Below are 57,671 nucleotides of genomic sequence, written 5' to 3' on the forward strand. Positions count from 1 at the left end.
TGTCGCTCAGCGCGAGCTCCAGCTCCGTTCGGCGAAGGGGCTTTTCGGGGTTGCCGGGGTGTTCCTTGAACCCCTCGCACTGATCGCCACCTTCCTGGCTCTGCGAATCCTGATTCGCAGCAGTGGCGAGGGTGATTATATAAATGTTGTCCTTTGGTTGGCGCTGGGTTTCATACCTTTCTTCATGTTTGCCGATATCGCAATTAAGGCGATTTCGGGGGTTCAGAAGGGCGGTGATCTTTATTTTTATAGGCGCCTTCGTCCTCTCGATTCGTTGATGGGTAACGCTCTGCTCACCACGCAGATCTTCGGTACGATGATGCTGGTTTTTGTGTTGGGCGTTGCCGCATGGGAGTGGCGTGCAATTCTCTATTCGCCAGGGGTTGCAATATTTCAGTTCCTTGGAATTGCCATGCTCGGTTTTGGGCTTGGACTCAGCACTTTAATCGTGGGCCATCGCCTCCCTTTCGTGGCATGGGTAATCAAATCTGTCTTGCGACGCATCCTGCTTTGGACCTCTTGTATTTTCTTCCCGATCCGGATTATTCCTATTGAATTTCGCCACTGGATTCTCTGGAACCCCATTGCTCATGGCGTCGAGCTCCTTCGCCAAAGCTTTAATCCTGCCTATCCAATTCCTGGCGTAAGTGCCATCTATTTCTGGGTCTGGGTTGTGGGTTCCATAGGCTTTGGTCTTTTCATCTATGGCAACAACGAAGAGCTGCTCTACAGTCCCGAGCAGCTCGCTGGCACTGAGCGCCCGGGAGACGAGCTGTGAGTGCCCCTTCCACCAGCCTTGATCTCGCTGATACGCTGGGTCGGCTTTGTGCTGAGGGTCAGGGATGATTCAGCAGACCCGAGGAATCCGCATCCGCGACGGACGCGCCCGTGCAGGGGGGCGTTCCCTGCGGGACGAGCTCCGTGCAGTTGGTGATCTGGCCGCTCATATCGCCAACCGCGCTCTGGCCCGTGCCAGGGGCTGGTCGACGTCCCTGATTTCAGGTGCCCAGTTGCCTGGTTTGCCCGGCAGCGGCGACCTGGTGCCAGGCTTCGATGCCCCTGCTGCCTCGCCCGACGAACCGCGCCGGCGGCTTCGCGACCGTTTGAAAGCCCCCCTGGAGCCGATCCTGCGGATTCCACTTCCGGTTCTGCTGGCTGGCCTGGTGCTGGGGGCTTCGGCGATCTACTTCTTCTCCATCGGTCGCAATCGCTACCAGGTCGACTCCAGCTTCATCGTCCGCCTCCCCCAGGCTCCTGCTGGAACCACGGGAACCCTGCTGGGCACAACCCTTGCAGGCCCCACGATGCTTGGTTCTCTCGAGGACGGTCGATTCCTGGCCGTGTACCTCACCTCTCCTGAGGTGATGCGGCGAGTCTTTCTGCAGCTGAAGCCCGAGGACTCCTGGGGCAGGAAGCCCGGTGATCCGTTCGCCGGGCTTCCGGAAGGTGCCTCTGTGGATCAGCAGCTGGCCTTTTTCCGCCGCCAGGTGATGGTGGTTCCGCAGGACCTCAGTGGTGTGATCAACCTCACCACCGTCGGCCTTCAACCTGAAGCTTCCTTCAAGCTCAACCAGCTCCTCCTCCGGGAAGCCGAGGACTTTCTCAACCGCTCGAACTCCACCATCAGCCTTAATCAGCAACAGTTCTTCGAGCAGGAAGTCGAGCGAGCCCGCCAGCGGCTGGACAAGGCCAACGAGGCGCTCAACAGCTTCAAGAACCAGTACGGCGAGGTCAATCTCTCCCAGGCGGCGTCCGCATCCAGCAGCTTTATCTCAGAGCTGGAGAGCAAACTCGTGGACCTGCGGGTGCAGGAGGCCAGCCTCAAGCGCCAGTTCCGCGACCCCACAACACCTGAGGTGGCCTTTGTCACAGACCAGGTGCGTGAACTGGAACGGCAGATCCGCGAGGAGCGCGAGCTCCTTGTGAACCCGGAGGGACGGGACCTCAACCGGCTTCTGGCCGAGTCCTCCAAGCTTGAGACCGAGGTGCTGCTCGCCACTGAAGCCCTCAAGGGAGCCATCAATTCAGCGGACTCCAGCCGTCAGCGGGTTCAGCAGCAGCTCAAGTTCCTGGTGCGCCTTGCCGATCCCCAGCAGCCGACAGAGCAGTCCTACGACTGGCGCTGGAAGGGCTTCCTGGGTGTGATCGGTGGCCTTGTGCTGCTCTGGGGCATCGGCTCCTTCAGTCTCGGCATCATCAGCCGGCGCTGAACCAGCCCTTGACACTGCCGCCCTACGGCTGGCTCGACCGCAATCGGCTCGAACAGGAGGCCCTGAGTCGCGCACAGCGGCTCCGGGCCGATGCAGCCGAGCTTTCCTCCCTGCGGCGCTCCGATCTCGAGCTTCTGGGAGACCGCTACTGGCCCCAGCGCCATCTCACGCTTCTGGAGCCTCACGATCCAGGCCCGGATGTCGCCTTTCTCACGGTCGCCAACGATCGCTTCTGCCGCGGCCTGGAGGCGTTGCTGCTGAGCCTGCGGGCCGTTTACCCCCAGCTGGCATCCCACTTCGTGGTGGCCCATGACGGCAGCATCGGACCTTTCCTGCAGCGTCGCCTCCGGCAGATCCATGCACCTGTGGAGTTCGTGGTGCCTGAGACACCCTGGGCCGATCAACTGCCTCGGGACTCCGCCAACCGGGAGCGCGTCGGTCTGCTGGGCTACCTCAACGGTCATGCCCTCGCCCTGCGCGGCCATCGCAGGGTGGTGGTGCTCGATGCCGACCTGCTCATCACCGGCGCCCTCGATCCGCTCTGGGCGCCGGGTGAACGCTTCAGGGCCGTTCCGGACTGCGGCGATCGCCCCTGGGCGGCTGTGACGCCAGCCACCCGCCGGCCGGTGGTGAATTCCGGGGTGATCTCCATTCCGGGGCAGGCGCTGAACGACACCCTTGAGCAGCGCTTCGCCGCCTTGATCCGTGAGGCTTCGCAGCCCGTCTGTCCTCTGCTGGACCGCTTCGCCGATCAGAAGGTGTGGAACCTGCTGCTCGCCGATCAGCCGCTGGAGCTGCTGCCGCTGAATTTCAACTGCAATGTCAAATATCTCGTGCGTTTCCTGGAGGGTTGCCACGAGAACCTCTCCGTCGTCCATTTCGCCGGCCCCAAGCCATGGCTCACCTGGCCCTGGGTGGCGCCGCAGGCGCAGGACCACCGCCCCCTGGTGGTGGCGGATCACCTGCTCTGGAACCGGCAGTACCGGCAGTTGCTGATGACCTGGAGGTTGCAGCTGCATCGTGAGGCTCTTTCTGCCGCCCCGCCCCTGCCCACGGGCCCCGCCCAGCTCCTCCTCGCCCCGGATGCCCTGCAGGCGGTGCCGGCCGGGGTGAGCCGCCATCTGGTGTTGGCGGATCCGGCACCATTTGAAGGACACTGGCCGGACGCTCCGGCCTGGTCCGCCGGCTGGTATGAGCGACTGCAGGCTGCAGTCCCGGTGCAGATCTGGGCGCCGTTCGAGTGGGAACCGGCCGTGAGGGATCTGCCCCTGCCGGCAGGGGCCATCTGGCGCTGGGTGCTGATCGAGGCCCCGTTCAGTGCCGACCTCAGGCAGGGAGAGGACCTGCTCGCCGACAGCGGTCCCTGGGCGGGAGGGTTCGAGCCGTGGAGCGATCCCGCCTGGATCGGTGTGGCCCGCGCTGCCCGGCGGCAGCTGGAGGCTGCAGGGGCGGGCCCCGTAGAGTCGCTGCATCGTTGAGCCCCCTGGGGATGCCGCGCCCGCGCCGAGCCAGAAAGCCTCAACGGCGCACCCTGCGCCAGCGGCTGCTGACACCGCTCAAGCGCCTGGCCGATCTGGTGCGTGGACGCCAGACGCCTCCCGCCCGCTGGCCCAAGACGGCACGTCCCTCCCCGAAGGCACTGCTGCTGCCCGGCGCTGGACGGAAGCGCAGCCTGCAGGAGTGGAAGGAGCTGCGCAGGACCACGGCGGCCGAGGTGAAGGCGCACCTGGCTGAAGAGCAGCCGGTGCAGGCGATCAAGAAGCTCACCCGGGCACTGCTGGAGGATCCTCAGCACCCTCCGTATCACGAGCTGCTGAAGAAGGCGGTCGAGCAGCGCCGTCAACGGCGGCTGCGGGCCGGGCGCAAGGATCCCTGGGCCGAGCTGCCCAGGGATCTGCGCCAGGAAGCCCTGCAGCTGGAGGCCTTCACGGCCTACGTCGATGAGCTGGAGCAACTCTTCGACAAGGCGGGCATTCCTCCCCTGGCGGCGCCCCCCCCGCCTGGCGCACGCCCTGCGCCAACCGGATCAGCCACGAAGGCCGGCACTGCAGCGGCCATGGGCGGGGGCAAGCCCAGGAAGGCGCCTGCAGGGGAGTCACCGAGAGGGAAGCGGGCCCGGGGTTCTGCTGGCGGCTGAGCCCTGTTCAGTCGCGCTTGGCCGAGTCCGCGGGTTCGCCCTCCAGAACCCCCCGCAGTGCTTCCGCCCGCGCCGCAAAGCTGTGCCGCTCCCGTGCGGCGGCCGCCACCGCCGCCAGGGTGTGGTGATCACGCCGCAGCGCCCGGGCCCTGGCCAGCGCCTCCTCCGGTTCGTCGCCGGGCCCCATCCGGATCACCCCGGCTTCCAGTTCCGGCGGACAGCCGGGCGCTACATCGGTGATCACCGGCACACCACAGGCCAGCACGTCGAAGACACGGTTGTTGAGATAGCCGTAGGCGGCCATCGCCCCGTGGTGGTCGTTGAGCACCGCCAGGGCCTGGCCGTAGCGGATGGGCAGGGCGTCGTTGGCCAGGCTGGCTGATTCCGCCTCCAGCCCCACGTCCTCCCAGCCTTCCCCGATCAGCTCGATCGCCACCCCCGCCCGGCTGAAGGCAGCCACGATCGGCCGCTCCACGCCGCGGCGGTTGCCCACGAACAGCAGTCCGCCACGGGCCGGCCGCAGCCTGGCCCGGTGGCCAAGGCCGCTGGCCTGCAGCAGGGTTTGGGCGGGGCGCCCGCTCAGGCGGGCCAGCCGGGGGCGGTCCTGGTCGCTGGCCACCAGCAGCAGGTCGTAGTCAGCCAGTTCCGTGGGGGTTGGATCGAGGGGCCAGCTGATGATCCAGATCAGCTTCCGCCGGTAGGGGGCCGCCCGCAGCCAGTCGCTGCCGGGGGCGAACTTGCCCCGCAGCACCAGCAGGTCGCTGCCGGCCGGAGCCGGTGGCACGAGGGCATGGGTGTCGCGGTGCAGCAGCCGGGTGCTCACTCCCAGGGCGTGCAGGGCCAGCTGCAGCTCGCGGGCGAAGTGGTAATCACCCCAACCCACCAGACCGTCCGGGTCGGAGGGCGCGGCGATCAACAGGTCGAGATGCCGCACCGGTGGGCCTGGATCCGGCTCCTATTCTCGCCGCCGGGCCGGAGACGATCGCAGGTGCTGAACCTCCATGTCCGGCTGAATCTCGGGCAGCTCATCCGCCGTCTCCACGCCCTGCCCGGGGTGCCCCACTATCTGTTCTGCGGCGACTGCGGGCGCGCCTCCCTCTGGCGCTGTGCCGAGCTGCCGGCGGGGGAGGTGATCTCCCTGTCCTCCCAGCCAGTCCAGGAGGGCCCGGTCCTGCTGCTCGCGCTGCCGCTGGCCTGGTCGCGAGGGCTTCTCGATGGCGCGGCGGCGCCGGCTCTCCGGGATGTCGCGGCCGCCGGCGCCCGCTTCGTCACCCTTCAGGATCTCCCCGCCGCCCCGGAGGCGGTGCCATCCGCCCTTGGCCGGCTCTGGAACGCCTACAGTCAGCTGGGGGAGAGCCCACCGGTCCCCGGCGAGGCGGTGCGGCTCCTGCAGTTCGAGCGGCTGCTGAAGCAGCGCTTCGCGCCGGGCTCCGTGGTGCCGGCGCGGCGGCTGGAGCCCTGGCCATTGGACGACTGGCTGGCGGGGATCGAAGCCGATCCCCGGGGCCTGACGGCGGATCTGGTGGCACTCCTCCACCTGCTGCCGGCGGCCGAGCAGCCGTCCTGGGCCGGGAGCCTGGCCGTGCGGATCGAGGCCGCGCTCCGCAGCGCTGCGGAGGATCCCCAGCCCTGGCTGCGGCTGCTGGAGGGGCTGGTGGGCGGCATCAACAGCCGCGATCCGCGGTTGCAGGCCAGCGCGGATCGCCTGCGGGAGCTGGGTCTGCGGCGGGCAGGCGGGCTGGCGGATCCGGCCCAGGGGGGACTGGTGCTGGCACGCCTGCTGCAGGCCTCCCCGCTCAGTGCTCCGCTGCAGCTGGGCCCGCTGGCGGCGGCCATCGATGCGCTGGTGCTGGCCATCGATCAGGCCAGTGCCGCCGGCGACCGCGACCGCCGCCGGCAGCTGCAGCGCGATCTGGAGGGGATCCTGAGGGGCGTGGGTCCCAACCTGCTGCTGCTGCGGGCCCTGGTGCCCGCCCTGGCTCCGGACACCTGCTACCGGCTGCCGTTCGTGCAGCCCCCGTCGGTGTGCCTGCTGCTGCTGAAGGGGGCACTGCTGCTCGACGCTCCCCAGGTGGTGGCGCTCGAGGGGGCGCGGCGCAAGGCCCTGGTGGCCCTGGTGGAGCGCACCCTGCCCCGCATCTGGTGGCAGGAACCGCTGCTGGTGCGACTGCTGCACGACCTGCGCCGCTTCCACCTCGATCCCGGCTGGCAGCGGGAGGGAGGAACCCTGCTCGCCGGACTGGAGCTGCTCCACAGCCGCGGCATCCCGCCACTGCCCCAGGAGGGACCGCGGCCGGAATCGGCAGTGCCTGAGGACGGGACGGATCCGGCCCGGCTGCTGCGCACCCAGGTGCTGCTGCTGCTGCGGCTGATGGCTGCGCCCGATGAGCGGGCGGGCCTGCTGCGGCTGGCGGCGGCGGCCGGCAACCCGCCGGTGCTGCGGCTGCTCGACGGCGAGGACGAGGAGGCGCCGGTGATGGCCGCAGCAGCCGGCCTGGCCGCCCGCAGTCTGATGCTGGCCCGGCTGGCGGCCGAGCGCCGCGGGGTGCCCGAACTCCTGCCGCCCGTGCTCCCGCCCGGCGGCGTGGAGACGGCCTTCGGCGCGATCCTCGACCACTGGCGCAGCTGTTTTGGGGCGGAGGCGGGGCGCGAGCAGGCCTCCATCGCCGTGGTGATCACCACCCATGCCCCGCGCCTGGGCCTGCTGCGGCTGGCGCTGAGGTCGCTGGCCCTGCAGACGCTGCGGCCCAGCGAGGTATGGCTGGTGGATGACGGCTCGCCCGCCGCGGCCGCCGCTGCCCTGGTGGAGCTGGTGGGGCAGTGCCGGAACGATCTGGATCTGCCCCTGCACCTGGTGCGCCGCGACGAGAATCAGGGCCAGTACCTGGCCCGCAACCTGGCCCTGGAGCTGATGGGTGCGGAGGTGCTGGCGATCCAGGACGACGACGACCTCTCCCACCCCCTGCGCCTGGAGCTGCAGTGGCAGGCCCTGCAGCAGGGCCGGGCGGCGGTCTACGCCGGCCATGTGCGCCTCGATGAGGCCAGCGCTGCGCTCCAGCCCGATGGCGACGGGGGCGCCTTCTTCGGCGACGGCATCGCCACCCTGATGACCTGGCGTGCCACGGCGCGGGGCCTGGGGGGCTTCTACCCGGTGCGCTCCCGCGGCGACGTGGAGTTCCGGGGGCGGCTCGAGCGCCGCTACGGGACCGCCGCCGTGCCGCGGCTGGATCAGCCCCTCTACCTGATGCGCGGTGCGGCCACCACCATCTCCTCGCGGTTCGAATACGGCTGCAGCCTCTCGCTGCCCAGCTGGCGCGGGCTGATGGGCCGGGAGGTGCTGGTTTGAGCCCGCTGGCGCCGGTGCTCATCGGCCTCACCTCGATCCGGGGCAGGGAGGGCGCGCTGGTGCGCTGTCTGGACTCCCTGCTGGCCCAGGCCCTGCCGCGCGATGGGCGGCCTGTGGAGCTGCATCTGTTCCTCTCCCGCGAGCCCTACCTGCTGGATCCTGGATTTGAGGAGGTTCCGGAGGCGCTGCAGCGGCTGCTGCGCCGCTCCCGCTCGGCGCCGCTGCCGCTGCAGCTGCACTGGGTGGCCAACAGCGGCCCCTACCGCAAGCTGCTGCCCCTGCTGGAGCGGCTCAGCCCTCAGCAGCAGGCGCTGGATCCGATCCTGATCACCGCCGACGACGACACCCTCTATCCGCCCGACTGGCTCTGCCGGCTCGTGGACGCCCAGGAACGCTTCGGCTGCGTGGTGGGCTTCCGGGGCCGCCGGCTGGTGCTGGAGGAGGGCCTGCCCGCTCCCTACCGGGCCTGGATCACCGAGGACAGGGCCCTGCTGGAGCCCAGTCTGCTCACGGTGCCCACCGGCAAGGACGGGATCTGCTACCGCCTCAGCCATCTCGACCACCGGGTGCGCGATCTGCAGACGGCGCTGCGCATCGCCGGCCATGCCGACGACTTGTGGTTCAAGGCCCACTGTCTGCTCACCGGCACCCCGGCGGTGCTGCTGCATCACAGCCTTGCTCAGGAATTTCCCGAGCTCCGGGCCGATGGCCAGCCGGTGGTGAAGGGGGGTGATCTCGAGCCGCTGCGCTCCCTGTTCCTGACGGTGAACAAGCGCGGCGGCAACGACCTGGTGCTGGAGCGCTGCCTCGCCTACCTGGGCGAGTGCAGCGGCGAGGCGGTGCCCACCGCCCTCTTCTGCGACAGTGGGGCCCCAGGGCCTGCAGCCGGCGCGTCGTGGTGAATGTTCCCGTCCAGATCTGGGGCCCCGGATTCAGGCTGGAACCGCTCTGTGACGCCCTGCGTGCGGCCCATCTGACGCCCGAGCCCCTGGCGGGCCTGGAACAGCGCCGCGGCGATCGGCCCCTGCTCCTCGCCTACGCCGAGCCGGTCGACCTGCTTGGCGCGCAGGGACCGGCAGACCCCTGGCCCGCCGATCCCTACCGGTCCCTGCTGGCGGCGCTGCCCGCCCTGGAGGCCGGCGGCCAGCCCTGGCGGCTGGTGAACCTGAGCTGCTTCTGCCCGGCGCAGCTGGTGGGCTGGTGCGTCGAGCCTGAGGGGGCCTTGCTGTCTCCGGAGGTGAGCGGCGCCTTCCGGATCCCCGAGCCCCTTGACGCTTTGCTGACCCGGCAGTGGCTGAATGCCGCACCGGGGGTGCTGGAGGCCTACCTGACCCTGGAAGGCCATTCCCGCTCGGCCGTCCTGGATCGGCGCCCGGCCGATCAGGCCTGCCTGGAGCGGCTGGAGGCGGCCGCCGGGCCGGAGGCCCTGGCCGGAGCCCGCCGCCGCTGGCAGGCGCTCGAGGCCGATCTGGCCCGGGCCGATGAACAGTTGCGGGAGCTGCACCGGCTGCAGTGCGACAACCAGGGGCTGCGCGAGCGCGCGCTCAATCTGGAGCTGGAGGGGAACCGTCGCGATGCCCGCATCGCCGAGCTGGAGGCCCGGTGCGCCGACCTGGAGCTCAGCCTCCAGCTGGCTCAGGAAGACCTGGGTCAGCTCAGCCGCCGCATCGGCCTGCTGGAGGAGCTGGTGACGGCTGGAGCGTCAGCGGCGCGCAGCGTCCAGGGTGCTCTGGCTCGGGCGCTCACGAGCTGATCCTGGTCTGGACGCCGGGGAGCAGACGGCCCTGCAGCGCCAGCAGCCGCACCATCAGCCGGCGCATGCGCTCCAGGTCGGTTCGCAGCTGCCGGCCTGTGTGTCGCCGCCGCTCCGCCAGCTCCAGGACCCGGTGGGTCTCGATCACCTGCCTTTCCAGATCCTCCGTCAGCTCCAGACGCTGCTGCTGCAGCCGCTGGAGCGCACCCGCACCGGCGTCCTGGCTCTGCAGGCGTGCGCCCAGCGCGTCCCAGGCCGCCAGCAGGTCTGTCGGGGAGGGCCTCAGTCGCTGGCGGTAGTCGTGTTCCGCGGCGGCTCCGCCCCGCTCGGAGCTGGCATCGAGACGCTGGTAGTGCTCCACCAGCTCCGGGCGTTGTTCCAGTTGCGCCAGGGTGACGGCGGCCAGCAGGGGATCGGCCACGGCGGCCAGCTCCAGCGGCAGCTCGAGGGCCCGGCCCAGCAGCCAGTGGGCGATCTGCGCGGGCCGCAGCCCGAGCAGCCGCTCACCGTTCACCAGCCGCTGGTGCGCTGCGCTGCGGTGGAAACCCGCATAGGCGTCGCTGAATTCTCCTTCCGCGTGCGCCCCGGCGGCGATCAGCAGATGGGGAGGCAGGAAGAGGGTGATCTCGGGGTCCTCATGCAGGCCGGAGCGCCAGCCCCCCGCCTGTTCCAGGAGCAGGGTCAGGGCGGCGGGGAGCGGCTGTGGCGAAGCCCAGCGGAACATGGCGGTGTGGTGGGTGAAGGCGATCAGAGCCTGGTTTCCGGCACGGCATGGCCGTTGACGGGGAAGGCGAGCAGCTCAGGCCAGGCGTTGCGGATCAGGGCCTGGGGAATGGCGTCGTTGCGGCGCATCTCCGCCGGCAGGGACAGCATCAGCTCGAAGACCCTGCGGTTGGAGAAGGGGTGAATCCGTATCGGGCCGTGGGCATCGCCATAGGCCGTCACGCCGGCCCAGCATCCCAGGCGCTGCTCGATGTGCAGCAGATCGAGCCGCTGCAGGCTGTTGTCATTCTCCAGGTGCCGCAGCCACCGGCGGGCCGCGGCCCGCAGCCGGGGATCGGCTGGCAGGCCGAGCCTCCCCAGCAGATCCCCGGCGCGCAGGCGGCTGGCCTCGTGGTCGTGCTTCCGCCAGTAGCGGGCCCGTCCCACCTCACTGCCCAGGCCGGGCAGGTAGTACCGCGCAGCCCCCATGGCCTCCACGGTGGCGGCAAGGGTCATACCGCGCAGTTCGCCCACGGCCAGGCCGGAGCGGTGAAGCCAGCGGCTCTGTTCCTCTGCCTCCGCGGCCTGGAAGGTGATCACGGTGTGCTTCAGGCCCAGGCTGGAAGCGAGCTGAACCGCAAGCTGCACGTCCAGCTGCGCGGTGGCATCGGGCAGCTCCCAGGTGAACCAGTCCACTGCGTCCGTGCGATGCCGCAGGAGCGCGAGCAGCACCCGCGAGTCATAGCCGGCGGTGAGGGAGAGGTAGGGGCGATGGCCGGCTGCGATGACGGCCTCCACCGTTCCCAACAGCAGGTCGGCGATCTCGCCCAGAACCCGTTGCCGGTTCCGGGCCGGTTGAATCGCTGCCAGCGGCCAGTGCCGGCGCGCCTTCCAGGTGTCCAGATTCAGCAGGTGGTTGGGCAGCAGGCGCCGGATCGACCGCCGCGGGGTGAGGCCGAACGGGAAGCAGCCGTTGCGGCGGCCCACATCGATCGCCTCGATCAGTTCGATCGCGTCGTCGTCCTCGCCGTCATCGGGGAACAGGCCCACCGTGGAGGCGGCCATGGCGTGCCGGCGCGAATAGAGCATCGACAGCGACCCGGAGGCATCCAGATAGAGCCGCTGGCGCTTCCCCGAGCCCGCGATGCACACGAAGCGGCCGCTCAATCCGTGCAGCAGCCGTTCCAGCGCGGGGAAGAACCCCTCGCGGGGCGGGACCCAGTTCAGAGCGTCCAGCCGCCGCCTGATGGGATCGATCACGGGTCCCAGGAAGATCACATCCTGGGAGGGTTCGCAGCCGGTGAGGTGGAGCGTGCGAAGTTCCGGGTGGTGGGCCAGCAAGAGCTCACCGATGCGCCGCCGCGGCCACTGCGGCGGGAGAGTGTCGGGGTCGCGGGCCAGGGCCAGCTGGCCGGGGAGGTCGTCGGCGCTGAACCGGCGTCGGAAGGCACTGGGCCTGCAGCCGGTCAGCATCGATCACACTCAGCTCACGGGAATTGTCACCTTCTCGCGATGACCCTGCCTCATCCGTGCAGCACACCGTCGCCTTGCTCCCGGATCCTGGCGTGAAGGGGCAACTGCTGCGCCGGCAACTGAGCCGCGCCCTGGAACGCGGGGATGCGGCGGCCGCCATCGCCGCCATCGAGGCCATGGTCCGCCTGCGTTACCCCCCCGCCCTGCTGCGCTCGATCCTGGGCGCCTGCCATCCCTGCCTGGATCCGCAGTTCCTCGATCCCGCCGTGGTGCCGGCACCATTGCTGCTGGCCCCGGCGCTGCCGGCGGCGCTGGCCCGTTCGCCCCTGGATGCGCGCCGTCTGGCCCTCTGTCACGGGGACGATCTGCAGGGTTTCGTGCGCAACGGCCTCAACCGGGTGCTGCGGGGCGAGGCGCCTCTGTACGCCGACCTGCCTGCGGTACCGATCGAGGTGGTGCGGGAGAACCTCTGGTTCACCCCGGGACGTCGCCCCTGGCTGGAGCGCCTCAGTGTGCTGGAGTGCCTGGCCCTGGAGGTCGCGCCATCGCCGCCGGAGTTCCCCCCCGCACTGCGGCGCTGGAGCTCGAGCCCTCTGGACGCGGAGCGGGAGCCGGCCTGGGTCTGGCTGGAGCTGGCCGCGCCGCACGACTCCCCGCAGCAGGCCGAGGCCCAGGCCCGGCTGCGGGGCATGGCCCTTGGCTTTGCAGACACCCGGTTGATCAAGGGGCCTGCCGATGTGGATGCCCTGGTGGAGGACGCCTGCGGGCAGTCCCTTGCCGGTGGTGCCCGATACGTGCTGGGCCTTGGCCGTGGTGAGCTGTCTCCCTGCTGGGGTGACTGGATCCGGGGGCTGGCGCTGGCCTCACCGGGCCCCTTGCTCCAGCTCGTGGCCACGCCGGGCGGGGCCTGTCCACGGCAGCCACCCAGGCCCGGCCCGGAGCCCTCCCTGCTGGCCATCGACGCCGACTGGCTGGCGCGGCGGCGTCCGGATCGGGTGGCACGGTTCCTGGAGCACTGGCAGCGCGCCGCTCCACCCTCGCCGGGGCGTCGGGCCACGGCGGCTGCGGCGGCCCGTGAGTGGCGGGGGACGCTGCTGCTGGCGGTCACCGACGCCCAGATGGATCAGATCGGGGAGGCCGACCTGCGCCGGCGGGCCCAGCGCTGTGCCGTGCGGGGCGGCTTCGATCAGGGCTGGGTGTTGCGGCTGGAGCGGCCGCTGCAGGAGCAGCTCAACAGCCGTCTGGACGGCGGCGACGGGAAGGATGTGATGCTTGCCATTCAGGGGCCGCACGACCGGCCTCAGACCGGTGCCTGGCATCACCTGCGGCGCCGTCTCACCTGGGAGCCGGCCGATCTGACCTGCTCCGACGAGGAGTTCATCTGGGGCCCGGAAGCGGACCAGGTGGGCGCTCGCCAGCTTGAGGGGCCGCCCACGCCGTTCCGGGTGTTCACGCGCGGGGCCGTTCCCGGGCTGGTGGCCCTTCCGGCGGCGCTGGTCGCCCACCTGGAGCCCGCTCCCGGCTACGGCTGTGTGCACACCCTGTTGCGCGATCTCGCTCTGCAGATCCTCCGCCGCGGCGGCCGCATCCTGCCGCTGCCGCAGGTGCTGCTGCAGCGCGATCCGCTCTCCAACCCCACCGTTCCGGCGTTCGCTGGCCCGCCACAGCGGCAGGGCCTGACGGCCGCGATGCAGCGCGAGATCAGCGCCCTCAGCCGGCGCCATGCTTCCCACTGGCTCGCTCCCGAAGGCGCCTTCACCCCCGGCCCGCGGCCAGGCACGCTGATGGTCCGGCGGCTGCGGCAGCCGACCGATCGCGTTTCGGTGCTGATCCCCTTCCGTGATCAGGCGGCCCTCACCCGCCGCTGCGTGGAGTCGGTGCTGCGCCAGGCTGACGGAGTGCCCCTGGAGATCGTTCTGATCGACAACGGCAGCACCGATCCGGAGGCGATCGGGCTGGCGGCGGAGTTCCAGGCCCGCAGCCCTGTGCCGGTGATCGGCCTGCGGGATGGGCGGCCATTCAACTTCTCGGCCCTCAACAACAGGGCCCGCCGGTTGTGCAGCGGCACCTTCCTGCTGTTCCTCAACAACGACATCGTGCTGGAGTCCGACCGGGTGATCGAGCAGCTGCTCGACCCCTTCGGATTCCGGGGCGTGGGTGCGGTGAGCGCGCGCCTGCTCTACGGCGACGGCCGGATCCAGCACCAGGGCCTTATGGCCGCCGGCGGCCGTGTGCACGACATGCTTTCGCCCGGCAAGAGGATGCGGCCCGGCCCGGCCACGGCGATGCTGACGCCGCTGGAAGTGCAGGAGCAGTGGTCGGCGGCCACCGGTGCCTGCCTGCTGCTGCGTGCCGACGACTTCGACCGCCTCGGCGGCTTCGACGAGACGTTCACGGTGGTGCACAACGACGTGGACCTCTGCTGGCGTCTGGCGAAGCGGAACCTGGCGGTGGTGGTGACTCCGGAACCGCGGATTCTCCACCTGGAATCCCTCAGCCGCGGAGCGGATGTGGGGGGTGAGAACCGCAAGCGGCTGTACGGCGAGTCAGCCCTGTTGCGCTCCCGCTACCCAGGGCGCTTCGGCGCAGGCGATCCCCTGCACCACCCGCTGCTGAGTCCCGATTCCAGGCGTCTCGAACCCGCCGCCCCGGCGGCCCGCCCCCTGCATCCCTCGCGTGATCGGCTGATCTGGAACTGGAGCCGGCCCGAGGCGGCTGGCTCGGCGGGCCGTCCCTTCCTCATCTATGCGCACTGGGATCTCCAAGGGGAACTGCGACCGGATCTGCTGGAGCAGCTCCGCCAGTATGGCCAGCGCTGCCGGGTGGCGTTCGTCTCCGCCTGCCCGGGGCTTGCCGCCGATGCCCAGGCCCTCTCACGGCTCCGGCCCTTGTGCGAGGTGGTGCTGATCCGCGAGAACGAGGGCCACGACTTCGGCAGCTGGAAGGCGGCCATCCAGCACTGCTGGCGGCAGATCGTCGAGGCGCCCCGCCTCATCCTCACCAACGACAGCTGTTACGGGCCGATTCACCCATTGGATGAGCTCTTCGATCGCCTCGATCGCAGCCGGGCCGATGTGGTGGGCCTCACCGAGAGCACCCTGATCCGCCCGCATCTGCAGAGTTACTTCGTCGCCTACCGACGGCGGGTGCTGCGCGCGCCGATCTTCCGGGCCTTCTGGCAGCGCGTGGGAGTGTGGGCGGACAAACGCCAGCTCGTGCGCACCCATGAGATCGGCTGGAGTGCCATGCTGCAGCGCCTCGGTTACAGCACCGAGGCTCTGTACATGAGCGGCTACGGCAACATCAGCCACACCCACTGGCAGGAGCTGATCGAGGAGCACCGCTTTCCGTTTTTGAAGAAGGAGCTGCTCCAGGCCAATCCCCTCGGCCAGGACATCAGCGCCTGGCCCGATGTGGTGGGAGTGTTCAACCCCGTCCTCGCTGCCCAGATCCGCGACCATCAGGCCCGTCAGCGCCGGTCCCCTGCTCCGGGGTGAGCGTCACTGGCGTTGCGCAGCCAGTGGATCAGATCGACCAGAGCCCGGCGGTCTTCCTCCACCCCAGTGGACCCGGCGCCTGCGGCATGGGGGAGCACCAGGAGCCGGTGCGGCTTCCTGTGCACACGGCCCAGGCGCTGCAGCAGCTGGCGGCTGCGGCGCACCCCGCGGCTGAGCAGGATCAGCGTCGCCGCCGGGTGGGGGCCTTCGCCCAGGGTGTGCACCAGCTCCATCGCCGGCTGGTATGGGCCCACGATCCAGCGGTAGCGGCTGAATGCCAGCACCTGCTCCTCCAATGGCAGGGTTCGCAGCCGCAGGATGGGGATCTGATGCTCACGGGCCACCTTCTTGAGCAGGGGTTTCAGCCCCTTCTCGAAGGCGCCGGCATGGCCGGATGGCAGGGCGATCGCCATCACTTCCCGGCTGCCGAGGCGCTCCAGCCTGGCCTGCAGGCGCCGGTGCCGGGCCAGGGCAGCCGCCGCGCATCGCCACAACTGCACGGCCTTCTCGCCGCTCAGATCCGGCTGCCACCGTTCCCCGCGCGGATCGTCCGGGGGCAGGTTCCCCTTCCCGCCACCGGGCCGGTGCCAGCGGACCCGGCGGGACAGCTGTAGCAGGTCGCACCACTCCTGGGCGCGGCGCAGGCTGGTTCCCCGGCCCTCACTGGCATCGATCCAGACCGGTACCCCCCGCTCCAGAGGCGCCAGCGCCACGCTGGCCAGGCCCGCCAGGGCGTCGATCACCTGATCCGGATCGGCCGGCACCTGGCCCCCATCGATCCAGCGCGCTGCGGCTCGGCCGTGCTGGCCCGCCCCCGCGATCCGCCAGCTCACCTGCAGCGGGCGATGGTCGGCAGGCAGATGGAGGTCGGAGGCCGGCTCCAGCAGCCGGAACACCGGCGGTCGCGGTCCGGGGGGCAGCGGATGGCGTTTCGGGTCGAACCAGCTGGGTTCAGCAGAGTCGGCGACAGAGGGCGCTGTGAGTCCGCTGAGTTCAGCGTCCCGTATCTCGTTGCGATCACGTGCCAGAAAATAATTCTCCAGGTAAACATGATTCGCTGAGAACACGTTGCCTCGCGTCATCTTCACTTTCTCGAAAAACTCTCTGGAGCGCACGCAGTAGTGGTTCAGGTGCAAGGCTTCTTGTGTCAGCCTCTCTTCATCGTGATCCAGGAATGGATTGAGGTCCACGCTGGTGCCGCAAGAGCGGATCAGTCGGCCGCCGTGGTAGTAATGGCGGTGAACATCGATCTTGAGGACTTCCCTGGTCCTGCTGATGGTCTTGCCCAGGATCCGCCCGCTCGCTTTCGCCCGCATCAGGAAGTTGTCGACCGTCCGTCCAGCGGGGTGCTGTCCATGCCCCGAGGAGCCGAACAGTTTCCAGGGCAGTGCAACGCCGCTCACATCAGCCGCCAGGCCGGCAAGGTATTGGCTGATGCTTTTGTAAGGAGTTCTAGCGTAAATAAATTCATCGAGATCGCAGGTGATGAGCCACTCACCCTTGATCAGTCCGCTATGCAGGATGCTGTGGTAGATCTCGCGTTGCGCGTTGACGCGTGAGTCGTGCAGGCATGTGAGCCTGCCGTCTTGACCCAGATCAGCCAGTGCCCCCCGCCAGTCGTCCGTGCTGTTGTTGTCGATCAGCAGGATCTGGGTGGCGCCCTGGTTGAAATAGTGCCTTGTCCACTCGGCGATGATGTCGCCTTCGTTCTTGAAGATGGCTACGACAGTCAGTGAGGCCTGCAGATGTGGGCTGATCACTGTGGTGCTCATGGCAAGCCTTGATGGATGACGACCGGGTCCGCTGCGGGCCGGGATGTCTGAGGGTGCTCACTGAGGTGACCCGTCGGTCCTGCCCAGGGGGAGCTTGATGGACGGTGTGGTGTGTCCCGACATGGCTCGGCGATTGTGCGGCTGATCGGCTTGCCTGCTCAGAGGTACCGGATAGGATCGCGCGCAAATGCTCGCTGCGCTTGAAGGCTGTCATTCTCGCTGGAGGACTGGGTACCCGACTGGCTGAGGAGACGAGCGTGCGGCCCAAGCCCATGGTGGAGATCGGCGGCCGTCCGATCCTCTGGCACATCCTCAAGATCTACAGCGCTTTCGGCATCCATGAGTTCGTGGTGTGCTGCGGCTACAAGGGTTATCTGATCAAGGAATATTTCGCCAATTACTTCCTGCACATGAGCGATGTCACGTTCCACATGGATCACGACAATCGGATGGAGGTGCACCAGCGTAAGTCCGAGCCCTGGAAGGTGACTGTGGTGGATACGGGTGACCTCACCCAGACCGGTGGGAGGCTGGCGCGCGTTCGCTCCTACCTGGGAGATGAGCCGTTCTGCTTCACCTACGGCGATGGTGTGGCTGACATCGACATTCAGGCTCTGCTTGATCATCACAGGCAGGCAGGCCGTTGCGCGACCCTCACCGCCGTGCAGCCTCCTGGCCGCTACGGCGCTCTGCATCTGATCGACGGGCGGGTGGCGAACTTCCAGGAAAAGCCGGACGGGGACAACGCCTGGATCAACGGCGGGTTCTTCGTGCTCGAGCCGTCGGTCTTCGATCTCATCGATGGCGACGGCTGCGTGTTCGAAGCTGACGTGCTGCCCGAGCTGGCCCGGCGCGGCGAACTCTCGGCCTACTGCCATCGCGGCTTCTGGCAGCCGATGGATACGCTTCGGGAACGCAACAACCTGGAGGCGCTCTGGGAGAGTGGCAGCGCCCCCTGGAAGCTCTGGAGCTGAGCTTGGAGCCGTTCGCCACCGGCGCCCAGACCCCACGGTGCATTGATCCCGGCTTCTGGCAGGGCAGACGCGTGCTGCTCACGGGGCACACGGGCTTCAAGGGCGCCTGGCTGACGCTCTGGCTGCTGCAGCTCGGGGCCGAGGTGCACGGGCTGGCGCTCGATCCCGACACCACCCCCAACCTGTTCGACGCCCTCGGGCTGGCTTCCGGTGCGCTGGAGGCTCTGAGCGGCCGCCTGCACCACCACCGCTGCGATCTGCGCCAGCCGGCGGCGGTGACGGAGCTTGTGCTGAGGGCCCGTCCGCAGGTGGTGCTGCATCTGGCCGCCCAGTCGCTGGTGCGGCGCAGCTACCACGAACCCCTGGCCACCTGGGCGGTGAACGTGATGGGCAGCCTTCACCTGCTGGAGGCCCTGGCCCGGCTCGATCAGCCCTGCGCCGTGGTGATGGTCACCACCGACAAGGTGTATGAGAACCGGGAATGGTGCTACGGCTACCGGGAGACCGATCGCCTCGGGGGGCACGATCCCTACAGCGCCAGCAAGGCCGCCGCCGAGCTGGCGATCGCGTCCTGGCGGGCCAGCTTCTGCGGCTCCGCGGCGCACCAGACCGCCCATCTGGCCATCGCCACCGCGCGGGCCGGCAATGTGATCGGTGGTGGCGACTGGGCTGCGGACCGCATCGTGCCCGATGCCATGCGGGCCTGCGCCGCCGGCACGGTGCTCACCCTCCGCAATCCCGGGGCCACACGCCCCTGGCAGCACGTGCTTGAGCCCCTGGGCGGCTATCTGCTGCTGGCCCAGTCCCTGGCCGGGGTCGCGGACGAGGCGCTGACGGGCGCCTGGAACTTCGGCCCAGCCCTGGAGGCCAACCGTCCGGTGGCCGAGCTGGTGGAGGCCCTCCACGACCACTGGCCCGGCCAGTGGCAGGAGCAGCCCCAGGTGGACGCACCCCACGAGGCCGGCCTCCTCCACCTCGTGATCGACAAGGCCCATCACCGGCTCGGCTGGCGGCCCCGCTGGACTTTCGCCACCACGGTGGAGCGCACGGCCTGCTGGTACCGCCGCGTGCATGAGGGGGCCTCGCCGCTGGCCTGCTGTCTCGACGACCTCCAGGCCTATGACTCCGCCTGACGGCTCGCCGCCCGCCCCTGCCATGGCCGTACCAACCTCTCGCTCCACGCCGATCGCCGGTCTGGTCGAAATCCGCTCCAGCCCCTTCTGCGACCAGCGCGGCTCCTTCCTCAATGCCTTCCGCCGTGAGGAGTTCGCCGCCTGGTGGGGGGAGCGGCCGGTGCACCAGATCAACCTGAGCCGCACCGAACGGCCGGGTGCCCTGCGTGGACTGCATGGCCAGGCCGGGCCGGCTCCTGAGGCCAAACTGGTGCGCTGCGTGCGTGGACGGGTCTTCGATGTGGCCGTGGATCTGCGCCCCGGATCGGCCACCTGGGGACAGTGGCAGGCCGTTGAGCTCTGCGCCGAGGCCGCCAACGCCTGGCTGATCCCCGAGGGCTGCCTGCATGGCTTCCAGGTGCTCGAGGCCGGCAGCGAGCTGCTCTATGTGCACTCCGCTCCCTACCGCCCCGAGGATCAGCTGGGGGTGGTCTGGAATGATCCCCATCTGGCGATCCCCTGGCCCCTGCAGCCCGTGGATCTCAGCCCCCGTGACAGCCGGCTGCCCCGGCTTCCTTCTCCTCAGGCCTCTCCACCGTGACATCCCACCGCTGCCGCCACTGCGACACGCTTCTGGAGCAGGAGGTGATCGATCTCGGCCATCAGCCCCCCAGCAACGCCTATCTGAGCGCCGCCCAGCTGCTGGAGCCGGAACTCACCTATCCCTTGAAGGTGTACCGCTGCAGCGAGTGCTGGCTGGTGCAGCTACCGGCCCACGCGGCCGCCGATGAGCTCTTCACCGCCGACTACGCCTACTTCTCCAGCACCTCCTCCAGCTGGTGCGCCCATGCCGAGCGTTTCGTGACGGCGGCGGTCGAGCGCCTGGGTCTCGATTCGGACTCCCTGGTGGTGGAACTGGCCAGCAACGACGGCTATCTGCTTCAGTACGTGGCCCAGCGGGGGATCCCCTGCCTGGGCATCGAGCCCACAGCCGCCACGGCGGCGGCGGCCCGGGCCAGGGGGGTCGACACCCTGGAGCGCTTCTTCGGCACGCCCCTGGCGGAGGAGCTCGTGCAGCAGGGCCGGCAGGCCGATCTCGTCGTGGCCAACAACGTGCTCGCCCACGTGCCGGACATCAACGATTTCCTGGCCGGCATCACCCGGCTGCTGCGGCCGCGGGGCCAGGCCTCGATCGAGTTTCCGCATCTGCTGCGGCTGCTGCAGGGCAACCAGTTCGACACCATCTACCACGAGCACTACAGCTACCTGAGCCTGGCGGTGCTCCGCCGCATCGCCGCCCGTGTCGGCCTGGCCGTGATCGATGTGGAGGAGCTCACCACCCACGGCGGCAGCCTGAGGGTGTGGCTGGCCCGGCAGGACGGAGGCAGCGACGGCGGGCTCGAGACGCCGGCCCAGGCCCGCCGCCGGGTGGAGGCGGTACTCGCCGCCGAGCTGACCGCAGGACTGGAGACGGCCGAGGCCTACGCGGGTTTCCAGCAGCGGGCCGAGGTCGCCAAGCACGCCCTGCTTCGCTGTCTGCTGGATGCCAGGGAGCGAGGCGAGCGGTTGCTGGCCTACGGCGCCGCCGCCAAGGGCAACACCCTGCTCAACTACGCCGGCGTGCGCCCCGATCTGCTGGCGGCGGTGGCGGATCAGGCCCCCAGCAAGATCGGCCGCTTCCTCCCCGGCAGCCATATCCCGGTGATCGCTCCTGTGGAGCTGGCCGCCGCCCGGCCCGATGCTCTGCTGGTACTGCCGTGGAACATCGCCGCCGAGGTGAAGCAGCAGTGGGGTGTGGCCGGCTATCCGCCGGCGCGGTTTCTGCGGGCCATCCCCACCCTCGAACCGGTCTGACCGGAACGGGTGCGCACTGATCAGCCCGCCAGGGCTGCGAGGGCGGTCAGCGCCCGCCCCTGGTCGAAGCGGTTGGTGCGCTGGAAGCCGTCGTCCTCCTTCGCCTCGTCTTCACCGTCTGGGCCGGGATCGGCGCAGCTGCAGTCCACCACCTGATCGCCGAAGCCGGTGGCGTGCTCGATGTTCACCCAGCTGCTGCTCAGACTGCGGCGGCCGGCGATCAACATCACCTGGAGAGCAGGATCCTCCACGGGCGTGAACAGCTTGAGGTTCATGCACGACTGGGGGAAGCCAGCCACCACCTCATAGCGGTGGTAGAGGGCGATCTTGTCCTCGAACCCGAGCTCTTCAGGGCAGATCACATCCACATGGGGCCAGTCCGCCAGCGTTTCCACCAGCGCTGCCTCGCCGGCGAAGTGGGTGCTGCCTCCCCTGAGCCGGTGACGGGAGAGGTAGGCCAGGCGTCGCCGTGGCCGTCCTTCCCGTTCCAGCTGGCGCCGCAGCTTCGGCAGCAGGGCCGCCTGGCAGGCGGCGCGAAGATCACGGCTCACGAACCGACGATCGCTGTAGAGAGCCGGCCCGGAGATCAGCTGGTCCGCCAGCAGCGGGCGCCGCACGATCCGCACCCGTGCGGTGATCCCCAGGCAGGCCAGCCACTGCTGCACCATCGCCAGCCGCAGGACCGATCCCCGGTGGGGCGTGCAGTCGTGAAACCAGATCGGCTGCTTCGTGTGCCGGTACAGGCGCAGCAACTGGTAAGCGCGGGCGCTGTCCATCAGCAGATGCCCGAAGTGGTCGTAGAGGGTGCCGCCGTAGAGCACCAGCCGTTTGTTCACCGCCCGCGCTCGGTTGAAGCGGGCCTGCTCCAGCCTGGCGGGCGGAAAACAGATCCGGCGTTCGCCGCGGTGGTCGCTGAGGGCGTCCACATGCTGGCCGTTCCGGCCATAGATCCCCAGCGAGTGGCGCCACCACCAGGGTTCGATGTCGCGGTGCTGCCAGGCAGGCAGCACCACCGCCTGCTCCAGGATCAGCGGCGGCTCGGGATCGCTCACCGCCAGCTCGCCCCACAGGGCCTGATGGCCGGTGGCGATGGCGGCCAACGGCTGCAACATGTGATCGGCGCTCATCTCAGCCAGCCAGCTCCAGCAGGGTGCGCACCACGAGCTGCACATCAAAGCTGCTGCTGCGCTGGAATCCCGCTTCGGCCGCCATCGTCTGGAGCTCACTGTCGCCCTCGGGCAGCGAGCAGTCGAGCAGCCGATCCCCGAACCCGGCGGCGCGGTCGAGGTTGACCCAGTTGCTGCTCAGGCTTCTGGGGCCGGCGATGAACATCACCTGCCGGGCCACCTCGCTCACCTGGGTGTAGGGCGCGAAGAACTTGAGGTTCATGCAGGCCTGGGCGAAGCCGGTGATCAGTGGGTAGCGCCGGTACAGCGCCAGCTTCTCCTTGATCGAGAGTTCCTCCGGGCAGATCACATCGATGCGCGGATGGTCCGCGATCGCCGCCACCACCTCGTCCTCACCGACAAAGCGGGTGGTGCCTCCCTGGAGTTTGTGGCGCGAAAGATAGGCGATACGCCCTGCAACGGGTTCGATCCGCTCCAGCCTGCGCCTCAGCCTCGGCGCCAGGGCGGCCTGGGCAGCGAGGGGGAAGTCTGCGCTCACGAAGCGGCGGTCGCAGAACAGCGGACTGGAGGACACCAGCATCGCCGCCGGGAGCTTTTTGCGGATCAGGCGTGCCCGCTTGCGCAACCCGAGACACTCCAGCCATTCCAGGATCAGCGGGTTGTTGATTTGCTCAATCGAATGAGGTGATGCACCTCCTGTACCGGAATCCGACCGTGGAGCTGCATTCAGGCCACCCTGCAGGCCTCCTTGATAGTGAAACCAGATGGGCTCCTTGCTGCGGCGGAACAGGCGCAGCAGCTGGTAGGTGCGGGAAAGATCCAGCAGCAGGTGGCCGAAGTGGTGGTAGAGGGTGCCGCCATAGAGCAAGGGGGCTCCTGGTGTGACGACGGCTGGGGGAGTCTCGCCTCCCGTCCTGGAGTGCAGGGCGTAGATGCAGCGAGTGCCCCGCCAGTCGGTGAGGGCGCCAATCGGTTCGCCCTGGCGGTTCAGGCCCCCCTGGCTGCGTGATTTCCACCAGTCCTTGCCGTCGGATCCGGTGCGCCGGGTGGGCAGCAGCATCGCCTGGGGTTCAACCACCCAGGAGGCTGAGTCCGGCGTTTCGATGCTTCCCCACAGATGGGGGTGATCTGCAGGAATGGCAGCGAGGGCCTGAAGGGACGGCACGGAAAGCTGAGGACTCCGATCGCGCCCATCATATGTGCCAGATTTCAAACTGGCATACAGCCGTTGATCCCGAGTTCGGCGGCGAGGCCCGCCAGGGCTTGCGTGCGCTGGGGCAGTTCCTGGAGCAGATCCCTTGCATCCTGCTTGGTGCGGCAGCGGGGCAGGCGGTGGCGGGCCACCACCTGTTGGAATGCGTCACTCCTCATCAGCTCCCAGGGGGTGTCGAAGCGCTCGAAGTGCGCCAGCGCCAGGATGTTGGCCAGTTCCGTGCCGTGTCGGGCCAGCGGCAGTCGCCAGCCGCGGGCCTTGCGCAGCCGGGCGTCGACCCTCCCGCCGTCACCCTGGACGCGCCGGTAGCGCCAGCGCAGGGCACAGCGCCGGTTCTGTGGGTGGATCCGGGCCAGCAGGGCGTTGCGGAAACCGGTGAAGAAGGGGTTGCGGGCCAGCTGGTCGTGGCCGCTCAGCAGTTCGCTGTCGAGCCTGGGTGCCTCGGAGTTCTTGCCGGCCATGCGCTGGCCCTGCTCCTGGAAGCTCTCCGGCCGGAAGAACTGCCGTCTGCAGCCGCGTCTGCCAAGGCGACGGCAAAAGTCGACGTCGTCGCCCCCCCACCCTGACATGTGGTCGTGATACCCCCCCAGTGCCCGCATCTGCTGGGTGGCGGCCAGGCACAGGCCGGAGGAGGTGCCGTGCTTGCTGTACCCCTTGAAGAAGGCCTTCGGGTTGTCCGCCAGCGCCTCCACGTAGGGGCGCAGGTCCACGATCGACACGTCGGCGTCGATCTTCAGCACCAGGTCCGCGTCGACCAGTGGCAGGCCGACGTTCTGGGCCCGGCCCTGGCGCCACAGCGGCTCGTTCTCCGTCCGCACCACCGTCACCCGCTCGCCGGTGAGATCGCCCAGCTCGTCCAGCACGGGTGTGGTGGAGTCGAAGTCCACCACCACGATCCGCCGGATCTGCGCACAGGCCAGCCAGGAGGGCAGGCTGGCGCGCAGATACTCCACCCGGTTGCGGCAGGGCGTGAGCAGGTCGACGGTGGGCAGGGTGCTCATGGGAACGGGCTGGGGGCGACTCAGGGGGCTGCGGGAGTGAACCAGCGGGGATCGGGGCGCTGTTTGAGCAGCATCCAGCCCAGCGCTTCCAGGGCCGTGCTGGGGCGCAGGGGCGCCAGTCCGGCCGCCTTGATCGCCTTTCGGTCGGTGGGGCCTGAGACAAAGGCCCGGCAGAAGCGGCTTCTGATCTGATCGTCATCGGCGCTGAAGGACCGGCGCAGCCGGGCAACCTCCCCGGCGGTCAGCCAGCTGTTGATCGCCTCCAGCCCGGAAAGCCTGCCCTTGGCGCGGGCCTTGCCGAACTTCCTGCGGGCCTGGTTGTAAAGGTGCACCCTCTGCTGCTGCGGCATCTGCGCGATCCGGTTGAGGTAGCGCTTGTACAGCACGCAGGGCACGGGGTGACCTGCGTTGAAGCGCGGGTCGGCGGTCTGCTCCGGCTCGGGAAGCGTGAGTTCACCGGCCAGGGCACTGGTGAACACCTGCGGCAGGGTGCCGAGGCTACAGAGGTCCTCATAGCTCAACACCTGCAGCGGAAAGAATGCTTCCCAGGCTTCCAGTTGGCGAAGATAGTCGGGGATGTGGCCGAACTGTCGGATGAACTGCTGGATTCCTTTGTGGAAGAAGGTGGCAAGAACGAACTCGCTGTAGCTGCTCTGGATGTAGCTCACGCGCTCCCTGAGGACGGCCACAACCTTCACATCGGCGTCACCCAGCAGATCGCGGATCCGGGAAATGTTGCGGTGCTTGTTCTGCCAGATCTGCTCAGATTGACCGTCTCTGGTGTCCCCGCCGAAACCAATCCGCCAAAAGGGTTCGGCGCTGATGATCGTGGTCTTGAAATCGCCGGATCGCCTCGCCAGGTTGGTGGAGATCTCGCGCAGCTGGGCATCGTCGAAGGGCTTCGGCTTGCCTGTGCAGTCAAGGGAGCGGGCGAAGTTCAGATGGGGGATCAGGTCGCGCCCACCCGTCAGCAGTTCGGCCTCGGTGGGATACCAGATGCCCTGCTGACGCAGGGCATCCCGATTGCGCCCGAGAAAGCGCTGGATTGAGGTGGTGCCGGTCTTGTGACTGCCGATGTGCAGGAGGATGGGCATGGGGCGGATCAGTGACGGCGGTGGAATCGCAGGTACAGCTCCCGCAGCAGACGCAGATCCTCCAGCCCATCCACGTCATGCAGCAGTTCGAGATGCTCGCGGCGATAGTTTCTGAGGTCGTGCCGCAGAAACAGATGCTGGAACGGACTTTGCTGCATGCGCTGCTTAACGCCGTGGAAGAACGTCCCGAAGGCTCTGCAGATGTCCAGCAGCCGCTGCGGACGCATCTCCGCTTCGAACTCAGGAATGAAGCCGCGGGCGGCTAGCTGATGCATATCAAGAACCGAATGATCTGTGGAGTAGTTCATCACTTCCAGCAGGTCGCAGGCCTGGGGCAGAAGCCTGCGAACAAAGTGCCGAGGCAGGAGTCCCTCAGCCTGATAACTCTCCAGATTCTTCAGGTTGGTGTAGATGAACAGCTGGCGGAGGGGCAGCCCCAGCTGGTCGCGGAAGAAGAGATGGCTGCTCTGGCCGCTGCCCTGCACATCCACCACCAGCACGTCGGGCCGTTCGGGACCCCCTCCAAGCAGCGAGCGGCTGTAGGCCACATAGCCGGTGGATGCCCTGGCCTTGGCTTTCCGGGATGTGAGGTAGTAGTGATCGATCGGCAGCCGGCCGCTGCCGTCCTGAACGGTGCCGCTGGCGCATGCCTGGGCCATGGCCCGGTAGATGCCGTGCAGATAGCCGCAGTCCCTTGAGCAGAACAGCAGATGGCTGGGGGCATCGGGCTGCAGCCCCCGCTGGATCAGCTCCAGGGCCACCAGGTACAGCAGCGGCAGGTTGAACCGCCGCTGCACGGTGAGCAGGCCGTCCAGGGCGGTGGCCGGCTGGCCCAGGCGCTGGCTGGCCAGGGGAATGGCCAGCCGCTGCAGGCGCATCAGGTTGGCCAGGCCCACCAGGCCGGCCTGATGAAACCGCTTTTCCAGCGGCGAGTAGCCGCACTCACGCACCAGGGACACCTGGTGGTCCCGGCGGGCCGCACGCACGTAGTCGGCCATGTAGTTGTCGCCGAGGTGGTGGGCGGCGATGCCGGCCTTCCTGAGCTCCCGCCACATCGAACTGCTGCTCTTGCCCCCTGCGCTCACCAGGAAGGGCTGGCGGTCCAGATCGGCGTAAGGACGGGCGATCCTGCGCATCTGATCGGCCGTGAGATACATGTCGCTGATCAGCACGTCTCCGGCTTGCAGGCGATCGAGGTTGGCCCGCACCGGCTGGGCGAACTCCTGCTCCGCCTGCAGTTCCAGCTCCCGGATCGCCTCTCGGCGCTCGGCCGGGATCGCTCCCGCCTGCACCAGGGCGTCGTAGATGTGCTCCAGGTTGTAGTCCGGGTGCTGGCGCCGTGCCTGCCGCTCGGCCTGGACCCGCAGGGCACGGAAGTTCTCGATGCCGGCCCGTTCTCCCACGTAGTCGAACACCACCTTGGGGTCCGGGTGCCAGCGGGTGATCAGCGTGTCCCAGTAGTCGAAGCTGTGGATGCGCAGCCGGGGCGCCGCGGCCGGGCCCTCCACCCGCGGCACCCCAGCTGGCGGGGTCGCGTGGCGATGCCGGTAGATCGCTTCTCGCCGCCCCTCTGCGAGGCAGTGGTAGCCCATCCGCGCCAGCTGTTGGTGCAGGCGTCGGATGCACCAGCGCCGTCGCCAGCCCCGTTCCGGCAGCGTGGCCACCAGCAGGGCAGGGGGATCGGCCAGCTTCAGCTTGAGATCGCTGCCCGGGGCGCTGGCTGTTTCGATGAACAGCAGGCGCGGCCGGGGCAGTTGGCCCTCGGCCAGCAGCTCCGGCAGCGGTGCCGTGGCATGCAGCACCGCGTCGGTTCCACGCGCCGTGCTCAGCGCCGCCGCCAGGCTGCCGTCGCGGCACACCACCACACCGGCTTGGCCAGTGCGTTCGGAGAAGCGCTGGGAGGGGCTGTTCCGCGCGGTGGCATGGCCCGCAAGAGCCACCCAGCCGGTGCTGGGGGAGCCGGTGTCCAGCGGATCAGGCGGCAGGCCCGCCACGAGGGCGTCGAGAAGCTGGTCGGTGTCGGCGGGATTCACGGCCATCGCGTTCAGGGGCACCGTGCTGAAAGGGGCCTGTGAACAGTGGTGCCCTCAGGGGCGTGGAGCCTGCCAGGAAGATGGACTGCCTCGTGGCCCTGCCGCTGGGACTCTGGCTCGATCCCGTGGTGCGGACGGCGTATCAGGGCCAACAGAGCGCGTTCAACCTGGTTGCGGATGCTACGCCAGCGATCCCACCGGCTCGGGGAAGCGTTCCCAGAGGGCCGGAGCATGATCCAGGTTGCCGGTTGCCAGCTGTTCGATGGGCTGGTCCGGGTAGAACAATTCCACGTCCAGGCGGTAGCGCTCAAGGGCCAGTTCGATGGTTCGCGGAGTATTGAAGTAGGGTTGGAGATCTGTATCGCTGCCCCGGCGCACGTTCTTGCTGGGCAGTCGACCCAGAGCCGGGAGACCCCACTGGCGCATGCGTCGACGCAGCACCTGCCAGTGCTCGGGCATCGCTTCGAGCTTGCCGATGAACGATGGCACGATCACACCATCGATGCACAGGATCGTGCTCTGGGGCAGCAGGTGCACATCCAGATCGGCGTCGTCCGTCCCGGCCACCACCTCCAGGAAGTGCTCGAACGGCATGTTCCTCTCCAGTCCCATGCGCTCCATGGCGCCGGGAACACTGGCGATCTCGACCAGCTTGTTGTTGTAGGCCGACACCAGCCGGTCGAAGGGGTTGCGCACGAAGCTGAAGATCAGATGCGTGGCGCGCTGGAGCAGGGCCGTCTGGGCATCGATCATGCAGGTCTCGCCATGGGTGCCACGGCGCCAGAAGGCATCGGCGGTCGATCGCAGTCCCTCCTCGGGGGGCTGTTCGAGCAGACGGGTGAGCGCCGCTTTGACCGACGAGTTGGCCACCTTCGGCACCCGCCCGTAGATGAGGGGGATGCGCTCGAACTGGATGAAGTGCTCGGCCAAACCGGAGTCTGAAGTCCTGGCAGCCATCATGCAGCGACGGGCGTGCGCCGCTGGGCCAGGTGGTGGTGCTCCAGGCGCTCCAGTGCCAGCCAGGCACCTTCGCCGTTGTTCTTGTGGCCCTGCCAGATCTCGGGGATGAAGGAGGCGTCCGGCGCCAGGCGGTCCAGCAGGTTGAACACGCTGGCCCAGTCCACTTCCCCTTCATCGATCTGCAGACCCTCGCCGTCCACCCCGGCGGCATCGGCGAGTTGCAGGTGCGCCGTGAAGGGCAGGATCCGCTCCAGGAACACGGAGAACGGCTGGCGCAGGTGGTTGCAGGCCAGCTTGGAGTGGGAGACATCGAGGCACACCCGCATGCCCTGGCTGCGGCAGAAGCTCTCGATCGACTCGGCGTCAACGAACAGGTTGTGGAACCGCTGTCCGCCGAAATGCCAGGGGAAGGGCGGCATCGTCTGTGGGATCACCTCCACGTCGACCGTGTCCAGTTCGTCGAGGCTGCGCAGCAGCCGCCCCAGCAGAGGTTCCCGCTCTCCCGCTGCGAGGTGGCGCTGAGCGGAGAAACCACCGACGTTCGTGACCAGGAGCACAGGGGCGGGACAGTCGAAGCGCTTGCGCAGGCGGGCGGAGAGGTTGATCACGCGCTGCAGTTCCACCACGGAGTGACGGCGGTAGTCCTCATCGAGGCTGCAGAGGTCGAGGGTGTGATCCCCGGCGAACAGTTCCGGGGCGTGCACCACCAGCCCGATGGGTACGCGAGGGGGCAGCACCGTGTCGATGTCCACCTCCAGATCCTTGTAGCTGAGGTGGATCTCCACCAGATCGAGATTGCTGGCGGTGCGGAACGCCTCGAAGTCGTGGTACCTCACCGGCACGCCGAAGCTGTTGGCGAAGCGGTAGGGCCGTGGCTGGGCTGCCGGCTGATGCAGATCCGACTCGAAGAAGAACTCCCCGGTGGCCTTGGCGGTGGCGAGCGTCCGGCCCAGCAGGTCATTGAGCCGGTAGGGCTGCAGGCCCTGACCGGGGCTCTGGATGCGCACCATCTCGCGCGTCACCACGGTGCCAGCGGGAATCGGGCAGGCGGCCACCAGGCTCTTGGCCAGCACCTCACGGTTCATCAGCTCCCCCTGGCTGAGGCTGCGGGCGGCTTCCGACCCCATCGATTCCTCCACGGCCCGGATGCCGGCCACCATGGCGGCGAATTCATCGGGGAGCAGGCTCACCTTGTGGTCGTTGCCCTCCATGGCCCGGTCGAGGGTGATGTGCTTCTCCACCACGGTGGCGCCGAGGGCCACCGCGGCGATCGGGACCGCCGTGCCCCGCTCGTGCCCGGAATAGCCCACCGGCCCCGCGGCCAGCTCCGCCAGCCGGGGCAGGTAGCGCAGGTTCACGTCCTTGAAGGGCGTGGGGTAGGTGGAGTTGCAGTGCAGCAGCACGAAGGCGGCTCCCAGCTGGCGCAGATGACGGATCCCGGCCACGATCTCCTGTTCGGAGGCCATGCCGGTGGAGGCGATCAGCGGCTTGCCCGTGGCGGCGATGGCGGCCAGCAGGTCGTGGTTGGTGAAGTCCGCCGAAGCCACCTTGAAGCCCGCCATGCCCCAGCGCTCCAGCTTCTCCAGGCTCGCCTCGTCCCAGGGGGTGCAGAGGGGGATCAGGCCGCGTTCCAGGGTGTGGTCGAAGCAGCGGTAGAGCTCCTCGTCGCTGAGCTGGAAGCGTTCCAGCAGATCGAGGGTGTACTGGGTGCCGAGATCTGACGCCATGTCGTTGCTGTCGCCGGCGTTCACGTAGAGGCGACCCATGTCGCGCATCTGGAACTTGGCGCAGTCGGCCCCGGCCTCGGCGGCGGCATCGATCAGCCGCAGGGCCAGATCCAGGCTGCCGTTGTGGTTGTTGCCGATCTCGGCGATCACGAAGGCCGGAGCGCCTTCGCCGATGGCCCGTCCGGCCAGCTGCAGCTGGCGCTGTCCACCCCGTGCGACACCCACCACCCGTCCATGGTCATCCAGCAGCGGGATGACCTGAATCTTGTGGGAGCACAGCTCGGCCAGCTCGGCGGCGGGGATGCCCTCCGGGGCCGAGACGCAGCTGGGGTTCATGGCGGCGGTCACCGGCCGGCCGAGATCGATCACGTCGCTGCTGCCGATCCAGCGGCGGAAGTCCCCGTCGCTGAGCACGCCCTGGAGGATGCCCCCCTCGGACACCACGAAGATCAGACGGCACTTGTTGGCGGTGATCTTGTTCAGGGCGGTGAGGATCGAGTCCTCGGCGAAGACGACGAACTGGGTGAAGTTGCGCTCGATCTGTACCGCCTGCACCGACGCTCCGCCTGCCACGTTGGAACGCTGAATCTAGGGCCGGAAGCGGGGGGTCACCAGCAGGGCCAGCCGGCGGCCGACACGGTTGCCGATGCGCACGGCCGCCAGGCGCCGGCCGATGTTCCTGTTCTCGGGGCGCTGCAGCTGGGCGATCTCCAGCAGCCGGGCGGCCTCGTCGTAGTCGCGCCGGCGGATGGCTGCCTCCGCCCCCCGGCGCAGCTGGTTGCTGGAGAGGTCTGCGGCGTTGACCATGTAGCCCGGATGGATCAGGTCCTTGGGTGGCCGAGGAGGCTGCGCCCTGAGCTCCTGCAGCGCCTCCAGCAGGTTCCGGGGGGAGAAGTGCGGGTCGTACCCCACCCAGTGCAGCCAGTCGGGATCGGCACCGGGGCCTGCGGCCAGGCTGTCGATGTCGGCGGCCCGGGCGAAGTGGCGCAGCAGGCCCGAGCCGGCGAAGAACGGGGTGCCGAGGTCGTGGCGCAGGCCGAAATCGGCCATCACCAGCGGTTTGCAGCCCAGGTCGAGGGCATCGAAGAAGGCGGTGGAGGACACCGTGGCCAGCAGCCTGCCGCTTTGCAGCAGTTCCGCCAGGGGGGCGTCGCTGATGCGCAGGTTGGGCGGGAGGCCGCCCAGGGTCTCCTCCACCGTCTCGGTGATGTGGGTGGTCACGGCATGGAAGGTGCGCTCGTGGGGGGCCACCCGCGGTCTGATCAGCACCTCCCAGTCGGGGGATCGCCGCGCCAGGGCCGCCAGGATGCGCACCAGCCGCCGCCGTTCATGGTCGGCCGCCGGGATCACCACCTGTTCGGCGAACACGAGTTGGTCGGCGCGTTCGACCCCTGGCTCGGCCGCCCGCTGGCGTCCCAGGCCGGTGAGCACGCAGCGCTGACCCGCGAACGGGGTGTGGCGCAGCATCAGCTCCAGGCGGGCCTGGTCGCGGGGCCCGTTGAGGCAGATCAGGTCGTAGCCCAGCCGCCAGGCGATCGCCTCCTCGAAGCGCTCCAGCACCACCCCGTTGAATCCGCAGAACAGGGGCCGCAGGGGTCGGTCCAGCTGGCGGCGGCTGTCGCGGTACACGCTGCGGAACTCGGCCAGCTTGCTGCCGGTGAGGTAGACGCCGATGGCGTCGAAGCCGTCGAGCCGGGGATCCGCCAGCAGCTGCCGCAGGGACAGCTGCCACACGGGGCCGATCCTGCTCAGGGCTTCGATCACGCTGGCGGGGGTGCCGTCGCGCGGCACTGCGTTCACGGTCACCCGCAGCCGCTGCTCATCGGCGAAGCGGGCCAGGGCCTGACAGGCCAGCAGCTGGCTGTCGCTGTCGGCCACCAGCAGGAGGGACAGGCTCATCGTCTCAGCCCGCCCAGACGCCGCAGGAGCCGCTGGGGGCCGTCGGCGATCGTCCAGCCCAGCCCCGCCAGCCAGCCCGGATTGGCCCGTGGCGAGCTCAGCAGCTCCTCCAGCGGCAGACAGTCGGCCAACTGGCGCATCAGGCCGCAGCCGAAGAAGAGGGGGCCGTCGAAGTCGGTGCGGATGCCGTAGTCGGCCACCACCGCGGCGGGCTTGCCCCACACCATGGCGCTCAACAGCCAGGGCGAGCTGATCCCCACGCAGGCCCAGGCCAGCATCAGGTTCAGCGTCAGGTCGTCACGGCGTCCGATCTGGAGGTTGGCCGGCCGCTCGGTATCGAGGCCGTGATGCCAGGCCAGGGCGGTCTCGTCCCACTCCTCCGGGTCCGCAGACAGGGGGTAGTCGGGCTGGAGGCGCACCGTCCAGTCCGGGGCCGCCAGCGCCAGGCTCCTGAGGCGGCGGTACAGGAGCGCCTTGTCCTTGGCGCCTGCCGGCACCGCCTCCTGCTCCAGCACCACCAGCAGCGGCTCCCGGCTCACCGTCGTGCCGATCGGTTCGATCGGCAGCCCCCACAGGCCGATGGGCTCATGGGCCTGGGCGGCGTGGGGGGTGCCCCGGATCAGCCAGCCCAGCTCCTCCACCTGCACCGGGCCCTGCAGGCAGATCAGGTCGTAGCCCAGCCGCGGCAGCAGGTCGGCGCTGAGGGCATCGCCCACCAGCGGCAGCGGCGGCCCGGTGAACAGGGGGCAGGCGGGTCTGCCGCGCAGCCGTTCCGCCTGCCGCCGCACCTCCAGGAACGGTTGCAGAGTTTGGGGTTCCACGAACACGCCCGCCGCATCCACGTGGTCAAGGAGCTCGCTGGCGGCGGCGGCGAGCGGCTCCAGCGCCAGCGTCGGGGCGTCAGGCGGGCTGGCGGCTCCGTGTTCGTGCGCCAGTGTCGGCGCCGCGATCAGGGTCACTTCCGCGCCCGCAGCCTGCAGCTGCCGGCCCAGCAGCCGGCAGGCCTCCAGCGCCCCCGGAGTGTCGCTGATCAGGGCCAGCCTCATCGTCCCTTCAGCAGCCGCTCCATCCCCCACAGGCCCACCAGGGCCCGGCGGATGCGCCGCAGCAGATCCAGTCCGCGATGGCTGGGCTTCTGGCGTGAGTGGGCTCCGGCCGAACTGAGCATGCGGCGGCCGCCGCGGGCCAGGGCGTACTTCTGCCAGGCCGTGCTGCCCCAGCCGGCAGGCCCCTGGCGGTTGGCGTCGCCAGGAACCCGCGGCGATTCCAGGCGTGCGGCCAGTGCGGCCACGAACCGCTGGGCACCCTCGGGGCAGTAGCCGTGGCCGTGCAGCCAGCCCTCGTCGTGGCAGGGGCTGAAGGGATCCCTCAGGATCGCGTCGAAATCGCGCAGGGCGCCGGAGTCGAGAAAATAGTGATTGCCGAGGGTTTCATTGACGCCCAGGTCGGCGACGATGCGGGTGCTCACCCCCAGGGCCATCGCCTCCATGGCGGCGGTGGACGACACGGTGATGGCGCAGGCGCAGCGCTGCAGCAGCGCCAGGCTGGGCTTGTGGCTGACGCGCAGGTTGGGCACCCTGCGGCTGATCTTCTCCACCCGGCGGGCCATCTCGCCGTGGTGCCGGTGCAGGGTCGCCTCGATGCTGGAGGTGCGGGGCTTGAAGATCACCGGATGCTCCGGCCAGGCACGGGCCAGATCCGCCAGCCGGCGGCAGAGGTATCGGCGCTGCAGCGGATTGTCCGGCACGGAGGGCTGCTCGAAGAACACGATCGCTCCCTGATCCGGTGTCTGCTGGCGCGGCCGCAGCGGCCACAGGATCGGCAGGCCCGTGACCAGGGCATTCCCAGGATCCAGTCCCAGGGCCCGGCAGCCCCGCTCGAACAGATGGGCGTCCAGCTCCGCGTTCAGGCAGAGCAGGTCCACACCGGAGCGATCCATCATTCCCTCCAGCTGGTGGCGGAAGAGAATGCCGGGGTAGGCGCTCACCAGCAGCGGCCGGCGCGGCTGATCGGCCCACGCCGCCTGCAGCAGCAGCTGGGTCTCGCGGGTGCGGCGTCCATCCAGGCCCAGCACCAGCGCGTCCAGGGTCGCCAGTTCGCCCAGCAGGGTGCCGAGCTGCCTCCAGAGGTGCTGCCGGATGGGGTTGCGGGGCGCGATGCGGCGAATCTCCAGCACCTGACGGCGCGAGAGTTTCCGACCCGGCAGCTCCAGCAGATGAAGGGTGGTTTCGGCACCGTCGCGCCGGGACACCTCCAGCAGGTTCATGGCCGTCTTGCCGAAGGAGTCGAAACAGGCCAGGGCGGCGATGCGTTTGTCCTGCAGCAGGCTCACGGCGTCGACTCCATGGCGCTGGCTGGCGCTCCCGGATCCAGCAGCGGAGCCAGCTGGCGGCACAGGGCCAGATCGGCGGCGGTGTCGATTTCCGGCGCCGGCGCCTCGATCGGCACCGGCAGGGTGGGAGCCACGAAGCGGGTGCCGTGCTCAAGAAAGGACTGGGTGCGGATCGCGTAGATCGCTCCGGTCTCCAGGTAGGTGGGAGGCAGATCCTGCCGGCGCGCGCGGGGGCGGCTGGGGTCGTGGTTCACCCCGACGCCGTGCCCCTCGCCGTCCAGGCCCCAGAGAAAGCCATGCCAGGGCGTCACGCTGAAGGCCATGGCGGCATCGCTGGTCTGCAGGGCCCGCACAACCGCATCGATCTGTTCAGGGCGGGTGAACGGGGAGGTGCACTGCAGGAACACGAAGATGGCCGGCAGCGGTCCCCGTCCGGCCAGGGTCTGCAGGGCATGCAGCAGGGCCTGCTCCGATGAGGCCGTGTCGCCGGACAGCTCAGCGGGCCGTTGCAGCCAGCCCGCCCCTTCGCGCTCAGCCATGGCGCCGATGGCGGCATCATCGCTGCTCACCCAGACGGCGCCGATGGCGTGCGCCCGGCGGGCGGCCCGCACGCTGCGGGCCACCAGAGGCACGTCCCCCACGGGGCGCAGGTTCTTGCCGGGAACCCCCTTGGAGCCTCCCCGGGCCGGGATCAGCGCCAGCGGCGCCTGGGCGGGGTCGATGGCAGGCTCCCATGGCGTTGCGCTCATGGCCACTCCGGTGCCTGCTCATGCAGGCCGGGCCTGAGGCGGCCATTGGCACCCAGCGGATACCACCGCAACCGCCCGTTCAGACCTGCAGGGTCCGGCTCGGCGGCTTCAGCGTCCGACATTGCGGCCGCTGGCGGCAGGATGCCCTGTTGCAGACGCAGGATGGCCATCACCACCTTGCGAACCCGTCCCGCCGGCATGCCGATGTCGGCGGACACCGCGGAGCAGAGGCTGTCAATCGAGCTGTCGCTGGCCCCGTTGATCAGCACCCAGGCTTTCTCCTCGGCTTCGGGTGGGCCGAAGGTAGCAGCCATGCCGGTGCCGGTAACCTGAGCCCCCGCGACAGCCAGGCCCCCGGGTGCCAGGCGCCTTTTCCCCTTGGCCTCTCCTCGCCCCGCGGCCCGTCTGGGACTGCCGGCCGCCGGCATGCTGCGGCACGCCACGCTGCCGGCCCTGCTGGTCGAACACCGGCTGGTCACCGGAGCGGCCCGCTGCAGCTGCGAGTCCCTCGATGCCGTGCTGGCCTGGGGGCGCAAACCCAGTGCCCGGGTGGCTGAACGGCTGGCCCGGCGCCGCGGGCTGTCCCTCTGGCGCTGTGAAGACGCCTTTCTGCGGTCCCTGGCCCTGGGTGCGGACAGCGCTCCCCTGGGTCTGGTGCTCGATGACGGCGGCATCTACTACGACGCCGCGGCGCCCAGCCGGCTGGAGCGCCTGATCGCCGGCCCCCATACCCCGGCGGAGCTCGGCCGGGCCGAAGCGATTCGGCGCCTGTGGCGTGAGCAGCGGGTGAGCAAGTACAACGGCGCCCGCGAGGCGTCCGCGCCACCGGAGCCCTTCGTGCTGGTGGTCGATCAGACCGCCGGGGACCTCTCCATCGCCCTGGGTGGGGCCGGTCCCGTCAGCTTCCCGGCCATGCTCGCGGCCGCTCTCGCGCATCATCCCGGACGCACCGTGGTGGTCAAGACCCATCCGGATGTGGTGCGCGGGCGCAAGCGGGGCCATTTCCCGTCCAGCCTGCTGCAGGATCCCCGCATCCGGCTCGAGGCCAGCGGCGGCCATCCCACGGCGCTTCTCGAGCGCGCCGAGGCGGTGTACGTGGTCACCTCCCAGCTGGGCTTCGAAGCCCTGCTCTGGGGTCGCCCCGTGCACTGCTTCGGTATGCCCTTCTACGCCGGCTGGGGCCTCACCCACGACCACCTTCCCCGGCCGCCGCGGCGAGGACCGCGCGCGCTTGGGGATCTGATCCACGCCGCCCTGGTGGACTATGCCGTCTACATCGATCCCCATCGGCACAAGGCCTGTGCCGTGGAGGAGCTGATCGGGGCCATCGGTCTGCAGCGGCGGCTGCGCACGCAGATGCCCGAGCGGATCGAGGCCTTCGGCTTCACCCCCTGGAAGCAGCGGGTGCTGCGCCGTTTCCTGGCGGGCAGCCGGCTTGGCTTCCGCTTTCCCTGGCAGCGGCCTGGCCGGGGCGCCGAGGCGGTGGCGATCTGGGGGCGCCGTGCCCGACCGTCGCTGTTGCGGGTGGTGGAGCGCCGCGGTCTGCCTCTGCTGCACGCGGAGGACGGCTTTCTGCGCTCCGTCGGCCTGGGTGCCGATCTGATCGATCCCATTTCCTGGGTGATCGATCGGCGCGGGATCTACTACGACGCCGGCGCCCCCAGCGATCTCGAGCAGCTGCTGAGCTCGGGAGCCTGGAGCGAGGGCCAGCTGGCCCGGGCCGGGCGGCTGCGCCGCCGGCTGGTGGAGGAGGCGATCACCAAATACAACCTGCGCGCCTCGCCCTGGCGCCGTCCCGAGCGGGCCCGGCGGGTGGTGCTGGTGGTGGGCCAGGTGGAGTCGGATGCCTCGATCCGGCTGGGAGCACCGGAGGTGCGCAGCAACCTGGGCCTGCTGCGGGCGGTGCGGGCCGCAGAGCCTGACGCGCACCTGATCTACAAGCCCCATCCCGACGTGGTGGCGGGTCTGTGCCGGCAGGGCACTGGGGAAGCTGTGGCAGGCGACTGGTGCGACGAGGTGCTGGTGGACGCCGCGATCCAGCAGCTCTTCACCCAGATCGACGCCCTGCACGTGCTCACGTCGATCGCCGGCTTCGAGGCACTGCTGCGTGGCCTGGAGGTGCACACCTGGGGGCTGCCCTTCTACGCCGGCTGGGGGCTGACGCACGACCGTCTCCGTTGTGATCGCCGCGGCCGGCCACTGCCGCTCGACGCCCTGGTGCATGCGGCCCTGATCGACTACCCCCGCTATGTGAGCCGTCACAGCGGCCTGTTCATCGAGCCGGAGCAGGCGATCGACGAGCTGCTGGCCTGGCGGTCGGCCCCGCCCCGTGGCCTGAGCCTGCGGCAGCGCATCTTCCGCCACTGGGGCCGCCTGCGGCAGCGTTGATCGCCCGGGGGCGCGTGGCAAAGTTGGCACCGCCCCTGGCTCTCGGGACATCGCGTTGACCACGGAACGGGCACCGGCACCGGCACCGGTGCAGCTGGTTCAGGTGCAGATCGACGGTCCGGTGCTGTTGCTGATGGGGCCGATCGGGGTGTTCTTCGCGCGCTTCTGCCGCTATCTGCGCGGCTGTGGCATCCCGGTCACGAAGGTGATGTTCCCGCTGCACGAGTTCGGCTTCCCGCGGGAGGTGCAGGTGCCCTTCCGCGGATCGATGGAGGCCTGGCGTCCGTTCCTGCGTCAGCTGCTGAGCGAGCGCCGCATCCGTCACATCTTCATGTACGGCGATTTCATCATTCCCCACCGCATCGCCATCGAGGAGGCGCAACGGGCCGGGGTCGAAGCCTGGGTGTTCGAGCTGGGCTACATCCGGCCCAACTACGTGACGCTGGAGCGGGATCGCGTCAATGCCCGCTCCAATCTCAACCGGCCGGTGGAGGACTACCGCAGCCTGCCGCCGGTGGACGCGCTGCCGCAGGGGAAACTCGATCCAGGCTGGCGCTGGCGCAAGCTCTGGAAGGCTCCCACCTTCATCCAGCACGCCTTCACCCGCTACCCCATCATCGAGGGCGAGCACAAGCTGCAGCCATCGCCCCGGTTTCTGTGGTGCCAGCTGCGCGGCAGCTGGCGCTACTGGCTCTACCGCTGGCAGGAGCGCTCCCTGAAGCGCCGCCTGCTGGAGCATCTCTCCTACTTTCTGGTGGTGTTGCAGGTGTCGAGCGACTCCCAGGTGCAACTGGGCTCGCCCTACCGGGGCATGCACGATTTCATCGAGGATGTGATCTCATCCTTTGCCAGCCATGCCCATGCCTCCGATCACCTGGCGTTCAAGCACCATCCGCGGGACCGGGGCTACAACCACTACGGACGTCTGATCCAGCTGCTGGCGCAGCGGCACGGCGTCGCCGGGCGGGTGCACTACTTCCACGACGGAGCCCTGAGCCGCTTTCTGCGCACCTGCCGTGGTGTGGTCACCGTGAACAGCACCGTGGGCCTGCAGGCGCTCTACCACGCGGTGCCCACGAAGGTGATGGGCCACACCTTCTACAACCTCCCGGGGCTCACCGACCAGCAGCCCCTCGATCAATTCTGGCGCGATCCTCACACCAGTGACCGGCCGCTCTTCTATCGCTTCTACGACCACCTGGTGACCACCACCCAGGTGAACGGCAATTTCGATGCCGACTTTCCCTTCCGCACCACCTTCCCCATCGGCCCGGAGGCCCGTCGGCTGCCGCCCCGGCCCAGCCTGCCCAGTCCCGGACAGACGGCCCGGGTCAGTCCTCTGGCGCTGGTGGCACGGGTGGTGGCCCGGCTGGGATGGACGGCAGTGATTTTCTTGACCTACGGCCTCCAGTTGCTTGCCCTCCTGCTCGGTCAGCGACGGCTCGCGGCCCAGTTGCTTGCGCTTGCCTCCCAGACGGCCCTGCGGGCCCTGGGGGTGCAGGTGGTTGTGGACGACAGCCATCCCAGCGAGCCTGCCGGTGTACCGCTTGTGCACATCTGCAACCACGACTGTCCCTTTGACGTTCTCGTGATTCAGGGGGTGTTGCGCATGCCCAGTCTCACCACTGCCTCGCTGCATCTGCCCCGTGTCTTGCCCTGGTTCTCGCTGTCGGCGACCAACGCCGGCTACGTGCTTCTGGACCATCGCAACGGCAGCTCCAGGCGCACGGCAGCCCTGCGGGCCTCGGCCCTGCTGGAGGAGCGCGGCGAGCTGATGATCGTGCCCAGTGGCTCTCTGGTGACCCCGATCACCGAACGGGTCTCCGCCAGCCCGTGGGTGCTGGCCCGTCGCCATGGGGCCCGCATTGTGCCCTGGGTGTTCAGCTACCAGAACCTCGATGATGCCAAGGGGCCGCAGTACAGCCCCCTGGGTCTGTTGTCCCGACGCCTTGCGGCTCCCATGGGTACCATCCACTGCCGCAGGGGGCGTGCCAGTGACCTGAACCTGCCTGCTGATCCAACGGATCGTCAGGTGTTTCAGGATGCTGTGCGTTCTTACTACGCCGGCAGGACGTGTCTCAGGCAGCCAGCACAAGGCTGATGTTGTGGCCCCCGAAGCCGAAGGCATTCTTGAGGGCATAGCGCTCGCCCGCAGTGGATCCCCCTGCCAGCTCCAGGTTGGCGCTCTGCACCACGGCCAGATCAATGGCGGGGTCGAGCGGTTCGGCGTTGACGCTGCGCGGCACCAGGCCCTGGCGCAGGGCCTGCAGCACCAGGATCGTCTCCACGGCCCCGGCGGCGCCCAGCAGGTGGCCCAGTTGCCCCTTGGGGGCCGTGACCGGCAGATCGGACCGCCGCGGCCCCAGGGTGCGAGCCAGAGCCTTCGCTTCCGCCAGGTCCCCCAGCGGGGTACCGGTGGCATGGGCCTGCACGAAGCTGAGGTCCTCCACGCCGATGTCGGCGCGCCGGAGAGCGTCGGCCATCGCCGCACTCGCCTGGATTCCCTCCGGCTCCGGGGCCACGATGTGGTGACCGTCGCTGCTGCTGCCGCAGGCCAGCAGCCAGCCGAGGGGCGCGGGAGCATCGGACCGCAGGTCGCGGCTGCGCTGGAGCACGAGCACACCTGCCCCCTCAGAGAGCACGAAGCCATCCCGGTTCAGTCCATAGGGGCGGGACGCCTGCTCCGGCTCCTCGTTGCGGCAGGACAGGGCCCGCATCGCGGCAAATCCCACCAGGCCGAGGCGATTCACCGGGGCCTCGGCACCGCCGGCCAGCACCACGTCGGCCCGGTCGTCGTTGAGCAGCAGCTGGGCCAGCAGCAGGGCCTCGGCCCCCGATGCGCAGGCCGAAACGGGGGTGTGCGCTCCACCATGCAGCCCCAGATCGATGGCGATCTGCCCCGCGGCGGCATTGGGAATGAGCATCGGCACGGTGAGCGGGTTGACCCGGGCCGCCCCCGCCTCGAGAAGATTGCAGTGCTGTCTCTCCAACGTCGCCAGACCGCCGATGCCGGTGCCGATCACCACGGCCACCCGCGCCGGGTCAACGCCTGCCAGGTGCGGGCGCGCCTGCTCCCAGGCCTGACGGGCCGCCAGCAGGGCCAGCTGGGAGCAGCGGTCCAGCCGTCGTCGCTGCAGGGGCTCCAGGCCGGCGCCGATGTCTGCGGAGATCCAGCCACCGATCCTGGCCGGCAGGTCACTGGCCCAGGAGTCCTGGATGGCCGAGATGCCTGAACGCCCCTCCAGGGTGGCCTGCCAGGTGCCGCTGACATCCAGGGCCAGGGGGGTGATGGCCCCCCAGCCGGTGACCGCAATCCGTTCAGTCCTGCTGGTCATGGACCCGTTTCAGGGACTCCAGATGCTGCTGGACATCCCCCACTGTGCGGAAGCGGAGCAGGTCTTCCTCGGCGATCCGGATGCCGAGGCATTCATCGGCCTCGATCAGGATTTCGTAGAAGCCCAGGGAATCGATGCCGATGTCCTCGATCAGCCGCGCCTCCGCTGTGATCTGGTCGGCATCGGCGCCTGAGATCCGCTGCAGGATCTCGATCAGCCGCACCTGAAGGTCGCTGTCTTCGCTGCTCCCGTCAGCCTGCTCGCCGGAGTGTCGCTGGCTGGCGCCGCCGGGATTGGTCGATGCGGCCGCGGGGGTGTCGTTGTCGGGGCCCGCGTGCATCAACTTCCTCTGGCAGACCTCGGTGGAGTGGCAACGTACCAGTTCACGGTCTTCCATTGATCCCCCCCCGGTACCAGCTGAAGTTCCGGTAGATCGGGCGGTGGGGGAAGTCGATGAAGTGTTGCAGCCGGCGGGCCGGGATCCGGCTGAGATCGGCTGCCATCAGGATCTCTGTGATCTGGTTGAAGTCTCTGGCCAGGGAGAGGTTGCGCACCCGGGCCTCCATCAGGTTGATGTACTGGCGCAGCAGCACCGGCAGCCGGAACCCAGGATCCAGATGGGTCTGGATGTGCCGCTCCAGGGCCTGGATGCTGTCCACCGTGGCAGGGCTCAGATCGGGTTCCAGCCCCGCCACCGGATGGCGCGGCTCGGGGCAGGGGGCGGTGGGGTCGAGGAAGGGAGGCCGCAGCAGTGCGCTGAGGAACTCCTCGTTCACCGCGTCGGCGTAGGCGAAGTGGTTGTACGACACCAGTCCGTGGATCGATCCGTAGCCGGACGCCACGGCCACCTGCAGGCCCCCGCGGAAGAGGAACATGAGGCTGTGGGGCAGGCGCTGGAAGCGGGGGGCCAGAGCCACCCGGCCGATCTCCAGGTGGTGACCGGCGCTGGCCAGGGCCGCCTTGATGCCGGGGTAGACGTGTTCGAGATACGACTCACCGCTGCCCGGCAGAGGCGGTTGCTCCAGCCCCGCGCCCTGCACCGGGCCAGGCTCGGAGCTGCGGGAAGGGACGAACTGCAGCCGGGCTGAGCCGGCCAGTTCGCCGCTGCTGGCCTCCACCAGCAGAAAATGGTCGTAGTGGGGATCGCGGCTGTCGAGATCCCTGCTCTTGCCGGAACCCGACAGTTGCTGGCGGTAGGTGAGCTCACGCAGCTCGCCAACCGCCTCGGCGAAGGGGCTGAATCTCTCGCCAGGCAGGAGGTAGAGGTTGAGGCCCTGGGATGTGAACAGGAGGAAGGGAGCCAGATCCCGTTCGATCCGCTGGGCAGGAAGGGCGATCGCGGCGGAGAGATTCAAAGGATTTCCGTCGGCCGCCTTCACGATGGGCATCGGAGTGCGTGAAGATTAGCCCGCTTGTGCCGGCGCTCCCCCCGCGGGCGACTCCGGCTACCCGGTCCCTCCTGCTGTCTGGCTCCGTGTCTTCTGCTCCCAATTGTTCTGCAGATCGCGTCCCCGGCCCCGGCGCTCGACGCGGAGGTGCATCCCTGCTCCTCGCCGCGCTGGCGTTGGCTCCACTGGCGAATCCGCTGACCGCTGCCGCTGCGCCGTCCCGCGTTCTGGCGCAGGCGACCCTCCAGCCGCAGGCGTTTCCGATCCCGGAGTCCGCCGGGCAGGATCTTCCCCCTGCTCCTGCCCGTCCATCCGCGCAACCCGGCAGCCGTGTCCTTGGCGGGAGCCCTGCACCAGCTCCTGCGCGTCAGACGCCGTCACCCAGTCCCCGGAGCTATGCCGTCATGGCCGATCCGGGGACGGCGGGTTTCCGCTATCGCCTCGGCCCGGGCGATCGCCTGCGCATGGCGGTGTTCCGGGTCGAGGGTTATGAGGCCGAGGTCGAGGTGCTTGCCGACGGCACCATCAATCTCCCCCGACTGGGGGCGGTTCCCGTCTGGGGTCTCGCCCTGGACGAGGCCAGGCAGCGCATCACCAAGGGGTACGACCGCTACCTGCGCAACCCGCTGGTGTATCTCGATCTGGTCGCACCCAGGCCGGTGCGGGTGACCATGCTCGGCGAGGTGCAGAAGCCGGGCTTCTACACCCTCAGCCAGGCCGGCCAGACGGCACAGCTGGCCGCGGCCGGCCCTGGGGCAGGGCAGACCACGGTCGCCTCGGCCGGCTGGCCGACCCTGGTGGACGCGGTGCAGCGGGCCGGTGGCGTCACGGCGCTCGCCGATCTGTCCGAGGTGGTGCTCAGCCGTCCCAGTCCGGTGCCGGGGGGGGCGCCGGTGGAGTATCGCTTCGATTACCAGCAGCTGCTGATGGAGAACCGCAGCACCGTCAACCCGCTGCTCTATGACGGCGACATGATCCGGGTGGCCCGTGCTGAGGTGCCCAAGCCCAGCGATGTACTCGTGCGCACAGCCGCCTCCAACTTCGCCCCCGCCACGATCGGCGTGACCGTGGTGGGCGAGGTGGTGGCCCCCGGCCTCAAGCAGGTGCGTTCCAACAGCCCCCTGGTGGAGGCGGTGATCGCCGCGGGGGATGTCAATCCCCTGCGGGCCAACTCAAAGGAGATCCGCCTGATCCGGGTGCAGCCCGATGGCAAGGTGGACGTGCGCACCGTGGCGCTCGATCCTTCGGCACCGCTGGATTCCCCCGCCAACCCCTCGCTGCACAACGGCGACATGGTGGTGGTTCCCCGCAACGGCTGGACCCGGTTCAACGATTTCCTCGTGCAGGCGGTGACGCCGCTGGGTCCGGTGCTGAACGCCGCATCGATCTACCGGATCTTTGCGGACTGACGGACTGAGCCGAGGTACCGCTGCTCAGATCCCCAGCCGTTGCCAGATCACATCCAGGTTGGCCTGGTGCAGCTCGGTGGAGAAGCACTCAGCGAGCTGGTCGGGGCTGAGGCGGGAGGTCACGTCGGCGTCGGCCTCGAGGTTGGCGCGGAAATCGCCGCCGACGGTGTTCCAGGCGTTGTGGGCGTTGCGCTGCACGATCCGGTAGGCGCCCTCGCGGCTGATGCCGCTCTCCACCAGGGCCAGCAGCACCCGCTGGCTGAACACCACGCCGCCGTACACATTCATGTTGCGGGCCATGTTCTCGGGGTACACGCCCAGGCCCTTCACCACGTCGGTCATCTCCCGCAGCATGAAGTGCAGCGTGGCCGAGCAGTCGGGCAGCATCATCCGCTCCACCGAGCTGTGGCTGATGTCGCGCTCATGCCAGAGGGCGCAGTTTTCCAGGGCCGCCACCACGTAGCTGCGCAGCACCCGCGCCAGGCCGCTGATGCGCTCGCTGCGGATCGGATTGCGCTTGTGGGGCATGGCCGAGCTGCCCTTCTGGCCCTTGGCGAAGTTCTCCTCCACCTCCAGCACATCGGTGCGCTGCAGGTTGCGGATCTCGGTGGAGAAGCGCTCCAGGGCCGCTCCCACCAGGGCCAGAGTCTGGATGTACTCGGCGTGGCGATCACGGGCGATCACCTGGGTGCTGGCGGTGTCGGGCACCAGGCCGAGCCTGGCGCAGGCAAGTTCCTCCACCTGGGGATCGGTGTTGGCGTAGGTGCCCATGGCGCCGCTGATCTGGCCCACGCTCACCACCCGCTCGAGGCGCTCGAGGCGCTCCTGGTTGCGCACCACCTCCGCCAGCCAGCCGGCCAGCTTGAAGCCGAAGGTGATCGGTTCGCCGTGGATGGCGTGGCTGCGGCCGATCATCACCGTGCCCTTGTGGGCGCGCGCCAGCTCGCGCAGGGCCTCGGCCAGCTGGTCGAGCTCGGAGCGCAGCAGCTGCACCGAGGCCTTCAGTTGCAGGGCCAGGCCGGTGTCGAGCACGTCGGAGCTGGTCATGCCCACGTGAATGTGGCGGCCGGCGTCGCCCACGTGTTCGTTCACGTTGGTGAGGAAGGCGATCACGTCGTGGCGCACTTCGGCCTCGATCTCGAGGATGCGCTCCACGCTGAAGGCGGCCTTCTCCTTGATCGTGGCCACGGCCTCGGCCGGCACCCGGCCCAGCTCACAGTTGGCCTCGGTGGCGGCGATCTCCACATCCAGCCAGCTCTGGAACTTGGCTTCCTCGCTCCAGATAGCGCCCATCTCGGGCAGGGTATAACGCTCGATCAAGGCCGCCGGGGGCTCACAATCCTCCCAATGTATGGGTCGCCGGAGCTGCTCCCGCAGCGCTCACCCGCGCGGTGCGCGCGACAGCGCAGAGCGGGAGCAGCTCCGGCGCGTGGGAGAGGGGCTGGGGGGGGGATTACCCCCACCAGGGCACGCCTGGCAGGTCTGTGCCACCCGTCCAGGGCTGGCTGGCCCCGGGAGGTGAGGGGCGGCGGGCCGTGCAGGCTTGGCCGGGGGCGTCAGCTCATTGGGTGCGCTGGACGCCGGTGTCTTGTTCCGGTTGCAGTCCCCCTCCCCCCAGCCCAGCTCTCTCCTGAGCCGAACGCCTGCCGCGCAGGCGACGTTGCCCGCGCAGCGGGCGCGACACCGGAGTGGCAGGTGCTCGGCTCAGGCGACTGCGGTCAGCCGCCGGTGCTCCACCTCCCATTGCACCAGGGCGCCCCAGGCCTGCTGGCGCACCCAGCAGCGGCCGCCGCGGCAGCGGATCAGCTCGAAGGGAGGCAGGTCGTCGGGCTGGTTGCGCAGTTTCACGAAGCTTCCCGGTTGCAGGAGCTGCACCACGTTGGAGGCCTTCTGCTGCAGGGATGAACAGCGGCTGGATCCACCGCTGGCGGCCCTGGCGGCAGTGCTGGCGCGGCGGGGAGCCATGGCGGTGTGCTCGGCTGAAGTCATCCTCCCGCGCATCCGCCGCACCCCCTCCACCCGGGGGCAATCTGTTTCGTTTCGGTTGTGGTTTCATCACACCATTCCCTCCGGCCCGCCTGCCGGCGCCATGGCCAGCCTTCCTCGCAAGCAACGCCTCGATCTGGAGCTGGTCGACCGCGGCCTGGCCTCCAGCCGTCAGCAGGCCCAGCAGCTGATCCGTGCGGGCCGGGTGCGCTCCGGTGATCGGGTGCTGGACAAGCCGGGCACGGATGTATCCAGGGATCTGGCCCTCGAGGTGCGCCAGCCACCCCGTTTCGTGTCCCGTGGGGGCGACAAGCTCGAGGCGGCGCTGCAGGCGTTCGCGCTGCCGCTGCAGGGCCGGGTCTGTGTCGATGGGGGCGTGTCCACCGGTGGCTTCACCGACTGCCTGCTCCAGCACGGTGCCGCCCGCGTGTACGCCATCGATGTGGGCTACGGCCAGACGGCCTGGAGTCTGCGCAGTGATCCGCGGGTGGTGCTGCGTGAGCGCACCAACCTGCGCCATCTCAACGCCTCGGATCTCTTTGCCGCCGGCGATCCTCGGCCCGACCTGGCCGTGGCGGACGTGTCGTTCATCTCGCTCGCGCTGGTGCTGCCCGCGCTGCTGGGCTTGCTCCAGCCGACTGCTCAGGGGGCTGGCGTGGATCTGGTGGTGCTCGTCAAGCCCCAGTTTGAAGTGGGCAGGGGGCGTGTCGGCAAGGGAGGCGTGGTGCGCGACCCGGCTGCCCATGCCGACGCCATCGAAGCTGTGATCGCGGCCGCTGCGCCGCTCGGGCTTCAGCCGGCCGGTCTGGTGGCCTCACCGATCACGGGTCCGGCGGGAAACCATGAGTACCTGCTGTGGCTGCGCTCGGGCGGCTCGACGCCGGCAGAGGACCTGGCCGGGGAGGGTCGCCCGCCCGGATCATCTCCCCCCTCCCCGCCTGTGGACGGGAGGACGATCCGTGAACTGGTGCAGGCGACCCTGGGGGCAGGCTGAGGCCGACGATCCGGCGGTTGGCCGGCGGTCAGATGGCGCCGCTGTCGCGGTCACCGGTTCGGATGCGGATCACCGAGTCGATCGTGCTCACGAAGATCTTGCCGTCACCGATCTCGCCGGTGCGGGCAGCACCCTGGATCGCCTCCACGACGGTGTCCACCTTGTCGTCGTCGACGACGATCTCCAGCTTGAGCTTCTGCAGGAACTCCACGGTGAACTCGGAGCCCCGGTAGCGCTCCACCTGGCCCTTCTGGCGTCCGAATCCGCGCACCTCGCTCACGGTCATGCCCACGATGCCCGCATTCACCAGCGCGATCTTGACGTCCTCGAGCTTGAAGGGACGAATGATGGCCTCGACTTTTTTCATGGAAGCAGCTGAGCTGGGTGGATGGGCTGGACGGAGAGTCTCTCAGGGAATCCCCGCCAGAGGGCGGGACGGGCCCATCAGACCTGAGCTGATCGGGGGTTGTCGTAGCCGTTGCTACGCCCGTTCACGACCCTCCATAGGATCGCTCCCGAGCTGGCCCGGTGTCATGACCTCCTCCGAACAAACCCGCACACCCCGCTACGGCGAGCGGGCGATCGCCGAGGCCGAGCTGATCTGCTTCGACAACCCCAGGCCTGGCCGCCCCTACGAGATCGCCATCACGCTGCCCGAGTTCACCTGCCTGTGCCCCTTCTCCGGTTATCCCGATTTCGCCACCCTGCGCCTGCTTTACCAGCCCGGCCCCCGGGTGATGGAACTCAAGGCGATCAAGCTCTATGTGAATGGCTATCGCAACCGGTCGATCTCCCATGAGGAGGCCGCCAACCGGATCCTCGACGACTTCGTCGCCGCCTGTGAACCCTGCTGGATGCAGCTGGAGGCCGATTTCAACCCCCGTGGCAACGTCCACACCGTGGTGCGGGTCAGCCACGGCAGCCGTCAGGACTGCTGAGCTGGCCGAGGAGCAGGGGAAGCTCGATGGCGAAGGCGGTGAGATTGCGGTTGCAGAGCCCGGCCACGTGCAGCCGCCCAGCCGGTTCTCCCGCCTCGGCGATGGCCCAGAGCTGGCGGGTGGCCAGCAGGCTCAGACCGCCACCCAGCAGGGCGATGGCGAATCCTGCGTACACCAGCGGCACGCCCGGATCGCGCTTCAGCAGGATGCCGCTGGCGGGCAGCACCCCACGCACCCGCAGGGGCAGCCCGTTCACCTCCAGCGCCTCGCCGCCCACGCCAAGGGAGCCGATCAGCACGCCGTCGGAGCCGTAGACGTCCACGGGCCCCTGCTCGCTGGCGACACTGAGGAGCACGGGATCACTGCCGTCCGGCCGGGTCGGCAGCACCAGCCCCCACACCTGGTCTCCGAGTTGGGGAAGGCTCTGCAGCGGCAGCTGCAGCTCCGGGCTGCGGCCCAGCTGAAGGGTGATGGCCGCCAGCCCCCAGTCGGCCTGGTAGAAGGTGACGCCGCGGAAGCGCAGTGGGTGGTTGACGCTGATCTCGGCCTCGCGCACGGCCTGGGCAGGCGTCCGGGCCTGGCCGTCCTCCAGTTCGGTGGCTTCCACCGCGGCGGCATCGATCCCGCTGCCCTGGAGAATCCGCAGCCGGGAGCGGAACTGCTCAGGACGACCGGCGGGATCCCGTTCCACCGCGAAGGCATCGAGGGCCAGGGTGAGCTGGCTGTGGCCGCGGCTGTCGATCAGCTCCAGCGTGCGCCCAGGGGCGAGGAACTGCTCCGCGCGCTGGCCCCCCAGGGCTCCCCAGGCTGCACCCACCAGCAGCACCACCAGGCCCGCATGCACCAGCAGGGGGCCCACGCGTCCCAGCACGCCCTGACGGGCCGCCAGCCGGTCGGGGTGGCGTTGCACCTCCCAGCCGCGCTCCCGCAGCAGCTGCTCGAGCCGCGCCAGGCAGCTGTCCACATCCTCCGCTGCCAGGGTCTGGGCCACGCTGAGCTTGCTGAGCTGCCGCGGTGTGCGGTAGTCGATCCAGCGCAGCGCCGCCTGCAGGGCAGGCCACTGGCGCCGCCAGCTGCAGAGCAGCAGCGCCAGGCCGAGCCAGGCCATCAGGCTCAGGAACCAGCCGCTGGAATAGACGTGATCGAGCTGCAGGGCAAGCACCCGCTCCCCGTTCAGCAGCCCGAGCCAGGGCTGGCGGTCGTAGAGCTGGTGGTAGAGCCCCTCCGGCTCCAGCTGGGGGATCACGGTGCCGATTCCGCTGGCGATGGCGATCACCACCAGCAGTCCGATGGCCAGGCGCAGGTCTGAGATCCAGGCGGCCAGCCGGTACAGGAGCCGGGACGCTGAGGCTTGACCCATCACGACCAGTTGGCCACCAGTGTCAGCAGCCCGGTGGTCACCAGCACGGCACCGCTGAGGGGCGGCACCCACTGACCAGCCTGGCGGAGGCTGAGCAGGCCGGGCAGACTGGCGGCGGCAGTGCCGGCCACCAGCAATGGCAGCACCTGTCCGGCCCCGAAGCAGGTGAGCAGGAGCATTCCCGCCAGCGGCCGGCCCGCCTGCGCCATCCAGCCCAGCAGCACGGCCAGCACCGGCGTCGTGCAGGGCGTGGCGGCCAGGCCGAAAGCCAGTCCGGCCGCCAGGGGTTCCAGGGGAGCGGGCACCAGGCGGCGCCAGCGCTCGGGATCCGGGCCTGCCGGCAGCGGCACCCGCAGGATGCCCAGCAGGTTCAGGCCCATCAGCAGGGCCAGGAGGGCCACCAGGGTGGGGATCAGACCGGGGATCTGCCCATAGACCTTGCCCAGAAGGCCGCTCACCAGCCCCAGGAGCACCAGGGCGGAGACGATGCCGCCGGCGAAGCTGAGGCTGCGCAGCCAGGGAGCACGGCCCTGGCCTGCACCGGCGGGCTGCAGGCTGCCCAGCTGCGGCTCACTGCCGAAACCGGCCAGGTAGGCCATGGTGACCGGCAGCAGGGACAGGGAACAGGGCCCGAGGCTGGTGAGCAGCCCGCCGGTGAACACCACGGCCAGGGTCCCCGGCCCCGGGGAGGTGAGGGATTGGCGCAGCAGGAGCTCGCTCTGACGTGCCATATCGCTGATCGAAAGGCCCAGGTCGGCCAGTGGCAGCCCATCGATGCTCATGGGGCCACCCTATCGGGCGGGCGCTGGCCGGCGTCGGCGGCTGGTGTGGGGAACGGACGCCAGGCCGCCTGCTTCCATGGAGCAGCGGATCAGCAGACCGCAGATCAGCAGTGAGGCCATCAGTGAGTTGCCTCCGTAGCTGATCATCGGCAGCGGCAGTCCCGTGGTGGGCATCGCCCCGGTGGCCACGGCGATGTTGAGGATCGACTGGCCCACCAGGAGCGTGGTGCAGCCCATGGCCACCAGCCGGTGCTGGTTGCTGCGGCAGCTCAGGGCCACCCGCAGCCCCACGAATCCGAACAGCAGCAGGAACAGCAGCAGCACCACCGAGCCCACGTAGCCGAATTCCTCGGCGAACACCGCGAAGATGAAGTCCGTGCTCTGGATCGGCAGGTACTGCAGTTTCTGGGTGGACAGGCCGAAGCCCTCGCCGAACAGGCCCCCGGATCCGATGGCCAGGAGGCTCTGCACCAGCTGGTAGCCATCGCCCTGGGCATCCCGCCAGGGATCCAGGAACGACACCACGCGCAGGCGCTGGTAGGTGTTCATGGAGATGCTGGCGACACCGAGCAGCCCCCCGGCGCTGGCGGCGCCGAGCAGCAGCGGCAGGCCCACGCCGCCCGCCAGGGCCATCAACCAGAGCAACAGTCCGGTGAGGGCGGCGGTGCTGAGGTTCGGCTGCTTGAGGATCATCAGGATCAACAGGCAGAACACACCCACCCAGAGCAGCTTCTGATCGAGTCCGATCCGCCGCCAGTGCGCGAACAGTGCCGCACCCTGGAGGATCACGAAGGGCTTCACCAGTTCCGAGGGCTGCAGCTGGATCGGGCCCAGCACCAGCCAGCGGCTGGCGCCGTTCACCGTGCTGCCCACCACCAGGGTGGCGGCCACCAGCACACAGCCCACCAGCAGTGCCAGGGGAGCCAGATGCAGCCAGCGGCGCAGGTTCGTGCGCACCCCCAGCCAGAGCAGCCCCCAGCTCGCCACCATCCAGATCAGCTGCCGTTTGAGGTAGTAGGCACCGTCGCCCATCTCCCGTTCCGCCACCCACCAGCTGGCGGAGGCCAGCACCAGCAGGCCGACGAGGCTCCAGAGAGCCACCAGCCCCATGAGCAGACGCGCTTCGGCCGGCCAGGCTTCCCACGGCCAGGGCAGCAGACGTTCCACGAGGTTGCTCTTCCGCTTCCCTGGCGCTGTCCGCGAGCCGGGGAGTCGTGTGACGGTGGTGCTCAAGGTGATGGTGGCTCTGGGTCAGAGGCTGGAACCATTGAGCCGTGCCGGAGGTGGGATTGTCGAGACCTGGTCCCGGAAGCGAGCCGAACGGCACGGATGCTGCGTCGCGGACAGGGCTGGGTCAGCTTGTGGTCCTGACAAGGGTCATGAAAAAACCCGGCCACAGGCCGGGTTCGTGACTTCAAGGAGATGAACGGAGCTTGGATGGCACTCCCTGTCGGGCAACCTGAGCGGAGGCCAGGGGAAAAGCTGAGGCCAGGGGAAACCGTGGTTTCAGTTCCCGACGTTCACCTGAGGACGACCGGTGGCCAGCTCGACCTTGAGGATCTTCCCTCCCTGCTTCATGATCCGCTGCTGCTCGGCGAACCAGCTTTCGAAAGGGACCCACTTGGTGAAGTAGGTGTTCTGAAGCTCCCTCTGGGTACGGGCTTTCTCCGGTGAGGGGATGCAGGCCGTGATCTTGAACAGGCGCATGGCTGGGATCCGCTGGATGAACTGGTGGACGGATGTCAGTTGCCCAGGCCGGAGCAGATGTAGTCGAAGTAGACGGCCATCTCACGACCGGCATCGGGACCCACCAGCGAAGCCGTGACTTCCTTCATGGCCTGGATCGACTGCACGGTGGCGCCGATGGGCACTCCCAGGGAGTTGTAGGTTTCCTTGAGGCCGTTCAGAACCCGTTCATCCAGGATCGAGGTGTCACCGGCCAGCATGGCGTAGGTGGCATACCGCAGGTAGTAGTCGAGGTCGCGGATGCAGGCTGCGTAGCGGCGGCAGGTGTACATGTTGCCGCCGGGACGGGTGATGTCCGAGTACAGCAGGGATTTGGCAACGGCCTCCTTGATGATGGCCGATGCATTGGCGCTGATGGTGGCAGCAGCGCGGACCCGAAGCTCACCGCTGGCGAAGTACTGCTCCAGGCGGCCCATGGCGGAACCGTCGAGGTAGAGGCCCTGAACGTCGGCCTGGTTGATGACGTTGGTGATCGCGTCTTGCATGAATCCGTCTGTGGTGGCGGGGATGGAGAGAGGGGCAGCCTCAGGAGAGGGCGCCGACGACGTAGTCGAAGTAGAAGCCGGCCTCTTCGGCGTCGGCGCCAGTGAGCAGGCCCATGGCGGCGTTCTTCATCTCCCGCACGGACTCGGCCATGGCATCGAGGGGAACACCCAGGGAGCGGTACATCTCCTTGGCGCCGATGATGCCGATCTCTTCGATGGGGGTCACATCGCCGGCCACGACCCCGTAGGTCACCAGACGGAGGTAGTAGTCCATGTCGCGCAGACAGGAGGCGGTCATCTCCTCGCCGTAGGCACTGCCGCCGGGGGAGATGACGTCGGGACGCCGCTGGAAGAGCGCGGCGCCCGCCGTCTTGACGATGCGTTCGCGGCTCTCGGAGAGCACCTGGGCGACACGCACCCGGCGCTGGCCGGCGGCGACGAAGGATTTGATCTGGTCGAGTTCGCCAGGGCTGAGGTAGCGGGCTTCGGCGTCCGCGTTGATGATCGAGTTGGAGACGATGCTCATGCAGTTCTGCCTCGAAACAAGCGGCCGCCTTGACGGTGACCGGTATCCGGTGGGTAAGGGAGCGATCGACTCGCGCCGATCGCCGAATCATTCTGTGGCAACGCCCCCGTCCCCCCGGAGCCGCGGTAACAGTTCTTCACGGCGTTCGGCGAAGTCAGATCGCTTGCGGTGCAAGGGATCTGGCTGGCATCGCTGATAGTTCCGGTTGATCACGAATGTTGATATCCGAGGCCTTCATTGTGTCGGCTTCGTTAGCTGCAGGGCTAATTCGAACAGCAAAAGATGCACGGTCGCGCCCAGGCTTTGCTGGCGTGATCGTGCATGGGTGATCTGAGGATGGACTCGATCCGGGTTCTTGCGAATCTGGAGGCTGAGCCCGGGTTTTTGCCGGCGGGTGGGCGCCCTGGCTCAGACGGCTCCCTTCGGAGAAGGGGTCAGCCCTGCGTTGCCGCCGTAAAGGGCAGCCGTGCGGTTGACCGTCACCAGAGGCACGCCGTCGCTGGTGGCCATGCCACGCACATAGGGAACCGTGTCCTGGCCGAAGGCTGCTGCGTAGGCGGGGCTGTTGAGCAGATCGTCGATCGCGGCCAGCAGGCCCCGACTGGTCCCCAGAGCCAGGAAGCGGCAGGTCTCCGCTGGCTGGGCGGCCCGGCCCAGCAGCGCCAGGTGGGCGGCGGCGGCGGCCCGCAGAGGGGCCATGCGGTTCAGTCGTTGCTGGAACAGATCGCTGCCGGCGACAACGGCCACGAACTCGGCGACCGAGAGCTGGTTGTTGCGGAACTGCGACTCGCTGTCCGTGAGCCGCTCGGCGGTGAGAGGCACGCGGTTGAGCAGCTGACGGTAAACCGACTCGATGGCGGTCTGGATGTCGGCCTCGGAGGTGGTGCGGCCCACCTGCAGCGGGCGAGCGAGGCTCTGTCGGCGCCTGAAGCCCTGGGGCTGTCCAGGACGCAGGGCCTGAGCCATGGCGGCGCCCGGCTGCTTCGCCGGCACCGCCGCCAGATTGGTGCTGACGGCCTTGCTCCAGATCCCGGCCACAGGCGCAGGAGCCTGGGCTGGGCGGATCCCCGCTCCTCCGGGAGTGCTCCAGAAGGCCTTGCCTTCATCCGCCCGCCAGCGGCGGCTGGGCGCAGGGCTGGTGCGCAGGCTGCCGGGGCCAGTGCTTCTGGCGGGGGATGGGGGAGCGGCGGTGAGGCCACCGGCGATCTTGGCGCTCCACACCCCGCGGATCACGGTGCGCCGGTCCGGCAGGTTGCGGGGGGTGATGTCGGCGGTGGTGCGCAGCGTCTGGTCGGCGCGCGTCTCGGGCCGCTGACGGGCTGCCGTGTCGACGTAACGCCGGGGATCGAAACCCGGGTTGAGTCCCGGCACCTTGCGGGCATTGCGGTCTGCCGGGGTGATGAAGCGCTCGTAGGGAACGGTGTCCTCACCGAAGCAGTCGTTGTACTCCCGGCTGTTGAGCATGCTGTCGACCACGCCGTAGAAGCCGGAGCGGGCGGCGGTATCGAAGTAGGCGTCGATCTCCCAGCGCCCGAAGGTGGGGCGGCCGAGCAGGCGCCGATGCATCACCTCGATCGCCTTGGTGATGTAGAGGCCGGTCCAGTAGCGGCGCCGGAAGGCGTTGCTGCGGGCCACCTGACGCACGAATTCGCGCAGGCTGATATCACCGTTCTCAAGCTTGATCTCCTCCACCTTGTTGCGCTCGCCCGCGTAGCCGGTGTTGCCGAGCACCTGCACATACACGGCGTTGATCACGGCCTGGGTGCTGCTCTCGGTGCCCCGCACGCTGGGCTGACCCCCACGGCGCGGCACCGAGTTGCCGCCGGTGGCGATCTGCTGCAGCCGCACCACCTTGGGCCCCACCCGGCGCGGCGTGGCCCGGCGGAATGTGGGGCTGTCCATCTGACCCGGCTGGGCCATGCCATTGCCGATCAGGATCCGCCGGGTGTCGTAGCTGAAGGGAGCCGGTCGGGTGGCGACCTTCGCGGTACCGGAGGGGAAGATGGCTCCGTAGGTGAGGGCCAGCGGGTCGTTGCCTCCGCCATAGGGATGCTGGTCCGCCAGGGGCTGGCGGTAGGACGCGTAGAGGGTGACGTACTGCGGAGCCCCTTCGAAAGGAGCACTGAAGCGGAACAGCTTGCGGTTGCTGCCCCAGCCGGCGCTCTCCTGGGCCTCTTCACCGAGGTCACGCAGGAAGGGCACCGTTTCCTCGCCGAACACCCTGGCGTACTCCATCGAGTTCACCAGGGAATCCACCAGACCCGGCAGCCCCTGCTCGCTGACGATGTCGAAGTAGCGGGTGAATTCCTCCCGGGAGCTGATGCCACGCCCCAGGAAGTGGCGGAAGGCCAGCTCCACGGCGCGGCTGTTGGAGAAGCGGCCGTAGAACTGCTTCTGGTAATCGCGGCTGCGGCCAAGGGCGCGGATGAATTCGCGCATGGAGATCTGGCCCTGGCGCACCTGAGTGGCCTCCACCGGACAGACCTCGAGGCTGTAGCCCTTGACGATGTCCCGCTCGAACACCTGCCGGTACGCGGCCCGGATCACCTCGGCCTTCTGGGCCCCGGTCATGGTGGGCTTCATGGTGAAGCGCTGGGCCTTGCCCTGGGCGCCGAGGGCGTAGGTGGCGGGCAGTTGCAGGCCCTGGTTCACCGGGCTGCCGAGACGCTGACGAGCCGATGGGGTGGGGATCGCCAGCTCGGCGATGAGCACGTTGAAGTACTCGATCACCAGGGCGCGCGTCTCGGGCTCGTCCTTGAACAGCCCGGCCGCCGCGGCGCGCATCTCCTGCAGGGCCACGTTGGTGGCCGCAAGGGAACAGGCCTTCTCGAGCACGTCGCGCAGGCCGCGGGTGTTCACGGCAAGGATGCTGGGGTCGCCCGCCACCAGGGCATAGCCCACGTAGCGCAGGAACCAGGCCAGGTCGCGGATCGACTTCTTCATCCGCGCAGTGCCGTAGCGCCCCACGGCGATCGGGCTGAAGCCCGAAGGCAGGACGACGCGGACGTCGGCGTCGCCGCCGGCCCCCTCCAGCAGACGGCCGATCAGGTTGCCCCGGCCGCTGCCGGCCGCCGTGCCCACGAAGGTCTGCACCGAGCGCTGGAACGCCGCCTGGTCCGCCGCCAGGGGTGTGCTCTCAGCCGTGCCGGCGGGGCTCAGGGGGGCGTCGAGGTAGGAGAGGGGAGTGCCGCCCGAGAAGATGCGGTTGGCGGCCTTGGCCACGATGAACTCCGCGTTGGCGCTGATCCGCCGCGCGGCCTCCACGCGGCGCTGGCCGCTCTGGAAGAAGGTGATCAGGTTGTCCAGTTCGCCCCCGTCGGGGAAGCGATCCTCCTGTTCCGCCTGACGGACGCTGGACAGCGGCAGGGTGTCGTAGCGCTGGGGAGCAACCCTGGTGCTGCCGCTGCTGGCGGTCACGGTCATTGACGAGAGCGAACCGGGCTGGGCCAACCTACGGCTGGCCCCTCGGGGCCCCGGGAGGCCATGAACAAATGTTTGCAGCGCCGGCGCGGCTGCCGTGAAATGCTCCATCCAGCGATCCAGCAGCCGTGCCAGCCAGCGATGCCGCCACCCCGGTGGTGAGCGCCTTCTATGACCGCTTCCCCTACCCGTCGGATCCGCTTCAGGACGGCCCACCGCCCGGTTACAACTGGCGCTGGTGCGTGGACAGCGTCCGGGCCTTCACGGCCGGAGCCCTGCCTGCGCCAGCTGCGGGGGGTGCGCGCCGCTGGCGGATCCTCGATGCGGGCTGCGGCACCGGCGTCAGCACCGACTACCTGTGCCACCTCAACCCAGGCTCCACCGTGCTGGCGGTGGACATCAGTGCCGGAGCGCTGGAGGTGGCCCGGGAACGGACCCGCCGCTCCGGGGCCGCCGCCCTGGTGGAGGATCTGCGGATCGAACAGCGCAGCCTGCTGGATCTGGCAGGGGAAGGGCCCTTCGACTACATCAATTCCGTCGGTGTGCTGCACCACCTGCGCGAGCCGCAGGCGGGGCTGCGGGCCCTCGCCGGTCTGCTGCGGCCCGGCGGACTCCTGCACCTGTTCCTGTACGCCGACGGCGGCCGCTGGGAGATCCACCGCGTGCAGCGCAGCCTCAGCCGTCTGGGGGTGGGCAGCGATGGCGAGGCTCTGCGGCTGGGGCGGCAACTCTTCAGCGATCTGCCCGAGGGCAACCGGCTGCGCCGCCACCACGAGCAACGCTGGGCTCTGGACACGGCGGCCGACGCCAACTTCGCCGACATGTATCTGCACCCCCAGGAGAGCAGCTACGACATCGCCCGGCTGATGGCCTTCGTGGCCAGCGCCGATCTGGAGTTCGCCGGATTCTCCAATCCCCAGGTGTGGGATCCTGCCCGGCTCCTGCGCGGTGAACTGCTCGAGCGCGCCCGGGAGCTGCCGGAGCTCGAGCGCTGGGCCCTGGTGGAGGATCTCGACCCGGACATCAGCCACTTCGAATTCTTTCTCGCCAGGCCGCCGCTGCCGCGGCAGGACTGGAGTGACGACGGCGCCCTGCTGGCTGCCTGTGCCCAGCGCAACCGCTGCCTGTGGGGCTGGCCCTCAACGGACCTGCTCGGTCCCGACCTGATTCCCCTGTCGATCGAGGAGCGGGATCTCGCCCTGGTTCAGGCCGTGGAGGCCGCCCCAGCCTGCCCCCTGGGAGACCTGGAGCTGGCCCAGGACCCGCAGGAGCGCTGCCGGCGGGTCCGCCGGCTGATGGCACTGGGGGTGCTGCAGCTGGTGGCTTAATGCTCCGTGATAAGTTGCGCGGGCTTCACGCTTCCTGTGCTTGCAGGCCACTTCCGCCGCCACTGCCTCCCCCGCCGACTCCGGCGACGTCAGTGACCGGCAGGAACGGTCGGACTCCCTTCGGGATGCATCCTCCGCGCCAGGATCAGCCGCGGATGCTGAGTACGCCCGCCTTCAGGCCCGACTGCTCCTGGCCACCCTGACGGTCACCGTCGTGGTCACACTGGCCTGCTGGGCCGTCTTCGGTGCGGCTGCGGGCCGCAGCCTGCTCCTCGGCGGCTGCTGCGGACTGCTGTACCTGCGCCTGCTGGCCCGAAGCGTGGCCCGGATCGGTCCGGATTCCCGCTCCCTGGGGCGCTTCCAGATCGTGGTTCCTGCCCTGCTTGTGGTGGCTGCTGCCCGCATCCCCGCCATTGAACTGTTGCCGGCTCTCGCCGGTTTCGTTCTCTACAAACCGGCCCTGCTGCTGCAGGCCGTCCTTGCCCCCTGAACCAATCCGCATCCCATGGTTCCCTTGCCCCTCGCCCTTCCGTTCGCCGAACTGGAGGTGGGACAGCAGTTCTACTGGCAGCTTGGTCGCCTGCAGCTCCATGGCCAGGTGTTCCTGAGCTCCTGGGTGGT

49 protein-coding genes (2 of these 49 only partly in view) are annotated in these 57,671 nt (G+C 69.0%); 20 read left to right on the forward strand and 29 right to left on the reverse strand.

All coding sequences use genetic code 11. From position 1 onward, the window contains the following. From KBY90_RS08965 to KBY90_RS08980, 4 genes are all read left to right on the forward strand, one after another. A protein-coding gene (locus tag KBY90_RS08965) for an ABC transporter permease (RefSeq protein ID WP_254968236.1) crosses the window boundary here: on the forward strand, positions 1-778 show its 3' portion. The gene continues 65 nt to the left of window position 1, outside the view; only the last 778 of its 843 coding nucleotides appear in the window; the start codon falls outside the window, past its left edge; its stop codon occupies positions 776-778. 64 nt (positions 779-842) lie between these two features. Further along, on the forward strand, positions 843-2,210 hold the full coding sequence (locus KBY90_RS08970) for a sugar ABC transporter (protein WP_254968237.1): 1,368 nt from the start codon (positions 843-845) through the stop codon (positions 2,208-2,210). An 8-nt stretch (positions 2,211-2,218) separates the two neighbouring features. Beyond that, positions 2,219-3,688, forward strand: coding sequence for a hypothetical protein (locus KBY90_RS08975; protein ID WP_254968239.1), 1,470 nt, complete (start codon positions 2,219-2,221; stop codon positions 3,686-3,688). 11 nt (positions 3,689-3,699) lie between these two features. Continuing rightward, the gene (locus KBY90_RS08980) at positions 3,700-4,347 is read left to right on the forward strand and encodes a hypothetical protein (protein ID WP_254968240.1); all 648 of its coding nucleotides are present in this window, start codon (positions 3,700-3,702) and stop codon (positions 4,345-4,347) included. Positions 4,348-4,354: 7 nt separating this feature from the next. Here KBY90_RS08980 and KBY90_RS08985 read toward each other — a convergent pair whose 3' ends face one another. Then, positions 4,355-5,281 carry a glycosyltransferase gene (locus tag KBY90_RS08985; RefSeq protein ID WP_254968241.1) on the reverse strand — a complete coding sequence of 309 codons (927 nt, stop codon included), beginning with the start codon at positions 5,279-5,281 and terminating at the stop codon, positions 4,355-4,357. A gap of 54 nt (positions 5,282-5,335) precedes the next feature. Here KBY90_RS08985 and KBY90_RS08990 point away from each other — a divergent pair, with 54 nt between their 5' ends. The 3 genes from KBY90_RS08990 to KBY90_RS09000 are packed head-to-tail and all read left to right on the forward strand — an operon-like array spanning position 5,336 to position 9,446. Then, complete coding sequence (locus KBY90_RS08990) at positions 5,336-7,693, forward strand: glycosyltransferase (RefSeq protein ID WP_254968243.1); 2,358 nt, start codon at positions 5,336-5,338, stop codon at positions 7,691-7,693. Beyond that, entirely contained in the window at positions 7,690-8,595 is a 906-nt protein-coding gene (locus KBY90_RS08995; RefSeq protein ID WP_254968244.1) for a glycosyltransferase, read from the forward strand. Before KBY90_RS08990 ends, KBY90_RS08995 begins: the two co-directional genes overlap by 4 nt. Further along, a complete protein-coding gene (locus KBY90_RS09000) occupies positions 8,592-9,446 on the forward strand; it encodes a hypothetical protein (protein ID WP_254968245.1) in 855 nt (284 codons plus the stop codon). Before KBY90_RS08995 ends, KBY90_RS09000 begins: the two co-directional genes overlap by 4 nt. Here the strand turns inward: KBY90_RS09000 and KBY90_RS09005 are convergent. Continuing rightward, a complete protein-coding gene (locus KBY90_RS09005) occupies positions 9,436-10,170 on the reverse strand; it encodes a hypothetical protein (protein WP_254968246.1) in 735 nt (244 codons plus the stop codon). The genes KBY90_RS09000 and KBY90_RS09005 overlap by 11 nt on opposite strands. 23 nt (positions 10,171-10,193) lie before the next feature. Further along, entirely contained in the window at positions 10,194-11,621 is a 1,428-nt protein-coding gene (locus KBY90_RS09010) for a hypothetical protein (protein WP_254968247.1), read from the reverse strand. Positions 11,622-11,695: 74 nt separating this feature from the next. Here KBY90_RS09010 and KBY90_RS09015 point away from each other — a divergent pair, with 74 nt between their 5' ends. Next, positions 11,696-15,118 (forward strand): rhamnan synthesis F family protein, encoded by a 3,423-nt coding sequence (locus KBY90_RS09015; protein WP_254968248.1) that lies wholly within the window; start codon positions 11,696-11,698, stop codon positions 15,116-15,118. On the opposite strand, the gene KBY90_RS09020 is transcribed toward KBY90_RS09015, so the two are convergent. Beyond that, positions 15,091-16,890 (reverse strand): glycosyltransferase family 2 protein, encoded by a 1,800-nt coding sequence (locus KBY90_RS09020; RefSeq protein ID WP_254968249.1) that lies wholly within the window; start codon positions 16,888-16,890, stop codon positions 15,091-15,093. The genes KBY90_RS09015 and KBY90_RS09020 overlap by 28 nt on opposite strands. Before the next feature lie 200 nt (positions 16,891-17,090). On the opposite strand from KBY90_RS09020, the gene rfbF reads away from it, so the two are divergent. Genes rfbF through KBY90_RS15095 form a run of 4 tightly spaced genes read left to right on the forward strand, consistent with a single transcriptional unit; the run spans position 17,091 to position 20,830 of the window. Continuing rightward, complete coding sequence (gene rfbF / locus KBY90_RS09025; RefSeq protein ID WP_254968251.1) at positions 17,091-17,864, forward strand: glucose-1-phosphate cytidylyltransferase; 774 nt, start codon at positions 17,091-17,093, stop codon at positions 17,862-17,864. Positions 17,865-17,866: 2 nt separating this feature from the next. Continuing rightward, a complete protein-coding gene (gene rfbG / locus KBY90_RS09030) occupies positions 17,867-18,997 on the forward strand; it encodes a CDP-glucose 4,6-dehydratase (protein WP_254968253.1) in 1,131 nt (376 codons plus the stop codon). Between the two features lie 22 nt (positions 18,998-19,019). Then, positions 19,020-19,577 carry a dTDP-4-dehydrorhamnose 3,5-epimerase family protein gene (locus KBY90_RS09035; protein WP_254968255.1) on the forward strand — a complete coding sequence of 186 codons (558 nt, stop codon included), beginning with the start codon at positions 19,020-19,022 and terminating at the stop codon, positions 19,575-19,577. After that, the gene (locus tag KBY90_RS15095; protein ID WP_254968256.1) at positions 19,574-20,830 is read left to right on the forward strand and encodes a class I SAM-dependent methyltransferase; all 1,257 of its coding nucleotides are present in this window, start codon (positions 19,574-19,576) and stop codon (positions 20,828-20,830) included. Before KBY90_RS09035 ends, KBY90_RS15095 begins: the two co-directional genes overlap by 4 nt. 20 nt (positions 20,831-20,850) lie before the next feature. On the opposite strand, the gene KBY90_RS09045 is transcribed toward KBY90_RS15095, so the two are convergent. The 12 genes from KBY90_RS09045 to KBY90_RS09100 all read right to left on the reverse strand — a co-directional run bounded on the left by KBY90_RS09045 (position 20,851) and on the right by KBY90_RS09100 (position 35,279). Beyond that, positions 20,851-21,957 (reverse strand): glycosyltransferase 61 family protein, encoded by a 1,107-nt coding sequence (locus tag KBY90_RS09045; protein ID WP_254968257.1) that lies wholly within the window; start codon positions 21,955-21,957, stop codon positions 20,851-20,853. 1 nt (position 21,958) lies between these two features. Next, positions 21,959-23,035 (reverse strand): glycosyltransferase 61 family protein, encoded by a 1,077-nt coding sequence (locus KBY90_RS09050; RefSeq protein ID WP_254968258.1) that lies wholly within the window; start codon positions 23,033-23,035, stop codon positions 21,959-21,961. Between the two features lie 131 nt (positions 23,036-23,166). Next, entirely contained in the window at positions 23,167-24,171 is a 1,005-nt protein-coding gene (locus tag KBY90_RS09055) for a glycosyltransferase family 2 protein (RefSeq protein WP_254968259.1), read from the reverse strand. Positions 24,172-24,191: 20 nt separating this feature from the next. Then, positions 24,192-25,265, reverse strand: a complete 1,074-nt coding sequence (locus KBY90_RS09060) for a hypothetical protein (protein ID WP_254968260.1) — start codon at positions 25,263-25,265, stop codon at positions 24,192-24,194. Positions 25,266-25,273: 8 nt separating this feature from the next. Continuing rightward, entirely contained in the window at positions 25,274-27,304 is a 2,031-nt protein-coding gene (locus KBY90_RS09065; protein ID WP_254968261.1) for a hypothetical protein, read from the reverse strand. 174 nt (positions 27,305-27,478) lie between these two features. After that, positions 27,479-28,228, reverse strand: a complete 750-nt coding sequence (locus KBY90_RS09070; protein ID WP_254968262.1) for a sulfotransferase family protein — start codon at positions 28,226-28,228, stop codon at positions 27,479-27,481. A gap of 26 nt (positions 28,229-28,254) precedes the next feature. Continuing rightward, entirely contained in the window at positions 28,255-30,540 is a 2,286-nt protein-coding gene (locus KBY90_RS09075) for an N-acetylneuraminate synthase family protein (protein ID WP_254968263.1), read from the reverse strand. Between the two features lie 33 nt (positions 30,541-30,573). After that, positions 30,574-31,884 (reverse strand): capsular biosynthesis protein, encoded by a 1,311-nt coding sequence (locus KBY90_RS09080; protein WP_254968265.1) that lies wholly within the window; start codon positions 31,882-31,884, stop codon positions 30,574-30,576. After that, a complete protein-coding gene (locus KBY90_RS09085; RefSeq protein ID WP_254968266.1) occupies positions 31,881-32,930 on the reverse strand; it encodes a DUF6716 putative glycosyltransferase in 1,050 nt (349 codons plus the stop codon). Before KBY90_RS09085 ends, KBY90_RS09080 begins: the two co-directional genes overlap by 4 nt. After that, positions 32,927-34,216: a DUF6716 putative glycosyltransferase gene (locus tag KBY90_RS09090; protein ID WP_254968268.1), complete on the reverse strand. Its 1,290-nt coding sequence runs from the start codon at positions 34,214-34,216 to the stop codon at positions 32,927-32,929. The genes KBY90_RS09085 and KBY90_RS09090 overlap by 4 nt, the downstream gene beginning before the upstream one ends. Then, positions 34,213-34,965 carry a cytidylyltransferase domain-containing protein gene (locus KBY90_RS09095; protein ID WP_254968269.1) on the reverse strand — a complete coding sequence of 251 codons (753 nt, stop codon included), beginning with the start codon at positions 34,963-34,965 and terminating at the stop codon, positions 34,213-34,215. Before KBY90_RS09095 ends, KBY90_RS09090 begins: the two co-directional genes overlap by 4 nt. Further along, the gene (locus KBY90_RS09100; RefSeq protein ID WP_254968270.1) at positions 34,962-35,279 is read right to left on the reverse strand and encodes a hypothetical protein; all 318 of its coding nucleotides are present in this window, start codon (positions 35,277-35,279) and stop codon (positions 34,962-34,964) included. Before KBY90_RS09100 ends, KBY90_RS09095 begins: the two co-directional genes overlap by 4 nt. 64 nt (positions 35,280-35,343) lie before the next feature. Between KBY90_RS09100 and KBY90_RS09105 the strand changes: the two genes are divergently transcribed. Together KBY90_RS09105 and KBY90_RS09110 are read left to right on the forward strand one after the other, a co-directional pair. Further along, entirely contained in the window at positions 35,344-37,353 is a 2,010-nt protein-coding gene (locus KBY90_RS09105) for a capsular polysaccharide biosynthesis protein (RefSeq protein ID WP_254968271.1), read from the forward strand. Between the two features lie 55 nt (positions 37,354-37,408). After that, positions 37,409-39,454, forward strand: a complete 2,046-nt coding sequence (locus KBY90_RS09110; RefSeq protein ID WP_254968272.1) for a 1-acyl-sn-glycerol-3-phosphate acyltransferase — start codon at positions 37,409-37,411, stop codon at positions 39,452-39,454. Here KBY90_RS09110 and KBY90_RS09115 read toward each other — a convergent pair. The 3 genes from KBY90_RS09115 to KBY90_RS09125 are packed head-to-tail and all read right to left on the reverse strand — an operon-like array spanning position 39,432 to position 42,076. Further along, complete coding sequence (locus tag KBY90_RS09115) at positions 39,432-40,688, reverse strand: beta-ketoacyl synthase (RefSeq protein WP_254968273.1); 1,257 nt, start codon at positions 40,686-40,688, stop codon at positions 39,432-39,434. The two genes, KBY90_RS09110 and KBY90_RS09115, sit on opposite strands and share 23 nt — an antisense overlap. Then, a complete protein-coding gene (locus tag KBY90_RS09120; protein WP_254968274.1) occupies positions 40,672-41,028 on the reverse strand; it encodes an acyl carrier protein in 357 nt (118 codons plus the stop codon). The genes KBY90_RS09115 and KBY90_RS09120 overlap by 17 nt, the downstream gene beginning before the upstream one ends. Positions 41,029-41,071: 43 nt before the next feature. Continuing rightward, positions 41,072-42,076 carry a GNAT family N-acetyltransferase gene (locus tag KBY90_RS09125; protein ID WP_254968275.1) on the reverse strand — a complete coding sequence of 335 codons (1,005 nt, stop codon included), beginning with the start codon at positions 42,074-42,076 and terminating at the stop codon, positions 41,072-41,074. 404 nt (positions 42,077-42,480) lie between these two features. On the opposite strand from KBY90_RS09125, the gene KBY90_RS09130 reads away from it, so the two are divergent. Then, complete coding sequence (locus KBY90_RS09130) at positions 42,481-43,485, forward strand: polysaccharide biosynthesis/export family protein (protein ID WP_254968276.1); 1,005 nt, start codon at positions 42,481-42,483, stop codon at positions 43,483-43,485. 24 nt (positions 43,486-43,509) lie between these two features. On the opposite strand, the gene purB is transcribed toward KBY90_RS09130, so the two are convergent. Together purB and KBY90_RS09140 are read right to left on the reverse strand one after the other, a co-directional pair. Then, positions 43,510-44,805, reverse strand: a complete 1,296-nt coding sequence (gene purB, locus KBY90_RS09135; RefSeq protein WP_254968277.1) for an adenylosuccinate lyase — start codon at positions 44,803-44,805, stop codon at positions 43,510-43,512. 384 nt (positions 44,806-45,189) lie between these two features. Further along, positions 45,190-45,384: a hypothetical protein gene (locus KBY90_RS09140; protein WP_254968314.1), complete on the reverse strand. Its 195-nt coding sequence runs from the start codon at positions 45,382-45,384 to the stop codon at positions 45,190-45,192. Positions 45,385-45,574: 190 nt separating this feature from the next. On the opposite strand from KBY90_RS09140, the gene KBY90_RS09145 reads away from it, so the two are divergent. Beyond that, a complete protein-coding gene (locus KBY90_RS09145; protein ID WP_254968278.1) occupies positions 45,575-46,465 on the forward strand; it encodes a TlyA family RNA methyltransferase in 891 nt (296 codons plus the stop codon). A gap of 28 nt (positions 46,466-46,493) precedes the next feature. Here KBY90_RS09145 and KBY90_RS09150 read toward each other — a convergent pair whose 3' ends face one another. Beyond that, positions 46,494-46,832: a P-II family nitrogen regulator gene (locus KBY90_RS09150; RefSeq protein ID WP_254968279.1), complete on the reverse strand. Its 339-nt coding sequence runs from the start codon at positions 46,830-46,832 to the stop codon at positions 46,494-46,496. 166 nt (positions 46,833-46,998) lie between these two features. On the opposite strand from KBY90_RS09150, the gene queF reads away from it, so the two are divergent. Continuing rightward, a complete protein-coding gene (queF, locus tag KBY90_RS09155; protein ID WP_254968280.1) occupies positions 46,999-47,403 on the forward strand; it encodes a preQ(1) synthase in 405 nt (134 codons plus the stop codon). Here queF and KBY90_RS09160 read toward each other — a convergent pair. From KBY90_RS09160 to KBY90_RS09190, 7 genes are all read right to left on the reverse strand, one after another. Then, positions 47,375-48,763 (reverse strand): cytochrome c biogenesis protein ResB, encoded by a 1,389-nt coding sequence (locus KBY90_RS09160; RefSeq protein WP_254968281.1) that lies wholly within the window; start codon positions 48,761-48,763, stop codon positions 47,375-47,377. The two genes, queF and KBY90_RS09160, sit on opposite strands and share 29 nt — an antisense overlap. Further along, positions 48,763-49,545 (reverse strand): cytochrome c biogenesis protein CcdA, encoded by a 783-nt coding sequence (locus KBY90_RS09165; protein ID WP_254968282.1) that lies wholly within the window; start codon positions 49,543-49,545, stop codon positions 48,763-48,765. Before KBY90_RS09165 ends, KBY90_RS09160 begins: the two co-directional genes overlap by 1 nt. A gap of 9 nt (positions 49,546-49,554) precedes the next feature. After that, a complete protein-coding gene (locus KBY90_RS09170) occupies positions 49,555-50,655 on the reverse strand; it encodes an FtsW/RodA/SpoVE family cell cycle protein (protein ID WP_254968315.1) in 1,101 nt (366 codons plus the stop codon). Between the two features lie 396 nt (positions 50,656-51,051). Beyond that, entirely contained in the window at positions 51,052-51,252 is a 201-nt protein-coding gene (locus KBY90_RS09175) for a phycobilisome linker polypeptide (RefSeq protein WP_254968283.1), read from the reverse strand. Between the two features lie 35 nt (positions 51,253-51,287). Next, entirely contained in the window at positions 51,288-51,776 is a 489-nt protein-coding gene (gene apcB, locus KBY90_RS09180; RefSeq protein WP_006909433.1) for an allophycocyanin subunit beta, read from the reverse strand. A 40-nt stretch (positions 51,777-51,816) separates the two neighbouring features. Further along, the gene (locus tag KBY90_RS09185; RefSeq protein WP_254968284.1) at positions 51,817-52,302 is read right to left on the reverse strand and encodes an allophycocyanin; all 486 of its coding nucleotides are present in this window, start codon (positions 52,300-52,302) and stop codon (positions 51,817-51,819) included. Between the two features lie 408 nt (positions 52,303-52,710). Beyond that, positions 52,711-55,725 (reverse strand): phycobilisome rod-core linker polypeptide, encoded by a 3,015-nt coding sequence (locus KBY90_RS09190; protein WP_254968285.1) that lies wholly within the window; start codon positions 55,723-55,725, stop codon positions 52,711-52,713. Between the two features lie 125 nt (positions 55,726-55,850). Here KBY90_RS09190 and KBY90_RS09195 point away from each other — a divergent pair, with 125 nt between their 5' ends. The 3 genes from KBY90_RS09195 to atpB all read left to right on the forward strand — a co-directional run. After that, complete coding sequence (locus KBY90_RS09195) at positions 55,851-57,050, forward strand: bifunctional 2-polyprenyl-6-hydroxyphenol methylase/3-demethylubiquinol 3-O-methyltransferase UbiG (protein ID WP_254968286.1); 1,200 nt, start codon at positions 55,851-55,853, stop codon at positions 57,048-57,050. Positions 57,051-57,264: 214 nt separating this feature from the next. Then, on the forward strand, positions 57,265-57,540 hold the full coding sequence (locus KBY90_RS09200; protein WP_315858721.1) for a hypothetical protein: 276 nt from the start codon (positions 57,265-57,267) through the stop codon (positions 57,538-57,540). 15 nt (positions 57,541-57,555) lie between these two features. After that, a protein-coding gene (gene atpB / locus KBY90_RS09205) for a F0F1 ATP synthase subunit A (RefSeq protein ID WP_254968287.1) crosses the window boundary here: on the forward strand, positions 57,556-57,671 show its beginning. It continues 613 nt past the right edge of the window; 116 of the gene's 729 nt are visible here — the first part of the coding sequence; it begins with the start codon at positions 57,556-57,558; its stop codon lies beyond the right edge, outside the window.

Origin of the sequence: Cyanobium sp. CH-040, from assembly GCF_024346135.1 — a bacterium.
In the GTDB taxonomy this organism is placed as follows: Bacteria; Cyanobacteriota; Cyanobacteriia; order PCC-6307; family Cyanobiaceae; genus NIES-981.

Coding starts and splice junctions, on each gene's coding strand:
- KBY90_RS09125 (WP_254968275.1), bottom strand. CDS start 42,076: ATGCCCATCGTGAAGGCGGCCGACGGAAATCCTTTGAATCTCTCCGCC.
- KBY90_RS09085 (WP_254968266.1), bottom strand. CDS start 32,930: ATGAGGCTGGCCCTGATCAGCGACACTCCGGGGGCGCTGGAGGCCTGC.
- KBY90_RS09060 (WP_254968260.1), bottom strand. CDS start 25,265: ATGCCCATCCTCCTGCACATCGGCAGTCACAAGACCGGCACCACCTCA.
- KBY90_RS09005 (WP_254968246.1), bottom strand. CDS start 10,170: ATGTTCCGCTGGGCTTCGCCACAGCCGCTCCCCGCCGCCCTGACCCTG.
- KBY90_RS09150 (WP_254968279.1), bottom strand. CDS start 46,832: ATGAAAAAAGTCGAGGCCATCATTCGTCCCTTCAAGCTCGAGGACGTC.
- apcB (WP_006909433.1), bottom strand. CDS start 51,776: ATGCAAGACGCGATCACCAACGTCATCAACCAGGCCGACGTTCAGGGC.
- KBY90_RS09055 (WP_254968259.1), bottom strand. CDS start 24,171: ATGAGCACCCTGCCCACCGTCGACCTGCTCACGCCCTGCCGCAACCGG.
- KBY90_RS09170 (WP_254968315.1), bottom strand. CDS start 50,655: ATGGGGCTGGTGGCTCTCTGGAGCCTCGTCGGCCTGCTGGTGCTGGCC.
- KBY90_RS09130 (WP_254968276.1), top strand. CDS start 42,481: ATGGCCGATCCGGGGACGGCGGGTTTCCGCTATCGCCTCGGCCCGGGC.
- KBY90_RS09065 (WP_254968261.1), bottom strand. CDS start 27,304: ATGGCCGTGAATCCCGCCGACACCGACCAGCTTCTCGACGCCCTCGTG.
- KBY90_RS09190 (WP_254968285.1), bottom strand. CDS start 55,725: ATGACCGTGACCGCCAGCAGCGGCAGCACCAGGGTTGCTCCCCAGCGC.
- KBY90_RS09045 (WP_254968257.1), bottom strand. CDS start 21,957: ATGAGCGCCGATCACATGTTGCAGCCGTTGGCCGCCATCGCCACCGGC.
- KBY90_RS09100 (WP_254968270.1), bottom strand. CDS start 35,279: ATGGCTGCTACCTTCGGCCCACCCGAAGCCGAGGAGAAAGCCTGGGTG.
- KBY90_RS08970 (WP_254968237.1), top strand. CDS start 843: ATGATTCAGCAGACCCGAGGAATCCGCATCCGCGACGGACGCGCCCGT.
- KBY90_RS09035 (WP_254968255.1), top strand. CDS start 19,020: ATGGCCGTACCAACCTCTCGCTCCACGCCGATCGCCGGTCTGGTCGAA.
- KBY90_RS08980 (WP_254968240.1), top strand. CDS start 3,700: ATGCCGCGCCCGCGCCGAGCCAGAAAGCCTCAACGGCGCACCCTGCGC.
- KBY90_RS09160 (WP_254968281.1), bottom strand. CDS start 48,763: ATGGGTCAAGCCTCAGCGTCCCGGCTCCTGTACCGGCTGGCCGCCTGG.
- KBY90_RS09010 (WP_254968247.1), bottom strand. CDS start 11,621: ATGCTGACCGGCTGCAGGCCCAGTGCCTTCCGACGCCGGTTCAGCGCC.
- KBY90_RS09095 (WP_254968269.1), bottom strand. CDS start 34,965: ATGAGCGCAACGCCATGGGAGCCTGCCATCGACCCCGCCCAGGCGCCG.
- KBY90_RS09120 (WP_254968274.1), bottom strand. CDS start 41,028: ATGCACGCGGGCCCCGACAACGACACCCCCGCGGCCGCATCGACCAAT.
- KBY90_RS09165 (WP_254968282.1), bottom strand. CDS start 49,545: ATGAGCATCGATGGGCTGCCACTGGCCGACCTGGGCCTTTCGATCAGC.
- KBY90_RS09080 (WP_254968265.1), bottom strand. CDS start 31,884: ATGAGCCTGTCCCTCCTGCTGGTGGCCGACAGCGACAGCCAGCTGCTG.
- KBY90_RS09145 (WP_254968278.1), top strand. CDS start 45,575: ATGGCCAGCCTTCCTCGCAAGCAACGCCTCGATCTGGAGCTGGTCGAC.
- KBY90_RS09185 (WP_254968284.1), bottom strand. CDS start 52,302: ATGAGCATCGTCTCCAACTCGATCATCAACGCGGACGCCGAAGCCCGC.
- KBY90_RS09175 (WP_254968283.1), bottom strand. CDS start 51,252: ATGCGCCTGTTCAAGATCACGGCCTGCATCCCCTCACCGGAGAAAGCC.
- KBY90_RS09020 (WP_254968249.1), bottom strand. CDS start 16,890: ATGAGCACCACAGTGATCAGCCCACATCTGCAGGCCTCACTGACTGTC.
- KBY90_RS09115 (WP_254968273.1), bottom strand. CDS start 40,688: ATGACCAGCAGGACTGAACGGATTGCGGTCACCGGCTGGGGGGCCATC.
- queF (WP_254968280.1), top strand. CDS start 46,999: ATGACCTCCTCCGAACAAACCCGCACACCCCGCTACGGCGAGCGGGCG.